This window comes from Synechococcus sp. R70.1, from assembly GCF_047461675.1.
GTDB lineage: Bacteria > Cyanobacteriota > Cyanobacteriia > Thermostichales > Thermostichaceae > Thermostichus.
The window spans coordinates 1-42,732 of sequence record NZ_JANSHR010000030.1 but is presented as its reverse complement, the minus strand read 5'-3'; the positions used below and the strand labels follow the sequence as shown (position 1 = coordinate 42,732).

The 42,732-nt window shown below is 60.7% G+C and carries 35 protein-coding genes and 1 pseudogene; 16 read left to right on the top strand and 20 right to left on the bottom strand.

Going from position 1 to position 42,732, the window contains the following annotated elements:
- Positions 1-242: 242 nt before the first annotated feature.
- The 3 genes from NW807_RS05225 (at position 243) to NW807_RS05215 (ending at position 4,016) form a co-directional block, all read left to right on the top strand.
- Positions 243-1,292 (top strand): COX15/CtaA family protein, encoded by a 1,050-nt coding sequence (locus NW807_RS05225; protein WP_414425462.1) that lies wholly within the window; start codon positions 243-245, stop codon positions 1,290-1,292.
- Positions 1,285-2,358 carry a heme o synthase gene (locus NW807_RS05220; protein ID WP_414425461.1) on the top strand — a complete coding sequence of 358 codons (1,074 nt, stop codon included), beginning with the start codon at positions 1,285-1,287 and terminating at the stop codon, positions 2,356-2,358. Before NW807_RS05225 ends, NW807_RS05220 begins: the two co-directional genes overlap by 8 nt.
- Before the next feature lie 134 nt (positions 2,359-2,492).
- Positions 2,493-4,016 (top strand): TolC family protein, encoded by a 1,524-nt coding sequence (locus tag NW807_RS05215; protein WP_414425460.1) that lies wholly within the window; start codon positions 2,493-2,495, stop codon positions 4,014-4,016.
- A 6-nt stretch (positions 4,017-4,022) separates the two neighbouring features.
- On the opposite strand, the gene rpsD is transcribed toward NW807_RS05215, so the two are convergent.
- The 3 genes from rpsD to NW807_RS05200 form a co-directional block, all read right to left on the bottom strand.
- On the bottom strand, positions 4,023-4,634 hold the full coding sequence (gene rpsD / locus NW807_RS05210; protein ID WP_414395495.1) for a 30S ribosomal protein S4: 612 nt from the start codon (positions 4,632-4,634) through the stop codon (positions 4,023-4,025).
- Between the two features lie 106 nt (positions 4,635-4,740).
- A complete protein-coding gene (gene gmd / locus NW807_RS05205; RefSeq protein WP_414425459.1) occupies positions 4,741-5,877 on the bottom strand; it encodes a GDP-mannose 4,6-dehydratase in 1,137 nt (378 codons plus the stop codon).
- Between the two features lie 103 nt (positions 5,878-5,980).
- Entirely contained in the window at positions 5,981-7,342 is a 1,362-nt protein-coding gene (locus NW807_RS05200; RefSeq protein ID WP_414395491.1) for a nicotinate phosphoribosyltransferase, read from the bottom strand.
- A 110-nt stretch (positions 7,343-7,452) separates the two neighbouring features.
- On the opposite strand from NW807_RS05200, the gene NW807_RS05195 reads away from it, so the two are divergent.
- Positions 7,453-8,526, top strand: coding sequence for an isochorismatase (locus tag NW807_RS05195; protein ID WP_414405152.1), 1,074 nt, complete (start codon positions 7,453-7,455; stop codon positions 8,524-8,526).
- A gap of 1 nt (position 8,527) precedes the next feature.
- Positions 8,528-9,757 (top strand): ATP phosphoribosyltransferase regulatory subunit, encoded by a 1,230-nt coding sequence (locus NW807_RS05190; RefSeq protein ID WP_414395489.1) that lies wholly within the window; start codon positions 8,528-8,530, stop codon positions 9,755-9,757.
- Here the strand turns inward: NW807_RS05190 and gyrB are convergent.
- The 8 genes from gyrB to menA form a co-directional block, all read right to left on the bottom strand.
- A complete protein-coding gene (gyrB, locus tag NW807_RS05185) occupies positions 9,754-11,682 on the bottom strand; it encodes a DNA topoisomerase (ATP-hydrolyzing) subunit B (RefSeq protein ID WP_414395487.1) in 1,929 nt (642 codons plus the stop codon). The two genes, NW807_RS05190 and gyrB, sit on opposite strands and share 4 nt — an antisense overlap.
- A 135-nt stretch (positions 11,683-11,817) precedes the next feature.
- A complete protein-coding gene (gene rimM, locus NW807_RS05180; RefSeq protein WP_414425458.1) occupies positions 11,818-12,384 on the bottom strand; it encodes a ribosome maturation factor RimM in 567 nt (188 codons plus the stop codon).
- Positions 12,385-12,417: 33 nt separating this feature from the next.
- Positions 12,418-13,425, bottom strand: coding sequence for a Gfo/Idh/MocA family protein (locus tag NW807_RS05175; protein ID WP_414425457.1), 1,008 nt, complete (start codon positions 13,423-13,425; stop codon positions 12,418-12,420).
- Positions 13,426-13,507: 82 nt separating this feature from the next.
- Entirely contained in the window at positions 13,508-14,743 is a 1,236-nt protein-coding gene (locus NW807_RS05170) for an LL-diaminopimelate aminotransferase (protein ID WP_414410803.1), read from the bottom strand.
- 72 nt (positions 14,744-14,815) lie between these two features.
- Complete coding sequence (locus NW807_RS05165; RefSeq protein ID WP_414425456.1) at positions 14,816-17,908, bottom strand: hypothetical protein; 3,093 nt, start codon at positions 17,906-17,908, stop codon at positions 14,816-14,818.
- Between the two features lie 74 nt (positions 17,909-17,982).
- Complete coding sequence (locus NW807_RS05160) at positions 17,983-19,161, bottom strand: LptF/LptG family permease (RefSeq protein WP_414425455.1); 1,179 nt, start codon at positions 19,159-19,161, stop codon at positions 17,983-17,985.
- An 81-nt stretch (positions 19,162-19,242) separates the two neighbouring features.
- Positions 19,243-20,985 carry a hypothetical protein gene (locus NW807_RS05155; protein ID WP_414425454.1) on the bottom strand — a complete coding sequence of 581 codons (1,743 nt, stop codon included), beginning with the start codon at positions 20,983-20,985 and terminating at the stop codon, positions 19,243-19,245.
- Between the two features lie 169 nt (positions 20,986-21,154).
- Positions 21,155-22,021, bottom strand: a complete 867-nt coding sequence (menA, locus tag NW807_RS05150) for a 2-carboxy-1,4-naphthoquinone phytyltransferase (RefSeq protein ID WP_414405151.1) — start codon at positions 22,019-22,021, stop codon at positions 21,155-21,157.
- 331 nt (positions 22,022-22,352) lie between these two features.
- On the opposite strand from menA, the gene NW807_RS05145 reads away from it, so the two are divergent.
- Both NW807_RS05145 and thrC read left to right on the top strand, forming a co-directional pair.
- On the top strand, positions 22,353-23,852 hold the full coding sequence (locus NW807_RS05145) for an isochorismate synthase (protein ID WP_414425453.1): 1,500 nt from the start codon (positions 22,353-22,355) through the stop codon (positions 23,850-23,852).
- 71 nt (positions 23,853-23,923) lie between these two features.
- Positions 23,924-25,036 carry a threonine synthase gene (gene thrC, locus NW807_RS05140; RefSeq protein ID WP_414425452.1) on the top strand — a complete coding sequence of 371 codons (1,113 nt, stop codon included), beginning with the start codon at positions 23,924-23,926 and terminating at the stop codon, positions 25,034-25,036.
- Positions 25,037-25,122: 86 nt separating this feature from the next.
- Here the strand turns inward: thrC and NW807_RS05135 are convergent, their stop codons facing one another.
- The 3 genes from NW807_RS05135 to NW807_RS05125 all read right to left on the bottom strand — a co-directional run bounded on the left by NW807_RS05135 (position 25,123) and on the right by NW807_RS05125 (position 26,721).
- Entirely contained in the window at positions 25,123-25,773 is a 651-nt protein-coding gene (locus NW807_RS05135; RefSeq protein ID WP_414425451.1) for a (2Fe-2S) ferredoxin domain-containing protein, read from the bottom strand.
- A complete protein-coding gene (locus NW807_RS05130; RefSeq protein ID WP_414395469.1) occupies positions 25,757-26,029 on the bottom strand; it encodes an Asr1405/Asl0597 family protein in 273 nt (90 codons plus the stop codon). The genes NW807_RS05135 and NW807_RS05130 overlap by 17 nt, the downstream gene beginning before the upstream one ends.
- Positions 26,030-26,169: 140 nt before the next feature.
- Entirely contained in the window at positions 26,170-26,721 is a 552-nt protein-coding gene (locus NW807_RS05125) for a Dps family protein (RefSeq protein ID WP_414410795.1), read from the bottom strand.
- A 236-nt stretch (positions 26,722-26,957) separates the two neighbouring features.
- Between NW807_RS05125 and NW807_RS05120 the strand changes: the two genes are divergently transcribed.
- Positions 26,958-28,184 (top strand): YcjF family protein, encoded by a 1,227-nt coding sequence (locus tag NW807_RS05120; RefSeq protein WP_414395465.1) that lies wholly within the window; start codon positions 26,958-26,960, stop codon positions 28,182-28,184.
- A gap of 9 nt (positions 28,185-28,193) precedes the next feature.
- Here the strand turns inward: NW807_RS05120 and NW807_RS05115 are convergent, their stop codons facing one another.
- Together NW807_RS05115 and hslO are read right to left on the bottom strand one after the other, a co-directional pair.
- The gene (locus NW807_RS05115; RefSeq protein WP_414425450.1) at positions 28,194-29,201 is read right to left on the bottom strand and encodes a glycosyltransferase family 2 protein; all 1,008 of its coding nucleotides are present in this window, start codon (positions 29,199-29,201) and stop codon (positions 28,194-28,196) included.
- A 207-nt stretch (positions 29,202-29,408) separates the two neighbouring features.
- A complete protein-coding gene (gene hslO, locus NW807_RS05110; RefSeq protein ID WP_414425464.1) occupies positions 29,409-30,368 on the bottom strand; it encodes an Hsp33 family molecular chaperone HslO in 960 nt (319 codons plus the stop codon).
- Positions 30,369-30,587: 219 nt separating this feature from the next.
- Between hslO and NW807_RS05105 the strand changes: the two genes are divergently transcribed.
- From NW807_RS05105 to NW807_RS05080, 6 genes and pseudogenes are all read left to right on the top strand, one after another.
- A complete protein-coding gene (locus NW807_RS05105; RefSeq protein ID WP_414395459.1) occupies positions 30,588-30,875 on the top strand; it encodes a DUF6464 family protein in 288 nt (95 codons plus the stop codon).
- Between the two features lie 138 nt (positions 30,876-31,013).
- On the top strand, positions 31,014-31,487 hold the full coding sequence (locus NW807_RS05100) for a M67 family metallopeptidase (RefSeq protein WP_414405130.1): 474 nt from the start codon (positions 31,014-31,016) through the stop codon (positions 31,485-31,487).
- Between the two features lie 111 nt (positions 31,488-31,598).
- Positions 31,599-31,880: a MoaD/ThiS family protein gene (locus NW807_RS05095; protein WP_414395455.1), complete on the top strand. Its 282-nt coding sequence runs from the start codon at positions 31,599-31,601 to the stop codon at positions 31,878-31,880.
- 2 nt (positions 31,881-31,882) lie between these two features.
- The gene (gene moeB / locus NW807_RS05090; protein WP_414405129.1) at positions 31,883-33,043 is read left to right on the top strand and encodes a molybdopterin-synthase adenylyltransferase MoeB; all 1,161 of its coding nucleotides are present in this window, start codon (positions 31,883-31,885) and stop codon (positions 33,041-33,043) included.
- A 68-nt stretch (positions 33,044-33,111) separates the two neighbouring features.
- Positions 33,112-34,275 (top strand): annotated as a pseudogene (gene ribB / locus NW807_RS05085) (3,4-dihydroxy-2-butanone-4-phosphate synthase); the annotation flags it as partial.
- Positions 34,276-34,666: 391 nt separating this feature from the next.
- A complete protein-coding gene (locus tag NW807_RS05080; protein ID WP_414425449.1) occupies positions 34,667-35,248 on the top strand; it encodes a DoxX family protein in 582 nt (193 codons plus the stop codon).
- Between the two features lie 33 nt (positions 35,249-35,281).
- Here NW807_RS05080 and NW807_RS05075 read toward each other — a convergent pair whose 3' ends face one another.
- The 3 genes from NW807_RS05075 to NW807_RS05065 are packed head-to-tail and all read right to left on the bottom strand — an operon-like array spanning position 35,282 to position 39,311.
- Positions 35,282-37,453, bottom strand: coding sequence for an RNA degradosome polyphosphate kinase (locus NW807_RS05075; protein ID WP_414425448.1), 2,172 nt, complete (start codon positions 37,451-37,453; stop codon positions 35,282-35,284).
- A 35-nt stretch (positions 37,454-37,488) separates the two neighbouring features.
- A complete protein-coding gene (locus tag NW807_RS05070) occupies positions 37,489-38,466 on the bottom strand; it encodes a branched-chain amino acid ABC transporter permease (RefSeq protein ID WP_414425447.1) in 978 nt (325 codons plus the stop codon).
- Entirely contained in the window at positions 38,466-39,311 is an 846-nt protein-coding gene (locus tag NW807_RS05065) for a branched-chain amino acid ABC transporter permease (protein ID WP_414405126.1), read from the bottom strand. The genes NW807_RS05070 and NW807_RS05065 overlap by 1 nt, the downstream gene beginning before the upstream one ends.
- A gap of 138 nt (positions 39,312-39,449) precedes the next feature.
- On the opposite strand from NW807_RS05065, the gene lptC reads away from it, so the two are divergent.
- Together lptC and NW807_RS05055 are read left to right on the top strand one after the other, a co-directional pair.
- A complete protein-coding gene (gene lptC / locus NW807_RS05060) occupies positions 39,450-40,391 on the top strand; it encodes an LPS export ABC transporter periplasmic protein LptC (protein WP_414425446.1) in 942 nt (313 codons plus the stop codon).
- A 76-nt stretch (positions 40,392-40,467) separates the two neighbouring features.
- Positions 40,468-42,135 carry a sulfatase gene (locus tag NW807_RS05055; protein ID WP_414425445.1) on the top strand — a complete coding sequence of 556 codons (1,668 nt, stop codon included), beginning with the start codon at positions 40,468-40,470 and terminating at the stop codon, positions 42,133-42,135.
- A gap of 3 nt (positions 42,136-42,138) precedes the next feature.
- Here NW807_RS05055 and NW807_RS05050 read toward each other — a convergent pair whose 3' ends face one another.
- Positions 42,139-42,624, bottom strand: coding sequence for a DUF3531 family protein (locus NW807_RS05050; RefSeq protein ID WP_414425463.1), 486 nt, complete (start codon positions 42,622-42,624; stop codon positions 42,139-42,141).
- Positions 42,625-42,732 lie beyond the last annotated feature (108 nt).

Sequence of the window (42,732 nt, the reverse complement as noted above, 5' to 3'; positions counted from 1 at the left end):
GAAGCGTAGCTCAGCACAAAGAAATTCTTAAAAAGCCTTTGCCAACCGCAAAGCCACATTTAGAATCCGTTGCAGAAAGACCTCCCCTCTGCCTCTGAGTGGCTACTAACCCAGCTAGTGGGCAGCTAGATAGGCTGAATTCGGTAACTGAAATTACCATTGGCTGTTGGTCTTGACTTTTTAGTGCAGAGTGTTGACCTCTCTCTAGAGGCAGATCTGATTGAAGTATTTTTTCAACTGCAATGGACCCCTCAATTTCTCGATCTCGCCTCCTCTCTTCTTGTCCCGTTCGCGCCAGCGGGCCGGAGGCCTTTCCCTTGCCAGGGAGGGAGATTTCCCTGCGCATGGGGCGAGCTTTGCTGGGTCTAGCAGCGGTCACTTGGCTGTTGATGGGGCTAGGCAGTGCGACTCGAGTTATGAATGCTGGACTTGCCTGTCCAGACTGGCCTCTCTGCTATGGAGAGCTGCTGCCCACCGAGCAGATGAACCTGCAGGTGTTTCTGGAGTGGTTTCACCGCCTGGTGGCTGCCGGTGTGGGCTTGGCCACGCTGGTGCTAGTGGGGTTTGCCTGGCTGAAGCGCAAGGCCTTGCCCAATTGGCTGCCCTGGGGTCTGAGCTGGGCTTTTGTCTTGGTCGTGGCCCAAGGGATCCTGGGCGGGCTGACAGTGACGGAGCTGTTGCGTTTTGACATTGTGACAGCCCACCTGGGCACGGGCCTGCTATTTTTTGCCACGCTGCTCACCCTCGGGTTGCTTGTTTTGCCGCGCTTTGCTTCTTCCATTTGCGCTAGCGGGCCGGAGGCCTTGGAGGGGAGAGCTGCAGTTGGCTATTTGCCTTGGCTGGGTTTGGTGGCGGTGTTGCTGGTGTATGTCCAGAGTCTTTTGGGGGCCTTGGTGGCCTCGCGATGGGCTCTGCACCAGTGCTTGGCCGCGGGCGAGTTGTGTGGGGTCATGAACAGCCACTTGCTGGGAGTAGCTCCAGCCACGCTAGCGGTGGTGGGGGTGGCGGCGGCCACAAGTCGGCGGCGGGTCCCAAAGATTCTCAAGCTGCTGGGCTATGGGTCGGTGGGGCTTTTGCTCGCCCAGGTGGGGGTTGGTGTTCTCACCTATCGCTACCGGCTGCAGGTGGAGCCCTTGACGGTAGCCCACCAGATGGTTGGGGCAGCTTTGCTGGGGTGTTTGCTGGGCTTTACGGTGCTGGCCTGGCGCCTGCGCAACAGTGCCCCTAGGCAGGGAGAAGACAGGGCTGGCACTCAGCCAGGGGCCGCGGCTGTAGCAATCACTGATGAGTAGTTCCATGGCAGAGATCCTTCAAAGCTACCGCCCAGCCGCTTGCCATTCGCGCCAGCGGGCCGGAGGCCTTAACGCCACGCCAGGGGCTAGTCAGTGCCCAAGCCTAGGCCAACTTTTGCGCAGCTATAGCCAGTTGGTGAAGCCGAAGATCATCGCCTTGCTGTTGGTGACCACGGCTGGCGCCATGTGGATGGCAGGCAATACGGATCCGTTCAAGTTTGGCGTCACCCTCCTAGGGGGTGGGATGGCGGCAGCAGCAGCCAATGTCCTCAACATGGTGTACGACGCCGATATCGACCGGCTGATGGAGCGAACCTGCCACCGTCCTCTGCCTGCTGGCCGCGTTCAGGTGCGCCACGCTCTGGTGTTTGCCGGGATCCTTACCCTGGTCTCCTTCGGCTTACTGGCCTATTTCACCAACCTCCTAGCCGCTGGTCTGGCCATGGCAGGGATCCTAGTGTACGTAGGGGTCTATACCCACTGGCTGAAGCGCTCCAGCCCCCAGAACATCGTGATCGGCGGAGCTGCGGGGGCGATCCCACCTTTGGTGGGCTGGGCAGCAGCTACGGGCAAGCTGAGCTGGGCCGCCTGGGTGATGTTTGCCATCATCTTTCTGTGGACCCCGCCCCACTTCTGGGCTTTGGCGATTCTAAAGCGAGAAGACTATGCCCGCGCCGGCGTGCCCATGCTGCCGGTGGTGGCCGGAGAAGGGCCAACTGCCGCTCAAATTCTTCTCTACGCGCTGCTGGTGGTTCCGGTTAGCTTGTTGTTGGTCTACCCCTTGCACGTACTGGGATCCTTGTACCTAAGCGCGGCAGTGCTGCTGGGATCCCTTTTGGTTTGGAAAGCCATGCAGCTATTGCGGAGGCCGCAGGATCGGGAGCGGGCAGCCTCTCTCTTCACCTTTGCCAACCTCTACTTGCTGCTGTTGTGCGGCGCCATGGGCTTGGACAGGTGGTCGTTGACCCACGCCCTCTGGGAGCAAGCTCTTGCCTCTCTCCAGGGGATCTATGCCCCTCTAGTGGCGCTGGCCGGCCAGCTGGTAGAAGGGGGATCCCTGGGTTGACAACTCACCGATTACCCTAGTTGGCTCAGCCGGCAGCATTGCGGGGCTTGCGAAAAACTGTTCTATTGCCCACCCTTGTTTTGCGATACTGCTTGCTACGGGTGGGTATGTTTGAGAGCAACAGCACGATAGCGATGCAGCCTCTGGTCAAAGGGCGGCCTCAACGTCTTCGAGGCCAGCCAAGCTTAGCAGGGTTCCACCTCTCCTGGGGCCTCCTAGTCAACTTGCTCTGGGCTCTGCCTGCCCTTGCCCAAGCGGAAGTGCCTGACTCTGCCCCCTCCCTCCTCTTAGATAGCCGAGCCATCCGCACTCCCAACCTGCCTCCCACCCTCTCTGTTCCTCCCGGAGCCCGCCCTGCTACTCCCCCCCCAGTCCCGCAGGGGGCCACCAAAGCGGAAGAATTAGTGGCGCCTCAATCCCCTTTGGAGGTGCGTATTGAGCGGAGGGAGGGCCTATCTCTCCAAGAGGCGCTGGAGATTGCCGTTGCCCAAAACCCGGCAGTACAGCAAGCAAGGCTAGCCGTCAAACGGGCTGAAGCCGGCGTGGCCTTGGCGCAAGCAGCCTTTGCCCCTACCCTCTCCACGCGCGTCAACTACCAGTACAGCGAACCTCCTGCCCCCGGCAGCGGGCCCAGCCGCCCATCCCATACCCTCTCGGCCAGCGTGTTGCGGCTAGACTACACAGCCTTCGACAACGGGGCCAGGGCGCAAAACCTGAAGCTTGCTGAGGAAGCTCTGCGCGTTGCCCAACTGCAGCTCGAGCAAACCCTGCAGACAGTGAAACAAGCTGTGGCCAACGCCTACTACGACCTGCAGAGCGCTGATGCCCGCGTGGCCATTAGCCAGGCTGCGGTTGCCAGTTCTGAGGCCACCCTGCGGGATGCCCAAGCCCGCGAACGGGCCGGTGTGGGTACCCGCTTCGAGATCCTCCAGGCAGAGACTGAATTGGCCAACAACCGACAAGCCCTGCTGGCAGCCCAAAACGACCAACAACTGAGTCGTCGCCGCCTAGCCGAACTGCTGAACTTTCCCAGTCCCACCGATGTGCTGGCTGAAGAGCCTGTCGAGCCGATGGGAGAGTGGGATCTGAGCCTAGAGGAAACCATTGTTGCTGCCTTTGCCAAGCGTCAAGAGCTGGAGCGCCAGCGCCGAGAGCTGGAGCAAGCCCAAGCTCGGCTGCGCCTAGCCCAAGCTAGCAACGGTCCCCAAATTAGTTTGTTCGCCAGTCTCGACGCGGCAAACGATTTTAGGGCCGACCGCAACAGTTTCGATGTCGGCTATTCGGTTGGCGCTAACTTTAACTTGACCTGGTTTGATGGGGGAAGGGCGGAGGCCCAGGCTCGCCAAGCCGAGATCGACAGGCAGGCGGCTGTGAGCAATTTCGTTGGCACTCGGAATGAAATTCAACGCAGCGTAGAAGAGGCCTTCCTCACCCTCAGCTCTAGCCGGGAACGGATTGAGACGGCCAAAGTGGCAATCGCCTCGGCAGAAGAAAGTTTGCGGCTAGCACGGCTGCGCCTTCAGGCTGGTGTAGGCACCCAGACAGAGGTGATCAACGCCGAGGCCGCCCTCACGACTGCTCGCGGCAATCTTGCCAATGCGGTGATTGCCTACAACCGTGCTCTGACCCAGCTGCGGCGGGCCATCGGCAGCCTCTAGGGATCCCTAGAGCTTGCGGGAGTAGTACTCAACTACCAACAGCTCGTTGACGGGCGCGCAGATTTGCTCGCGCGAAGGCAGATCCTTAATGCGGCCGCGCAGCTTCTCCTTGTCAAACTCCAAGTAATCCGGCAAAAACAGCCCTGGGTACTCGGCGTAGGCAGCCACTAGCCTGCGGGAGGACTCCTTGTTCCTAACTGTAATCACATCGCCCACCTTGCACTCATAGCTGGGAATGGTTACCTTGCGGCCGTTAACTTCAATGTGGCCGTGGGTCACCAACTGCCGCGCCGCCGGAATCGTCGGGGCCATGCCAAGGCGAAACACAATGCAGTCCAGACGCATCTCTAGAAGCTGCAGCAGAGCTAGCCCCGTAGATCCCTTGGAGCGGCGTGCCTTGCGCATGTAGCGGATCATCTGCCGCTCGCTCACCCCGTAGTTAAAGCGGACTTTTTGCTTTTCTTCTAGGCGGATGGCGTATTCAGACTTTTTCTTGCGCTCCGCCCCATGCACACCTGGGGGGTTGGTGTTTTTGGGGCGCTTGCGAGTCAGGCCAGGCAGGTCAAGCCCTCCGAAGCGGCGAATGATCCTCAAGCGGGGTCCTGTGTAGCGAGACATGCAGGCTTTCTCCAAAAGCAGCAGATAAATAAGTGGGACGCCAAAAAATTGGCGATCTCCTATGTTAAGCTCTCAGCCCCTTTTTAGGGCAAGGGAGCCGCTGCCATCAGTCGCGGCGAAGCTTCAATTGGGTGCGGATGAAGGCGCGATCCTCGCTGAGCAGGCCGTTGAGGGTGCGCCGCTCCCCCAAGATGGGATCCGGATCCAAGCCAATGGCCTCTAGATCTGCCACCACCATCAGCTCCACCAGTTGGGCAAAGGTTACCTTGGGCTGCCACCCCAGCACCCGCTTGGCCTTGGAGGCGTCCCCTAAGAGCAGATCCACTTCTGTTGGGCGGTAGTAGCGGGGATCGATCTCAATGAGCACGCGATCCTTGTAGACTCCCTGTTCTTCCAGTCCGGATCCCCGCCAGGTAATGGGCATGCCCACCAAAGCAAAAGCCCGTTCTGCAAACTCCCGCACGCTGTGGGTTTCGCCAGTAGCCAGCACGTAGTCGTCTGGCTGGGGCTGCTGCAGCATCATCCACATTCCCTCGACGTAGTCTTTGGCGTAGCCCCAGTCCCGCTTGGCATCCAGGTTGCCTAGATAAAGCTTGTCCTGCTTGCCGGCCACAATACGGCTGACGGCACGAGTGATCTTGCGGGTAACAAAGGTCTCGCCTCGCCGCGGGCTTTCGTGGTTAAACAAAATGCCGTTGCAAGCGAAGAGGTTGTAGGCTTCGCGGTAGTTGACCGTCTGCCAGTAGGCGTAGACCTTAGCACAGGCGTAGGGGCTGCGGGGATAGAAGGGGGTGGTCTCTTTTTGCGGGATCTCCTGCACCAGACCAAACATCTCCGAGGAGCCGGCCTGGTAAAACTTCACCCGGATCCCAGTGCGCTGTTGGTAGTCGCGGATGGCCTCCAGGAGGCGTAGGGTGCCCATGGCTACTGAATCAACAGTATATTCCGGGGCATCGAAACTCACCCGCACGTGGGATTGGGCCCCCAGGTTGTACACCTCCGTCGGCTGCACCTGCTCCAAGATCCTGCGCAGGGTGGTGCCATCGGTGAGATCCCCGTAGTGGAGAAACAGCCTAGCCGTGGGATCGTGGGCATCCACGTAGAGGTGGTCAATACGGTCGGTATTGAAGGTGCTGGCCCGGCGGATAATGCCGTGGACTTCGTAGCCTTTTTGCAACAACAGCTCGGCCAGGTAAGAGCCATCCTGGCCAGTAATGCCAGTAATCAAGGCACGTTGGGTCATGGGGTTAGCACCCGTAGGACAGCAAATTGCCCAGCTCAAAACCTAGAGCTGCAGCTCCTAAGGCAAAAATTATAAGGCACGCCTTCTGTAGGGGAACTAACGCCTAGGAAGAGCCAAGCTGACGCTCTTTAACCTGCTGCAGGGCTGGGCTCAGGGCCACCGGCCACGGATCCGGCTGGCGCAGTTGCCGCACCCCTGGCGGTAAGCGCAGCACCGAGGCGCGGCTAGTGCGGGCGATGGCTTCTAGATCAGGCAGAGGCTCCAGCAGCACGCCCCGGCGCATGATCTGGCGCAGCAGCGGTTCGTAGCCAGGGGGTGAGGTCTCGTCAGCGTGGCCGAGCAAGTCTCCCTCTGGGCCGCGGAAGATTTGCTTACGTCCTGGCAGGGTGGCTTTGGCAAAGGAGGCCTTAGCCACGGGAATCCCGTTGATCTCCACCAATTTGTACACTCCGTTCACCCCCTCGCCGGTAACCAGGCGGGTGCCAACCCCATAGCCGCTAATCGGTGCCTGGGAGCGGTGCAACCGCTCGATCTCGTATTCATCCAGATCGCCACTGACAAACACCGGCGCCCCCTGGGGCAGGATGGCCTTGACCTGGCGGGAGAGGGCTTCCAGATCGCCAGAGTCGATACGCACGCCACCAATTTCGCCTCGGGATCCCAGTTGATCCGGCTGGGTGGCTGCAAAGAGCTGGGCGGCGGTGCGCGCCCCTTGGATGGGATCGTAGGTGTCGATCAGCAGAACCGCTTGGGGAAAGTAGCGCCGGAAAGCTTGAAAAGCACGGGTCTCATCCCCCGAGAGGGCGGCAATGGCCATCACGAGAGAATGGGCCATTGTGCCCGCTGGCTTGCGTCTCAATTTCAGGGCTGCCAAGACATTGGAGGTGGCATTGAACCCCGCCGCCAGAGCTGCCCGCGCTGCCCACAGGCCTGCTTGGGGGCTGAAGGCCCGCCGTGTGCCAAACTCCAACAAAATGGCCTCATCTCCAGCAGCATCGCGCATGCGGGCCGCCTTGGTGGCAATCAGGGTTTGGTAGTTGAAGGTCGTCAGCAGATAGGTTTCCACCAGTTGCGCTTGCCAGAGAGGAGCCTCCACCCGCAGCAGGGGCTCGTTGGCAAAGACGGCTGTTCCCTCGGGTACCGCCCACACATCCCCCTCAAAGCGGCAGCTAGCCAGCAGCTCCCAAAAGCGTTGCGGTGCCTCGGCAAAAATGCCCGTCTCCCGCAGCGCCTGCAGGGCTTCCGGCGGAAAGTGCAACTGCTGTAGGTATTCCACCGCTTGGGCTAGCCCCATGGCGATGAGGTAGCCATAGTCCGTGGGCAAGCGCCGCACAAATAGCTCAAAGGCCGCTGGCTGATTCTCCAGGCCCTCCCCCACGTAGCAGGCGGCCATGGTGAACTGGTAGAGATCTGTCAGCAGGCCATAGTCTTGAGGCTGTAGGGAGGAAAAGTCTGGGCTGACCATGGAACCCTCAAGCAAGCCAGGGAGGCAGCATGCGAAGATCGGTTGCCCAAGTTGGAGCTACCATGGTAGCAAGTTCAGCCTGCCAGGGATCCCTAGAAACGGGAAGCGCCATGGACACCTCTGCTCCGCAGTTGACAACTCCGGTGCCGCCACCTCTGCCTCTCCCCTCCCACTTTGATCCTGAGCGGGTGGGGGAAATTTGGCGGGTGTCCTACCAACAGCGGGCGCTGGAGGCGGAGCAGTGGGCCCGGGAGTACCGCATCCCACCAGCGGCAGCAGATCGAGTACGGGTGGGCCTGTTGCTGATTGATGTGCAAAACACCTTCTGCATTCCTGGCTTTGAGCTGTTTGTGGGGGGGCCCAGCGGCCTGGGGGCCGTGGAGGACAATCGCCGCCTGTGCGAGTTTATCTATCGCAACCTGGCCCACATCACTCAGATCGTGGCCACCTTGGACACCCACACCGCTATGCAGATCTTCCACCCCATCTTTTGGGTGGATGCCCAGGGATCCCACCCCGAGCCAGCTACAGCCATCTCGGCAGATGAGATCCGCTCGGGCCGCTGGCAAGTCAACCCTGCCATGGCCGCCAACCTCACCCAGGGGGATCTGAGGCGGCTGCAGGTCTACGCCCTCCACTATGCTGAGCAACTGGAGAAAGGGGGAAAATATCCCCTCATGGTCTGGCCCTACCATTCCATGCTTGGCGGGATTGGCCATGCGCTGGTGCCGGCAGTAGAAGAGGCAATCTTTTTCCACGCCATTGCCCGCTGCAGCCAGCCCCGCTTAGAGCTCAAGGGATCCAACCCTTTGACGGAAAATTACTCTGCCCTCAGCCCGGAGGTCTTGACAGGGCCGGAGGGGGATCCCATCGATGAGAAAAATGCATCCCTTATCCGCCACCTCCTGGAATTTGACGCCCTGATTGTCGCTGGCCAAGCCAAAAGCCACTGCGTCGCCTGGACGGTGAGCGACTTGCTGCAGGAGATCCAAGCTAGGGATCCCAGCCTGGCCAAGAAGGTCTACCTTCTGGAAGATTGCACCTCGCCGGTAGTGATCCCTGGCTTGGTCGATTTTAGTGAACAGGCGGAGGCAGCCTTTGCCCGCTTTGCTGCAGCGGGGATGCGGCGAGTGCGCTCTACCGAGCCCCTCTGGAGTTGGCCTGACTTTCCCCGGCCTCTTTAGGATGCGGCAGGACAGCCTGTACGATCGCGTCGGCGGTGATCCCCGCCCCGAAGCTAGTTCCCTGCGCCCCCCCACTGGCGCTCGCGACTTCCTACCGCGGGAGGTCCAGCGGCGGGAAAGGCTGGAGGCGCAGCTAACTCAGGTTTTTCGCCGCTACGGCTATCAACGCATCATCACGCCCACCCTGGAGCGGCTGGAGACGCTACTGGCTGGAGGATCCATCCGCGGCGAGGCCGTGCTGCAACTGCGGGATGGGGAAGGAACGATGCTGGGGCTGCGCCCTGAGTTTACCGCTTCCATTGTGCGGGCGGCGGCTACTCGGCTGGCGGGCGGGCCCCTGCCCCTGCGGCTTTACTATCACGGCAACGTCTTCCGCAATAGCCGGCGGGAGGAGGGATCCTACACTAGCCAAGAGTTTTTCCAGTCTGGAGTGGAGCTCATCGGTGCAGGCGGGTGGCTAGCAGATGCCGAGATCTTGCTGCTTTTGGCCGATTGCGTGCGCGCTGTCGGCCTCAGCAACTGGACGTTACTTTTGGGAGATGTGGGCTTGACCGAGAGCCTGCTCAACCCTGTTGCTCCCAAGGCCCAGGCGGCAGTGCGCCGCGCCATAGCCCAGCTTGACTACGTCTACCTGGAGTCCGCCCCTTTGCCAGAAGCAGCCCGCCAAATTGGCTTGCAGATTCTGGGGCTGCGCGGCCAGCCTGACCAGGTTCTACCTCAGCTTGCCCAGCTTCCGGTGCCGTCGGAGCGGCTGCGGGATCTGCGGCAGTTGTGCCAGATCCTAGAAGCCCATCAGGTGCGGGTGGTGCTGGATCTTAGCTTGCTGCAGACTCTAGCCTACTACACCGGCATTGTCTTCCAGGCAGTGGTGGGGGGAGAGGTCATCGCCCTGGGCGGGCGCTACGACCGGCTCTATGCCCTCTATAGCCCGCAGCAACTCGAGCAGCCAGGGATTGGTTTTACCCTCCTGCCGGATACCCTGCTGCGGCTTTTGCCCCCCGATGCTCAGGCCGAGGCCGCGACCTGCAAGCGGTTGGTGGTGCCGCTGGTGCCGGCAGGGATCCCGGCAGCCCTAGCCTTGGCTGCCCGCTGGCGGGAGTCAGAGGCGGTGGAGCTGGAGTTGCTGGATCGGACGCCCGAAGAGATCGAGGCCTACGCCCGCCAGTGCCGGATCCCCGAGATTGCCTGGGTGCAGGCTGATGGCAGCTACCACATCTCCCACGTGGACTAAATATCCAGAGCCGCCAGATCCAACTGGCCGCTGTGGGCTTCAATAAATTCCCGCCTGGGGCCGACGGCATCGCCCATCAAGATGGTGAAGATGCGATCCGCCTCGGCGGCATCCTCGATGGTGATTTGCTTGAGGACGCGCGTTGCCGGGTTCATGGTGGTTTCCCAGAGCTGCTCCGGCATCATTTCCCCCAAGCCCTTGAAGCGCTGGATGGTGTACTTGGCGTTGGCCGGCAGGCTGCGCAGAACTTGCTCCTTTTCCGCCTCGTTGTAGCAGTAGCGCACATTGTTGCGGCCCCACTCAATCTTGTAGAGGGGCGGACAGGCAATGTAGACGTAGCCCTGCTCCAAGAGCGCCTTCTGATAGCGGTAAAAGAAGGTAAGCAGCAGGGTGCGAATGTGGCTGCCGTCCACGTCGGCGTCGGTCATGAGGATGATGCGGTGGTAGCGCAGCTGGCTGGGATCAAACTCTTCCCCCTTGACCCCCAAGCCCAGCGCCGTGATCATGGCCTGAATCTCAGCGTTTTTGTAGATCTTGGCGGGATCGGCCTTCTCGATGTTGAGGATCTTGCCGCGCAAGGGCAGCACTGCCTGGAACTGGCGATCCCGGCCCTGCTTGGCGCTGCCTCCTGCCGAGTCGCCCTCGACCAAATACACCTCCGACTCTGCGGGGTCGCGGCAACTGCAGTCGGCCAGTTTCCCCGGCAGCGTGGAGGACTCCAAAGCCGACTTGCGGCGCACCAATTCCCGGGCCCGGCGGGCCGCCTCGGCGGCGTTGAAGGACTGGATGGCCTTGTCGACAATCCCCCTAGCCACGTTGGGGTTGAACTCGAGGTACTCCGTGAGGGCCTCCGAGACAATGGTCTGGACAATGCCCCGCACCTCGGTGTTGCCCAACTTGGTTTTGGTCTGCCCCTCAAACTCGGGGTTGGGCACCTTGACCGAGACAATGGCCGTCAACCCCTCCCGCACGTTTTCGCCCGCCAGGTTGGGATCAGAATCTTTGAGTTTGTTGAGCTTGCGGGCTTGGCTGTTGATGGTGAGGGTGAGGGCAGTCTTCAATCCCTCCAGGTGGGTGCCCCCTTCGGTGGTGCGGATGTTGTTGGCAAAGCCAATGACCGTATCGGTGTAGACATCTCCACACCACTGCAGGGCGGCTTCTACCTCAACCCCATCCCGCTCCCCGTGGATGTAGATAACGTCGGCGTGGAGGGGGGTTTTCTCGTGGTTAATAAAAGCCACGTATTCCTTAATGCCACCCGTAAATTGATAAACTTCGCAGCGGACGGGATCCCGCCGCAGATCGCTGAAGGTAATCTTCAAGCCGGCGTTGAGATAGGCCAGCTCCCGAAAACGGCTGGCTAGCAGATCGTAGTCAAACTCCCGCTCGGGGAAAATCAGGGCATCTGGCTTAAAGCGTACCTCTGTGCCTCGCTGGTGAGATCCCGGAGGCTGCGGCTCAGCCTTTAGGGATCCCACGACTGCCCCCCGCTCAAAGCGCTGAAAGTAAACCTTGCCATCTCTCCAGACTCTGGCCTCTAGCCACTCCGAGAGGGCATTTACTACTGAGACGCCAACGCCGTGCAGCCCCCCGGAGACTTTGTAGCCGCCTCCCCCAAACTTGCCGCCGGCATGCAACACGGTCATGACCGTCACTAGCGCCGGCTGCCCTGTTTTTGGGTGGATGTCTACCGGGATGCCGCGGCCATTGTCCAGCACCGCCACTGAACCGTCGGGGTAGAGGGTAACCTGGATCTCGTTGCAGTAGCCGGCCAGGGCCTCGTCGACCGAGTTGTCCACCACCTCATGCACCAAGTGGTGCAATCCCTTTGGCCCCGTGGAGCCAATGTACATACCAGGCCGCCTGCGCACAGCCTCCAAGCCCTCTAGAACTTGGATCTGCTCCGCACCGTAGTTTTCTGTCATTGCAATCGCAGCCTCGCTAGCACAAGCCCGGAAAAATTGACTCTTGAGGCCAGAGAAGAGGCCATTACCCAAAACACTGCCGCCATGATAGCACAAAAGCCTAGAAGGGCAAAACAGCGGCCTTCGAGGGCCGACTTAGCCAGGGGGTGCAGGAGGGCTAGCTTCTTGGCCGAGAAAGCTCTCCACCAGGCCCGGTGGCGGCTGCACCTGCAGTTGGCCTTTTTCCAGATCCACCACTGGCACCAGAGCTTTCACGAAGGGGATCAACACCTGCCGCTTGTCGGGAGTAGAGACCTCCAAGACATCTTGGCCACCAGCCCAGATGGCCGAAACATGCCCCAGCAGCCGCCCTTGATGGTAGACGGCTAGACCAATGAGATCGCGGTAGTGGTACTCCTCCGGCCCCAGGGAGGGGCGCTGGGAAGCAGGCACCAGCACCTTAGCGCCCACCCAAGCCTCTGCCGCTGTGCGATCCGGGATCCCTTCTAGCCGCACCAAGTACAGGCCCTTGTTCGGAAAAAACCGCCCCTCAACTAGAGAATGCAGGAGGGGCTCGGGGTCGCTATCCCGCTGCAGCCAGCGGGGCCCTGGCTGGGTGAAGCGCTCCGGAAAATCCGACCAACACTTAACTCGCAGCCAGCCCCGTAGACCGTGGGCCGCCACCACCTGTCCCACCAGCAGCCAAGCGCGATCCCTAGACATGGCGCTAACCCAAGCCAGGTCGCCACAAGAATACTAATCCTGGACGCAGACGACCTGCTGCGTCTGGGCAGATTGCTCAGCAGCTTCGGCCACAGCAAGGGCGTGGAGCATTTTCTCCGTATCCACGTAAAGAGGGCTGCCCTGCCGTAGGTGATCCAACACCAGGCGGGTATCTTGCTCAAACAGGCCGCGGCGGGAGCCGGTCTCCAGGGGGTGGGCGCTGCCGGGACGCAACAGCGTCGCCTCTTCGCCGTTGATTAACAGGCCCCCGCGCTGGCCATGGAACTCCAGTAGGCGCTGGGAACACCACAGCGAATCCCCTTTGCCGTAGGTCAACACCGCCAGCAGCCCGTTGGCAAAACTCAGTTGGGCCGTGCAGTAGCAACTGCTGTAGCGGTGGGGCAGGTCTGGACCGTCGTAGCGCAGTTGACAGCTCACCCGCTCTACTTTCCCCAACAGGTCCACCAGGCGGTGGATGCGGGAGACAGCCCCCGTGAGAGGAAAGCCGAAGAGGTCGGGCCGATAAGTCCAGCGGTCAGGGGCAGGGTGGGTGGCAGTGAGGGTAATGTAGCGAACGGCAAACAACTTGCCCAGCCCTGCCAGCTCCCGTCTCAGCAACTGGTGAACGCCGCTGAGGAGCTCGATGTGCTCCACATGCAACAGCAACCGCCGTTCCGCGGCCAATTGCACCAGCGAACGAGCTTCGGCAGCGCTGAAGGCCAGGGGATATTCCACAACGGTGTGGATCCCGGCTTCCAGGGCGGCACGGGCGATGGCCGCATGATCCCGATTGATGGTGCTGACAAACACCAAATCCAGCCGCTGCTCGCAAAACAGGGAAGACCAGTCGGAATAGGCAAGAGCCCCAAACTCAGCAGCAAAGGCGGCACTTCGCTGGGGCGTTCGGCCAGCAACAGCCACAATTTGCACCTGCTCATCTTTGCGCAAGGCCTCTGCCCGTGAGCGAGCTGCGTAGCCAGTGCCGATGATCCCCACCCGCAAGGTCTGTCTCCTCTCGTAGCCTGTTGCTGTCTGTAGCATCCCATGGAGCCCCACACCAGGGATCTTGCCCTCTCCAGCTTGTCCGGGAAGATCCCTGCTCCCCCGCCAAAGCTCTAGCCCCTTAGCTTCCAAACACGCTGACAATGCGGCGCATCGCCTCCTCCACGTTGGCGCGGCTGTTAAAAGCCGACAGGCGCAGATAGCCCTCGCCAGCGCTGCCAAAGCCAGATCCGGGGGTGCCCACCACATGGCAGGTGTGCAGCAGCTTGTCGAAAAACTCCCAGCTACTTAGCCCGTCGGGGGCTTTTACCCAAACGTAGGGAGCGTTGACGCCGCCGTAGGCCTGGAGGCCGGCTTTGGCCAACTGCTCACGAATGATGCGGGCATTCTCCAGGTAAAACTGCACCAGAGCCCGCACCTGCGCCTGCCCCTCCTCAGAGTAGACAGCCTCGGCCCCTCGCTGCACAATGTAGGCCACACCGTTGAACTTGGTGGACTGGCGGCGATACCACAGGCTCCACAGATCCACCCAGGAGCCGTCGGCAGCTTGGCCTCGCAGCGACTTGGGCACCACCGTAAAGGCGCAGCGGGTGCCGGTAAAGCCAGCCGTTTTGGAGAAGGAGCGGAACTCGATGGCACATTCCCTGGCCCCTGGGATCTCGTAGATGGAGTGCGGGATCCCGGGCTCGGTAATGTAGGCCTCGTAGGCGGCATCAAAGAGGATGAGCGAGTTGTGGGCGCGGGCATAGTCCACCCAGGCCTGCAGATGCTCCCGCGTGGCCACGGCGCCGGTGGGGTTGTTGGGAAAGCAGAGGTAGATGACGTCCACCTTTTGCTCGGGCAGGCTGGCGGTGAAGTGGTTTTCCGCCGTCAGCGGCAGATAGACCAGGCCCTCGTATTCGCCCCGCTCGTTGGCTGGCCCCGTATGGCCCGCCATCACATTGGTGTCCACGTAAACCGGATAGACAGGATCCGTGATGGCAATGGTGTTGTCGTGGCCGAGAATGTCCAGAATGTTGCCGCAGTCGCACTTGGAGCCATCGGAGATGAAGATCTCGGAAGCGTCGATGTCGCAGCCGCGGGCCTGAAAGTCGTGCTGGGCAATGGCCTGGCGCAGCCACTCGTAGCCCTGTTCCGGTCCATAGCCGCGGAAGGTAGCCCGATCCCCCATCTCCTCCACGGCCCGGATCATGGCGGCTCGACAGGCTGCCGGCAGCGGCTCGGTGACATCGCCAATGCCCATCTTGATGATCTGAGCTTCGGGATGGGCGGCGGCGAAGGCCTGCACGCGCCGGGCAATCTCGGGAAAGAGATAGCCAGCCTTGAGCTTGAGGAAATGGTCGTTGATCCTGGCCATAGGAGTTGAGCGCTGCAAAGAACCGTCGGCCCTCCAGTGTAGCCGAAGCCAATTCCCCGCTGCTTCACCGGCTCACAGCCCCAGCCTCTCCAGGCTGAAGGCGCCCACTGGTGAAGTCAGTTGAAACTCTCCCCGCTCCTGCGTCAGGCCCACCGGGCGACTGGGGAAGGCCACCAGGATCCCTTCCAGGCGCAGTGACCCCGCCAGGGGATCGTAGGCCAAGCGCAGCTCTAAATCCCGCAGGTCGCGGCGTACCTCAAGGCGGCGGATCCCTGCCTCCGTCAGGCCCAGGCGGAGCCGCCAGTGGTTTTGCCACTGCGTGCCGAGGGTGGCATCCAGGTCAAGGCCGTAGGTGGAAATTCCTCCCGACCGGGGATCGTAAACTGCCTGCAGCGCGTAGCTAATCCCCGGCTCATAGCTGTCTAGACCCGAGCGTTGATCCCGGTTGAAGGTGGTGCTGCTGCGCCCCCGGTACTCCAGCCGAATGGGTTGCCATTGCCCCTTGTTGAGGTCGTAGGAAGTTTGCACCTGGACGTTGAACAGCTCGGGCACGGTGTTCCAGGTAAAGTTGGCGTTGAGGGTATCCCACCTTTGGGCGACGAAGTCATAGCCAAGGGTGGTGTCAAAGCGCAGCAGGTTCCTCACTTGCGCCTGCAGCTCCTGCAGGTTACGGGAGGCAATTGCTTCCAAGTCCTCCGGCGTGTCGTCGGGAAAAGTCAGGGCTATGGGCAGCTCGCCGGGCAGGTCATCTTCAAAGGCAAGGTAGCCGGGAGGCACGTTGGGCAGGAAATTGCGTGGGGTGAAGAAGCTAATGCTGGCGTTGAGGCGATCTACATCTTGGGGGCTGGCGGAAAGGGTTTGAAAAGGAGCGGAGTTGTTGCCGTAGAAGGTGCGGCTGTAGCGCAGGTCGATGGTGTTCCATTCAGCAGGCTTGAAGCTAAGGCGGGGGTTGAGGCTGACGGTGGACTCCTGGTTGGGAGTGGAGTATAGGACTTGAGTGTAATCGATGGAACCCGGTATGAAGGTGATCCAAGGAGCCGGTTGAATGTCGTTGAACTGAAGGCTGGAGCGCAGCTCGTAGCGATTGAAAAAGTTGAGGCCAGATCCCCCTTCTCGATTCGGCTGTTGCTCTTGGGTCAGGGTAAGGGCGCTGCTGAGGAAGATATCGGGACTGAGGCGGAGGAGATCGGGGTTGAAGGCCAGCTCGAAATTGCGGCGCGGCTCGGTGTCGCCATTGGAGCTGCTGTAGGCGCGGTAGGCCAGGCGGTAGGTGCCACCCCAGCCAGGGGGGGTGAGCTGGGTGCCCAGCGTCAGCCGTGCGTCGGCAAAATCTGGCCCGTCTTTGACGCTTACCCGCTGGTTGTAGTCCAAGCGCAGATCCGACTGCAGCCAAGGCACGCCCCCATAGCGCTGCAGGTGACTGAGGGTGAGGGGAAAGGTGTAGGTGCCGTTCTCCTGGGATCCGCTGCGGTTGATGTTGAGGGTGGTGGTCGAGAGATCCCCCTGGAAGGTGGCATTGAGGCGGAGATCGGCATTGTCGTTGCGCCCGCCGGCAGGGCGGTAGGTGTTGTCCAGGTTGAGGTTAAGCTGTCCCCGCAGTTGGCCTTCTTGGCCGAAGAGGTTGGCGGCGTAGAAGTCGAAATTGTGGTCAAGGCGGAGGCGGCCGGAAAAGCGCTGCTCGTCGGCCTCGGTTACCAGGTAAAACTGGGCCCGCCCATAGTTGACGCTGTCGGGGATGGGGAGGATGTAGTCGTGGACAAAGCCAAGGCCCAGGCCTTTCTTCTGCAAGACATCCAGCCGCAGGCCGCCAAAGTTGTACTCGTTGAAGCGGTAGGCCCAACTGGACTTGACAAACACTCCTTCCGCCTTGCTCCGCCCTGGCAGCACCCACTGGTGATCTCGCAGGCTGTAAATGAAAAGGGGCAGGTAGGCAATCTGCAGCCCCGCCCGCAGTTCGCCCTCCTTGCTCAGCTCGCCGCCAGCAAAGACGCGGGCATTGTAAACGATAACCTGGTTGTCGGGAAACACCTCCACCCGATCCCCTTGCACGTAGTGGGTGATGGGCGGCTCTGGTGAGGTGGTGAGGGTTGCCTTCTCAAGGAAGATCTGATCCCCCAACAGGGCGGTGGTCTTTTGGCTGCGCACAAAGATCTTGGTGCCCGGCTCCTCCCCAGGCAGGATCACCAGCGAGTTTTCAAATTGAGCCCTGCGACCGGGAATATCCAAGTCCAGGTTTTGCCCTTCAATTTGCCGGATCCCGCGCCCCTGCGGCCCAGGAGGCCACTCCATGCGAAAAGGGCCCTCGCTGCGCAGGCGCCGTTCCCGCCGGTAAAACACCAGCCGCTCGCCGCTGATGCGGGTGCCGTCAGCCAGCTGGATCTGGGCGTTCCCCTCGGCAATACCCACATCTTGTTCAGCAAGGTAGCTGAGCACATCCCCGCTGACATTGACTTGATCCGGGTCAAGAGGGATCTGCCGTTGGACAGTGGTGGCCAGTTGCTGGCGAATTTGGGATCCCTGGCCGGCAGGCGGAGCAGCTTCTGGGCTTAGGTCCCGCAGCAGGGGGAACCGCTCCAACAACTGGGGAGCTAGGAGGGATCCGGCAGTGGGGGTGAATACCTCCGTCCCGCTTTGAGCTGTTCTCTGAGGGCTAGTATTCAAGTTCCCACCGGCTGGCGAGGTCAATGCCGTCTTTTGCCCTTGAGCAGTGGCCAGGCCCTCGACAGGGGAGAAGCCCCTTGCTTCGTTGGGCTGCTCTTCTACCTGCAAGTCAGCAGCTCGGGAAGTTATAGGCCAAAAGGAGCGAAGGGAGTCCAGAGTAGGAATAGCTGTAGTAGGCCGGGAAGACGGTGTTGCCTGGGCCTGTTGCGCCTGCTGCCGTGCATGGGCTGCTGCCCCCTCGGCCAAGAGCCGCTGCAGCCGCTGCCGGCTGAGCTCTTCTGGCGTGAGGGCCTTTTCAGGAGGGGTGCTAGACGGCGGGGAGGATGGAGCGATGGGATCCCCCAACAGGCTGGCGCCGGTGGGAGCAACCGGTTCTGGGCTGGCAGCTCGGTGAGCCAGTTGTAGCTGCTGGGCCGAGGTTTGCGCTGCCCAAAAGCGCTGATAGCCCTCTAGGTTGGTAGGCAGGGGATCCGGCTGGGCAAAGACCGCCCTCCCCGTTCCCACCCACAGGGAGCTGCCCCAGCAAAGGGCTAGCCACCTTGCCCATGGGCTGAAGCCCTGCGAGAAGCTACCAGATCTCACCGCAAAAACCGCCACAGCAGACCGAGGCCCACCCCACCGAAAATCATGTTCGGCAGCCAGGCAGCTAGCCAGGGATCGACGTACCCAACTCGACCCATCGCACGTCCCAGGCTCATCAGTACATAGTAAACAAACACCAGAACAATCGCTAGCGCCACACTGCCGTAGCGGCCAGTCTGCCGCACCGTCTGCAAGCCCAGGGGCGCCGCTACCAAGATGGCAAAAAAGCTGGCCAGAGGAATGGCGAACTTGAGGTGGTATTCCGTCAGGCAGCGGGCCACATCGGCAGCAGGACGTTGCTCCTTCCGGTATCGCTGACATTGCTCCCACAGCTCTGCTGCCCGTTGCTCCTGGGGCACTCTTTCGGCATACACCAGGCCCACCAACTGGTTGACAATGTTGAGCTCCATCTCTGCCACGTGGCCTTCGTAGTAGGTGCGCCCCTGCTCGTCATAGCGACGGATCACCACCCCTTGCAAATGCCACACCTGGCCCACCCGTTGGGCCCTTTGGGCTGAGATCACTTGCGGGTAGCGCAGATGGCCCGTCTCAGCCTTGCGATCCAAAATCAACAAGTCCTGCATCAAGCCTGTCTTTGGGTCCATCGAGCCAACGTGAAACCAGAGGTCGCTGTCCACCCGGACCACCTCTCCGGGGTTGAAGGGAAGAGCATCCTGGGCCAGGATGAGGTTGGTGTTGAGGGTCTTCACCTTTTGGTTGGTCTGGGGCACAATCACCTCATGGGTAAAGAGCGCTAGGCCGCTAATCAGCAGGCCAATGCCGAGCAGGGGAATTAACACTTTGCGGTAGGGGATCCCAGCCGCCCGCAGCGCCGTCATCTCGCTATCAGCTCCCATCCTGCCCAGGGTAAGCAGGGTGGCAAAGAGGGCAGCAATGGGAAAGGTAACCACCAAAATAGCGGGCAAGTTGAGGAGGAGAATGTGCAAAATTGTTAGAGGAGGAGCTCCTTTTTTCACCAGCAAATCGGCATAGATAAAAAGCTGGTTGCCCAGCATCATCACTGCGCCCCCCGCCACTCCCAGGAAGAAGGGGCGGATCATCTCCTTAAAAAGATAAAACTCCAAAAAAAAGCCTCCAAGCCTCAGGGATCCCCAAAAGCTCCCCTCCCCCGCAGTAGCTTTGCGCCGTTTACCCTTGGTCAATTGGGTGGACATTTGCCTTGACCACCTCAGACTGGAGTGCAACTTTGGCCGCCCCAGCCGGCATAGACGACGGAAGGCAAGAGCTGGATCCCTTCAGAGGGCATCGGTGAGGCGAAATTGAACCATCCCCTGCCGCTCTCCGTCCCCTTCGACGGTGTACTCATCCTGCTTTATATTCAGGGTGACCAGCTTGCCGCTGAGGCGGTTGGCGCCTCGGCACAGGTGATCCAGAGCATCGCGGCCGGGCAGCCCCTCGGTCGTTTTGCGGGGAATTGGATTGAGCTCGCCGCGATCGCAAAGCAGAACAGGAGCCCGCTCAGCGGTAATTCTGAAAATCTGCTCTTGGTCGGAGTACTCCGCCCGATCCCCTTCGACAGCGCGGTTGGCTTGCACAATGACCACCTGACCAAAGAAACGGGCGTTGCCGCTGGCTTGCTCAATTTCCACGTGGTTGGCGTAGATCACCGTCGGTTGATCCACATCCGCTTGAGTCTGGGGGTTTTGGAGGCGCCGCGCCAGCCAGTCTCCCTCGATCTGCTCGATCACCACCTCTCCCCGCAGCTCCACCTTCTCAGGGGTGATGATGGCCTGGTTGGCCTTGGCTTTCCGCCCCCGCTGGATAAACTCGACGGCCCCACTGAACTCCGAGGTGCCGGTGCGGGAGTTGTAAACCAGGCGGGCAGCCCGCACCTCCGTTTCAGCCTGGCGCAGCTCCTCCGTCAGGGATCCGCTGCCGCCAGCCGGCGTGGAGGTGGCCATCTGCCGGTAGAGCACATTCTCTTCAAAGACGAAGATCTTGTCGCGGTGGTTGCCCTCCAAACGAGCAGCCGTGAGCACCCGCCCAGGCTCGCGCAGGGTAACTCCCCCTGTCAACAGGCTTTGGGACTCGCGACGGCGGTAGATGCCCTGAGCTGCCTGGATGGTGGTTTCCCCCTGTTGAACTTCCAGGTTGCCTTCCCCGCGGGCAACTTGCGTGTTGCGGTCGTAGGTGAGGCGGTCGGCAATGATGGTAACTTCCTGGTTCTGGGGGTTTGGAGTTGCCGCGGAAGCGGGAGCAGCCTGGGCCAAGCGCAGGTCGGCTAGGAGGGGATCCCGGCTGCTTTTAGCAGCCACCTCCTGCAACACCACGCCACCCGAGAGAATGCTTTGCGCCTGTTGGCGTAGGTAAGTGCCTTGGGGGGCGCGAATCTCAAGACCCCCTTCGCGGATGCGCAGGTTGCCCTTCCCCTCGGCCACCTGCTGGGTGCGGTCGTAGGTGAGCTGGTCAGCGGTAATGGTGGTGGAGGTGGCGCCGTCCAGGCCATCCCTCGGCAGGACAACGAGCTTGCCCTGCTCGGCCCTGAGGAGGGCAAAGGGAAAGTTAAACGAGCCGGAGCGGCCTTGCAGCACCATTTCTTGCCCTTTGACGGTAAACGCTGCTGGCACTTCTATGCGCTCTGCAGGGGTAATCCTCAAGGCGCTAGTCAGGAGCAAGCTGCCGTCGTCACTTCTAACCTCCACTTCTTCCTCCAGGTACAGCTCGTCGGCAGTGGCATCGTAGCGGGCTCGCTTGGCCCGCCAAGTCACCTGCTTGCTGCTGGCAAAAAACGGACTCGGCGCGCCTTCCCCGGCATCGACACCGTCTCCATAGAAGTAGCCCCGCGCTCCCTGCTCGAACACCTGTTGCCCGGCAGCCAGCTTTACCTGTTCGGCGATGAGTCGCCAACGACGGCGTCCCCCCTGCTGTCCGACAATGTCCACCTTGCGGCTGACCGAAAGGGGCTGATCTGGGGGAGAAGGCTCCACTTTCACTTCTTCAATTTCAAGAGCCAAGGCCCAGGCAACCAAAGCCGCCAAGAGCCCGCTCCCCAAGAGCGCTACCCCTAGATTGGAATGGAAAAATTGCCGCATCCTTACGACTTCTCCGCTTTGATCCCCAGCTCCTCAACCCGGCAGTTAGGCTGTAGCTTAGCGCAGTTTGCCAGCAGCAGGAGGATCTAGATCACAACCCCCGTCTTCCCCTTAACTAACCCAAGCGGCTGAGGATAAAGCCCAGCCCCAGAAACAGCCCCAGCCAAAAGTGGAGGCCAACAGCAATGAACTTGGAATGACTAATCCGCTGCGGCTGATTGTGATAGGTGCCCAGCAGCCGGGAAAGCCGCACGGCAGACGGGATCCCGGCACAACCCAGAAGCGTCCAGGCTGGGAAAATCCCCAGCCCCACAAACAGCAGCAGCAGGCCAAAAACACTGCCGCAGATCCAGGGGACGAGGCGGGCGGAGCGGCGGGTGCCCAGGCGAACCACTGGCGAGCGCTTGCCGGCAGCGCGATCATCTTCCACTTGATGGAAATGGGAGCAAAACAAGATCAAGCTGGTTGCCATTCCCACCACCAGCGAGGCTGCCAAGGCCGGCAACGACCAAGTCCGACTTTGGCTGTAGTGGGCAGCCAAAACCGCCAGTGGACCAAAGCTCAAAAAGCAGAGGATCTCCCCAAGACCTTGGTAGCCCAGCCGCAGCGGCGGCCCCTGGTAGGCATAGCCTAGCCCGCAGGCTAGCAGTACCAACAGCAACACCGTGGGATCCCCCTGCCGCCAGCTCAGCCAGAGGATCCCGGCTAGCCCCAGGGCCAGAAAGGCGTTGCCGACCCAGAACACCTGCGCCGGCTTGCCCGTCAGGTTGACTAGCGAGTGGAGCTTGTTTTTGTCCACTCCTGTCTGGGCATCGAACACGTCATTGCTGAGGTTGACCCAAGCCAGGAGGCAAACGGCCGCCCCCAGAAATACCAGCAAAATCTCCACGTCCATTTCCCCCACCTGGGTGTAGGCGATGGCGGATCCCACCCAAATGGGCATGATGGCCACGCTGTAGATGGGGGGCTTGAGGGCAGCCATCCACAGCTGTCGCCGCAAGGAAGCATCTCGGCTGCTCTCTTCCCCAAGCTGGCCTTGGCTAGCCTTTGGATTTGTCTTAGGCGGCTGCGGCTGGGCAGGCATGGTGGTATTGGCTTGGTCCCGTACTTGTTAGGTTAGGGGGCTCCTGTTCCCATCTCCAAGGATGCTAAGGAACTTTGCAATCTGTGAAGAAGCTCCTCAAGTTTCGCCCCTGGCTCCTCTCCTTGTCTTGTTCGCGGAAGCGAACCGTAGGTTCAAGCGCCCTGCCAAGTCTCTATCGACGCTTGTCTTGTTTTCGGCCAAGGTGAGATTATCTCCCTCTTTTTTGCGCATGACTTCCTCTCTTTTCCCCTGGAATGTCCACGGCGCGGCAAGAGCCGGGCGGCCGCCGCTAAGCCCTGCTGATTGGCCAGAGAAGGAAAAGCCCCTCCTAGAAGCCTGCCAACAGCTAGCGCGGGCAAAGGGGGTTCCTCAGATTCTCAGCTTGGCCTGGCCCTTCCCCGGGCTCAATCCCCTGGCGGCCCTGGCCCAAGAGTTGAGCTTGCTTCCTCTCCAGCACCTTCCTAGCTATTGCTACTTTGCCCACACGGTGCAGGGGGAACGGGTGCAAGTGCTGGGGTGGGGATCCCTGCGGCGGGCTGATCTTGCCGGAGAGAAGCGATTCCAGGTGGCGCGAGACTTTGTGCAAGCCCTGCAGCCTCATGTTCACACCGCTCCGGCTCCAAGTAGCCCCCAGGAGCGCCTATTGTGCTTCTGCCGTTTTGGCTTTGCCCCCCACAGTGGCGGCGGAGCAGCGCTGGTTCTGCCGCGCTGGCAGCTACTGCAGGTGCAGGGGAAGTTGACGGTGGCGCGGCTCAACCTAGAAATTGGCCCCGACAGCGACTTGGCAGCCTTAGCTGGCCAGATCGCCGCCTTTTTTGCCCACATGCAGCGCCTTGCCCAGGCCCCCTTGCCCGCCTGGAGGCCCCAGCCCCCTCTGGAGGTGGCCCTGGCAGAAGAGGCCCTCTTGGCGCGAATTGAAAAGGCCCTGCAAGTCATTCGGGCGGGATCCCTTGAGAAAGTGGTGCTGGCGGAAGCGGTAGACCTGGCGTTGCCCTCTCCCCCCGCCATCCCTTCGCTGCTGGCCTACCTGGAGGCCTATCATCCCGACTGCAGCGTCTTTGCCTTTGCCTCAGAAAGCAAGGGGGATTTGCCTCCCCAAGTCTTTTTGGGAGCCAGCCCAGAGCGGCTGCTTTCGGTGTGGCAAGGCCGGGTGCAGATCGATGCCTTGGCAGGCTCGGTTGCCCGCGGCTCTACCGGGCCCCAGGATTGCCGCTTGGCCGAGGAGCTGCTCCGCAGCCCCAAAAACCGCCGCGAACACCAGTGGGTGGTGCGCTCAATTCAGGAGGCTCTGGGCTGGCTGGGGATGGATCCCTGGATCTCCCCTCAGCCACGGCTGCGCCGTTTGGCCCACATCCAGCACCTACAAACTGTTATCGAAGCGGAACTTCCCGACCACGTCCACCTGTTTGACCTGTTGGCCCAACTCCACCCCACTGCCGCTGTAGGAGGCTATCCCCAGCAGGCAGCACTGCAGTGGCTAGCGCAGCTAGAGCCCTTTGATCGGGCAAGCTATGCCGCCCCCTTGGGCTGGGTGGACTTACAGGGCAATGGCGAGTTGGTGGTCGGGATCCGCTCAGCCCTGATTGAGGGAAAGCGGGCCCGCCTGTATGCTGGCGCTGGCATCGTAGCCGACTCCAAGCCCGAGCAGGAGGTGGCTGAGATCCGCCTCAAGCTGCACGCGCTGGTCCAGGCCCTGGCCCTCCGGCCGCCAGATCCCCTGGGCCCTTAGCCGAGAGCTGGCCAAGCCGCTACAACGGTCTTCCGAACAGTTAAAGTTAGAGAGCTGGCCTTGTCCGCAGCATGGTTACCCTCAATCCCACCTATTCCCTGCCCAGGGCCGGATCCCGCGCCCAAGTGGGTCTCTGGCCCGGCGTTATCGAGCATTACCGGGAGTGGCTCCCCGTCAGTCCCAACACCCCCGTAGTGACGCTGCATGAGGGCAATACCCCTTTGATCCCCGCTCCCGCGCTGAGCCGACGGCTGGGGCGAGACTGCCAGGTTTACTTGAAGCTGGAAGGCCTCAATCCCACGGGTAGCTTCAAGGATCGGGGCATGACCCTGGCGGTGTCCAAAGCCAAAGAGGCGGGGGCAGAGGCCATCATCTGTGCCAGCACTGGCAATACCTCGGCAGCAGCCGCTGCCTATGCAGCCAAAGGGGGCTTGCGGGCCTACGTGCTGATCCCTGATGGCTATGTGGCCAAGGGCAAGCTGGCCCAAACCCTGATGTATGGGGCGGAGATCATTGCCATTCGGGGCAACTTTGACCAGGCACTGGCCATGGTGCGGCAACTGGCGGAAGCCTACCCGGTGGCACTGGTCAATTCTGTCAACCGCTTTCGGCTGGAGGGGCAGAAAACTGCCGCCTTTGAGGTGGTGGATGCCTTGGGAGATGCTCCCGATTGGCTCTGTATTCCGGTGGGCAACGCCGGCAACATCACCGCCTATTGGATGGGCTTTTGCCACTACTACCAGCGAGGCAAGGCCAGCCGTCGCCCACGGCTCTACGGCTTTGAGGCTGCTGGCGCCGCCCCCATCGTCCTCAACCGTGTCGTGGAGCACCCAGAAACGGTGGCCACGGCCATCCGCATTGGCAACCCTGCCAGTTGGGCGAAGGCCAAGGCGGCCGTCCAAGTCAGCGGTGGGCGGGTAGACAGTGTAACTGACGAGGAGATCTTGGCCGCCTATCATCTGTTGGCAAGAGAGGAAGGGATCTTCTGCGAGCCGGCCAGTGCCGCTGCAGTGGCGGGATTGCTGAAATGGCGGGATCAGGTGCCTGCCGGCGCCCAGGTGGTGTGCGTGCTCACCGGCAACGGCCTTAAGGATCCCGACACGGCCGCCCACCAGGGATCTGCTCCCATCCACGCGGGGGTTCTTCCCGACTTGGCTGCTGTGGCCCGCTTGATGGGCTTTTAGGGCTGCCGGATTCGGGTAGCGGGAGCATGACCTCCTCGCTCAACGTACTCCTAGGCAAATGAACTTGCTGCTGTTGCGAACGGGGACTACCAATACAGCGCCGAGGCCCGCTTGCGCTCTTCGGGCTGTACACCTTGGCTTGCAGCAGCCTGGCTTTGGTCAGCCTGCTGAACTAGCGGAAAGTGCCGCTCTAGCAAGGCAGGGACAGCTTGCGGAGAAACACCGCTGTAGCAAACTTTGTCGGGCAGGAACACCACGTTTGGGCCCCGCTGGCAATCTTTCAGACAGCCCACCCCCTGCACGCAAATTGAGCCGGAGTAGGCAGCTAAATGGAAGTCTAGGGCCTGAATAACCGCTCCGGCTCCACGCCGATAACAGTTGGATTTTTGGCAGACCAGCACCTTACCTTTAGCCTTTGGAGCACCTGGCTCAGGATCTGCCTCGGCCCCGGAAGCTATACACCCTGCCCTCTCCCCGAGCGGAACCACGCGGTAGAGCACCCATTTCTCCCGCTCCTTGAGCAGATCGACTTCCCGCTCCCCCGCAATCTGCACCCTATCCCCTGGCTTGAGGGTACGGTAGAGGGCGGAACGCAGCGGCTTGGGGATCTTGCCGACAAACACTTCTGCTTCGGCCTGCCAGCGCAAGTACTTGAGCTTGCCATCCTTGTCGGGAAGAAATCCCAGGAACTGGCCCTCTACCTCAAACGGGATCCTTTGCTTAGCAAACTTGCTCATCTTGTCCGCCAGCCTCTGCGTTGAGGCGCCAACAAGCCTCTAGGCTGTCCAACAACTCCTGCCGCCGCGCCGTGTATTGGCGGATCACGCTGCGCACCTGCACCACAGCCAAAGGCGAGTCCACCTGCACCTGCAAATAGCCCTCTCCCGTACAGGTTGCTGGGATCCCCAACTCCACCAGCCGTCGCCGAATGCGCCAGCGCTCCCCTAGCGGGATCTGCAAGCAATAGCCACTTCCATAGGACAGGGGGTTCATGGCCAGAAGCAAAGCCTCGGCAAATAAGTCTAAACGCAGCTAGGCAATAGTGATATAGGTTTTCAACAAGACGTTGCAAAAATGAGGTCTGCCTGCAAGCGGCAGGCCCCCTTGACCGGCAAGCCTGCTCTGGATCTGGGCTAGGCTCTGGCGTCCATCAAGCCAAACACTAGGCTGTCATTGGCCAGGAAGTGATTGAGGTGAAAGGCCCGATCCTCCGTCTTCAGCAAGATCTGCTCGTAGAGGTAGCGGGTGGCGCGATCCCCTAAGCTCTCCGCCTGAGCAGCCTGGCGCCGCAGCAGATCGATGATGGCCTGCTCCGCAGCCAGATCGTTCTTCAACATTTGCCGGGCCTCGAAAGCGCCATCGGGCTCAGGGGTAAAGCAGCAGAGCTTGGCCAAGCTGCTAAAGGTAGCCACTGGCACACCCCCCAAACCAGCAAGGCGCTCTCCCAGGTCGTGGACGTGTTCCCTCACCTGCTCGCAGTGATCCTTGAACAGTTGGTGTAGGGGGTAGAACTCAGTGCCCTCCACCACAAAGTGGTGCTTTTGGTATTGCAAGTACAGCCCTTGGAAGCTGGCCAGAAGGGCGTTCATCCCCTCGCAGATTGGCTGGGTGACCTCCGGGCCGAGCAGGACAGCATTGTTGCGGACGGTGTTGAAGGCCTGACGCAAGGTTGAGGTTTCAGACATAGGGCAGGGTTCTCCAAAGTGAGGATACAGCTATCTACCCAGACTACCCAACGGAGTTGATTGAGTCGACGCAGGGGTTTTTGGTGTTGACTTTTCCCCAGCATAGGGCAAACCAGTAGCTCTTGTGAATAGCTCTCAATAAAGCTTCTTGAACAAGCGCCAGGGGCGGAAACTGTGGGGGAGAGGATGGCACACTGGATTAGGGATCCCGTACCGACCCTCACTGGGGAAAGATCATGTCGCGGACGGAGGCGAGAATGCCCTCCTGGATTGAAAGACTTATTCACGTGACCCAGCGGGCTGTTGCGCGTGCTCGGGGGCAAGAGGGGAACCCAGAAGGTTGGGCCGGCTACCTGCTCCAAGAGAGCCTGCTAGAGGCGGAGGCCGAAATGGGCCATTGCAACGTCCTGGTGATTGGCAAAAGCGGGGTGGGCAAAAGCACTTTAGTTAACGCGGTGTTTAAAGACGAGCTGGCCCGCACTGGAGTTGGCAGCCCTGTTACCCGCCACATTCGCAAGTACTCGAAGCAGGGTTGCCCAATTACCATCTACGATACACCTGGCATGGAATTGGCGGGAGAACAAAATACCCAAATCCGTCTCGAGGTGGCCCAACTCATCGACGAGCTGCGCTTTAAGGATCCCAAACATCACATTCACATTGTTTGGTATTGCATCCACCACGAGCTAAAGCGGCTGGAGGAAACCGAGCGCGAGTGGCTAAGAGAGTTAGAACTCAAAGATGTGCCAGTCATCCTGGTCTTGACCCAATGTCTGGAATACCCAAATCCCGAAGAGAGCGAGTTTTTCCAGTACTTGCAGCGCCAAAATCTGCCCGTTCGCTACATCGTTCCTGTTTTGGCCCGGGACAAGGTCATTAACCGACACCTCACCATACCCGCCCATGGGCTGGAGCACCTGATTGGCTGTACGTCGGAGCTACTGCCGGAAGCCGCTCGCCTTGCTTTCATCCGGCAGCAGTTGTTGCGGGTAGATCTCAAAGCTGATGCTGCTTTTAAGTATGTGTCGGCCTATGTGGCTAGCGCAGCGTTCATCGGGGCCGCACCCCTTCCTTTTGCGGATGCCCCTCTACTGGTAGCGTCACAAGTGGGCATGATTGCCAATATTAGCTTTATCTTTGGCTACAAAGCTTCTCCTTCTTTTTACTACTCTCTGATAGCGAGTCTGGCGGGCATTGGGGGCGCAGTGGTCACTGGGCGGGCGATTGTCTCCAACTTGCTAAAGATGATTCCTGGCGCGGGATCCCTTGCAGGCGGCATTATCCAATCCACCACAGCAGCCACCCTCACCCTTTCCCTGGGCTTGGCTTACATTGAGCTGATGAAAGCCATTGCTCGCGCTGAAATTCGAGGGATCCAGCTCTCCCAAAAGGAAGTGCAGGAGATCTTTGTGCGCGAGTACCGACAATATGCGGCCTCTAGGCGCACTGCTCTAAAAGAGTGAGGGTCGCTCCTATTGGCTAGGCAGCGAACTGCAGCTGTAGATGGATTGGGACTCTGCTGCAGGCAAAGGGGGGGAGCTCTCCAGCCCAAAGGTGCCATTGACTAGGTACAAAGGGCGGCCCTTGACCTCTTCAAAAACGCGGCCCAAGTACTCTCCAATCACGCCTAGACTAATCAACTGGATCCCGCCCAAAAACAAGATCATCACCGCCAAAGAGGCGTAGCCAGGCACGTCGGATCCAAACAGCAAGGTACGGACGACGAGGAAAAGGCCATACAGCAGAGCGGCTAGCGAGATCCCCAGGCCCAGATAGCTCCACACCCGCAGCGGCCAGGAGCTAAAAGAGGTGATGCCTTCTATGGCTAGGTTCCACAGCCGCCAGTAATTCCACTGGCTTTTGCCGCGAAAACGGGGGGCGCGGTCGTAAAAAATGGCCACCTGGCGGTAGCCCACCCAGGCGAAGATCCCCTTCATGAAGCGGGTGCGCTCCCGCAGTTGCTTGATAGCTTCCACCACCTGCCGATCCAAGAGGCGAAAATCCCCCGTATTGCGCGGGATCGGCACCTGGCTCAGCTGCTCGATCACCCAGTAAAACCCGTTGGCCGTTAGGCGTTTTAGCCAGCTTTCCCCTTGGCGACTGCGGCGCACAGCGTAGACCACCTGGTACCCTTGCCGCCATAGCTGCAGCATCTGGGGGATCAGCTCGGGTGGGTCTTGCAGGTCAGCGTCGATGGGAACAACAGCCCTGCCGGAGGCATAATCCAGACCCGCCGTGAGGGCAATCTCCTTGCCAAAACAGCGGGAAAGGTTGACCACCTTGATGCGAGGATCGCGGCGATGGAAAGCAATGAGCTTTTCTAGGGTGTCGTCCTGGCTGCCGTCGTTGACACAGATAACCTCGTAGGGGATCCCCAGGGGATCCAAGGTGAGCTGCAAGCGCTCAAACAGGGACTCTAGGTTGTCTGCCTCATTTTTGCAGGGGATGACAACCGAGAGCTCAGGAGTAAGGGGAGACATCGGAAAAAAAGTAGGGATTCTTTCTCTAGCAACTCTTGTGTTGAGCGCTGGGCCAGGGGGGACTTTAAGCCACTGTTGCCGCTTTTGGCCTCCCACCTAATTGAGCCTTTGACCCGCCCACGAGATTGGCTCTTGCCATCGGCCTGGTAAGTAATCTAGGACAAGGATGAAAGCTTGTCCACCAAGATTTGTCGACAAACTCAACCCTTACTGGCTTGCCGACATCTCAGCCACAATCGAGCGCAGCTCGTCTTCGGAAAGGCGGTAGACCTTGTTGCAGAATTGGCAAACCACCTCCGCCCCCCCATCGGTTTGGATCATCTCCAGGAGCTCATCCCGCTCTAGCATGCGCAGCGCCCCCTTCACCCGCTCGGAACTGCAAGGGCAATGGAAGCGCACGGGAAGCACCTCTGGCGCTAGCTTGAGATCCAAGTCGCCTAGCCAAATTTCTAGCAGCTCCTGCAAAGCTTTGCCGCGGGCCAGTTGGGGGGTGAATTCCTCCACCTGGCTTAGCCGAGACTCTATCTCCGAGATCAAGTTGGCCGGCGCGCCTGGCAGGAGCTGCACCAGCACTCCACCAGCGGCACGGACTCGCTGGGAATCGAGGTTCACCCCCAGCAGAACCGCTGAGGGGATCTGCTCAGAGGAAGTGAGGTAGTAGCTGACGTCATCTCCCACTTCTCCTGAAACCAGCTCTACAGTGCTGGTGTAGGGCTGGCCGTAGCCTAAGTCCCGCACGACGTGCAAATAGCCGTAGCGCCCAACCGCCTGGCCCACATCCAACTTGCCCTCAGGGGTGAGGGGAAGTTCAATAGCCGGGTTGCTCACGTAGCCGCGCACTGTACCGTCCACGCCGGCATCGACGTGAATGCCACCAAGGGGGCCATTGCCCCTAATTTGCAGGCCAATCCGCGCTTGGGGTTCCTTCAGGTCAGCCGCCAGCAGTAGAGCTGCACTCATGGCTCGCCCCAGCGCCACTGTTGCTACATAGGAGAGCTGGTGCCGCTCCCGCGCTTCCTGGACTGCCTGAGTGGAAACAACGCTCACCACGCGAATGTTGTCTTCTGCCGCCGTACCTCGGATTAGGTAATCCGGAGGAGAGGGGGGAAGACTTTCAGAGATGGCTTTTGGGTTTTGCCATTGCTCTGAGCCGCAGGCGCCTTTCATCACAACCTCGATACTCCTCTCAGAAGCCAGCTTGCCGGGATCTCCTAGCGGCTTGGGCTTGCTGCAACTTCCTAAAATCAAAGCTAGCTTGCCCCATACCATCATAGGCAGCTTATCCCCAGGGCAAAGAGAGTTTGCAATTTTTCCCTCCCCTTACTAAGGTGTGCCATCCTGAGGATCCAGGCCAATCCAACACAACTCCTCGCCTTTTGGCCTTTTATGGTGGATCACCTCACCGCCCAACTCTTACAACATGCAGCCAAGCGCCGCTGGCAAGAACACGCCTACAGCCGATTTTTGCGGGACTGGCGCCGACAAGTGGTATTGCTGCGCCGCCAGCGTGCTGGAGAGTTTGGCCAACCGCTAGGGGATCCCTCCTGTGCCTTTAGCGCTCGCTCGGCATGGTTGCGCTGCGCGGTCAATCCCCAGGGGCCCTGTCAGGGCTGCCCCCACTACCTGCCTCTTATCCCTCCAGCGCCGGCCTCCCGCCACAGCGGCTCGGAGTAGCTGCAGGATAACCCCAGGGCGCGACAAGCGGCGTTTTCCGTGCTCTACACCGCTGGCGCAAGCAGAGGGGGGAGGATACGCCCAGGCCCATTTGTGCCAGAATAAAGGACGATAATTCCATCGGCAAAGGCGGGATTCATGGCCCTCTACCTTTCGGCAGAGCACCTCCACGCCATCCGCCAACACGGCGAACAGGCCTTCCCCTACGAGGGCTGCGGCATTTTAATTGGCGAGCTCAACGGATCTGACAAGCTCGTCCACGAGCTTTGGCCGGTGGCCAACAGCTGGGATCAGGCTGAAAACCCCTTGGCGGATGGGGAGTCCAGCCGCCGTCGTTTCTTGATCGAGCCAGCTGACTTCAAGCGAGCCAGCGACTATGCTCGTGGCAAGGGCCTAGGGATCCTAGGCACCTACCATTCCCATCCCAACCACCCTGCCCTCCCCTCCGAGTTCGACCGGCAGCATGCCTTCCCCTGGGGCTTTTCCTGCGTGATCGTCAGCGTGCGCGAGGGCAAGGCAGAAGAGGTGGCCAGCTGGGTTTTGGACGAGCAGGAACAACCGCAGCGGGAGCCCATCCAGGTTTGGGCGGAGGCATCCCCTGCCTTGCTCTAAGCCTCTCTTTGGCTGGGGAGCAAAGCGGTAGTCTGGACTGGAGAGTTGGCCAGAGGATCCCAGAGCCTCAAGTGTTCCCTCAAGATCGCTAGACTCTTTTCCCGAACCCCTATGGCAACCAAGATCTTGATCCCTGCCCCCTTGCGGCCTTACACCGACAACCTGGAAGCGGTCGAAATCGAAGGTAGCAGCGTTGGCGAGGTGATGCGCAACCTAGTTACCCGCTACAGTGAGCTCAAGCGGCACCTCTACACGGAGGATGGCAAGCTGCGCAACTTCGTCAACGTCTACCTCAATGACGAGGACGTGCGCAACTTGGCCCAGGGCGATGACACCCCTGTAGGCGAAGAGGCTGTCATTAGCATCGTCCCTGCCATTGCCGGAGGGTGGTGACCATGTTGAACCTAGACACCAGCCAAGTCACGCTCTCCCGCGAGGAGATGGAGCGATTTTCCCGCCATTTGATCCTGCCGGAGGTGGGCCTGGAAGGGCAGAAGCGGCTAAAGGCGGGCAAGGTGTTGTGCATTGGCACAGGCGGCCTTGGCTCGCCCCTGCTGCTTTACTTGGCCGCAGCCGGCGTGGGGCGGATTGGCATTGTTGACTTTGATGTGGTTGACGTGTCCAACCTGCAGCGGCAGGTCATCCACGGCACCTCCTGGGTGGGCAAGCCCAAGGTGGAATCGGCCAAAAACCGCATCCTGGAGATCAACCCCTACTGCCAGGTGGATGTCTACAACACCGCCCTGAAGGCTGACAATGCCCTAGAGCTGTTTGCCAACTACGACGTGATTGTCGATGGCACTGACAATTTCCCCACCCGCTACCTGGTCAACGATGCCTGTGTTTTAACGGGCAAGCCCAACGTCTACGGCTCCATCTTCCGTTTCGAGGGGCAGGCAACGGTTTTCAACTACGAGGGCGGTCCCAACTACCGCGACCTCTACCCCGAGCCACCCCCGCCAGGCTTGGTGCCCTCCTGTGCCGAGGGGGGGGTGTTGGGGATTCTCCCTGGCATCATCGGCCTCATCCAGGCAACTGAGACCGTGAAAATCCTGCTGGGCATCGGCACGACGCTAAGTGGGCGGCTGCTCCTTTACGATGCCCTGAAGATGAGCTTCCGCGAGCTAAAGCTGCGCAAGAATCCTGACACCCCGCCCATTACTCGGCTCATCGACTACGAGCAGTTCTGCGGCATCCCGCAAGCGCGGGCTGGAGAACAGGCAGAAATCCCCGAGATCACGGTAGACGAGCTGAAAGCATGGATGGATGCCGGCAAGGAGTTTGTGCTTGTCGATGTGCGCAATCCCAACGAGTGGGAGCTGGGCCGGATTCCGGGTGCCCACTTGATCCCGTTGCCCCAGATTGAAAACGGGGACGGAGTGGAGCAGGTGCGGCGGCTTCTCAACGGCTCAGAGCTAGTCGTCCACTGCAAAAGTGGGGTGCGCTCGGCCAAAGCCTTGAAGATCCTGAAGGCAGCCGGGATCGAGGGGAAAAACCTGCGCGGTGGTATCCTCGCCTGGGCTGAAGCCTACGATCCCTCCATTCCCAAATACTAGTAGTCCATAGCTCTGGCCCTCCCTGGTGGTCCGCCCTAGGATAGACTGGAGGGCTCTTTATTACCCCCATGAGCGCCATTTTGCCAGCGGAGACGGAAACCCTCTTCCACTCCATCCCCGAAGCCCTGGAAGACCTTAGGGGTGGCCGCATGGTCATCGTGGTCGATGACGAGAATCGGGAAAACGAAGGGGATCTCATCTGTGCTGCCCAGTTTGCCACGCCAGAGGTGATCAACTTCATGGCCACCCATGGGCGGGGTCTTATCTGTCTAGCCATGCAGGGATCCCGCCTCGACGAGCTGAAGATCCCGCTGATGGTGGGGCAGAACACTGACAGCAACCAGACTGCCTTTACGGTCAGCATCGATGCCGGGCCAGAGTTAGGGGTTTCCACGGGCATTTCCGCTGCCGATCGCGCTCGTACCATCCAGGCGGCCATCCATCCCCATACGCGGCCGGAAGACCTGCGCCGACCGGGGCATGTCTTTCCCTTGCGGGCAAGAGAAGGTGGGGTACTCAAGCGGGCCGGGCACACCGAAGCAGCGGTGGATTTGGCCTTATTGGCAGGGCTTTACCCGGCAGGCGTGCTCTGCGAGATCCAAAACCCGGATGGCTCCATGGCTCGCTTGCCCCAGTTGGTTGAGTTTGCTCGCAAGCACAATCTTAAGATCATCACCATTGCCCACCTCATCGAGTACCGGCTGCGCACGGAGCGGTTGGTCCATCGTGGGGCTACCGCCACCCTGCCGACGGAGTTTGGCCAGTTTCAGGTCTACAGCTACCGCGACACCCTCAACCAGGTAGAACACTTAGCACTCGTGAAAGGGGATCCGACCCAATTTGCCGCCGAGCCTGTCCTGGTGCGTGTGCAAGCGGAGTGCCCCCTGGGGGATGCATTGGGATCCCTGCGCTGCGACTGTCGTCGCCAACTGACTGCTGCCCTGAAGATGATCGACCACCAGGGCAAGGGGGTGCTGGTGTACCTGCGGCGCCCAGAGCTTAGCCTCATCGAGCAAATTCAGTCCTATGCCCGGCAGGATCTAGGTCTTGCCGAGACGGTGCCAGCAGGGGCAATGGACCTGCGCGATTACGGCATTGGCGCCCAGATTTTGCGGGATGTGGGGGTGCGAAAGATGCGTCTTATCAGCAACACCTCCCGCCACATCAGCGGCTTGAGGGGATTTGGCCTGGAAGTGGCCGAGCGCGTGCCCCTGCTGGTGGAAGAGTCGGATCTCAGTTTGCAGATGGAGCCCTCCTGCTCTCTTACCGGAAAGTTTGAACCGCAGCTCCACTCCGGTCTAGGACGGTAGGGCAGTGGAGGGTCGAGGGCCCTAGCCCAAAGACGGCGCAGGATCTGCTCTCGACGCCGGAAGCGCTAGAAGAGCTCCTTGCGGCAGCAGGTGCTGGGCCAGAACGGGGACTTCGGACTGCAGTCGCAAGAAGCGAACGAAGACAGGGATCGCTGGCCAGGAAAGCCGCGCCAGTACCCCTTGGGAACTGCTCCGGCAAACCTTAGGGGATCTCCTCTCCTAGCGGGAGTGGCGACGCTCCGGCTTCGTCTTGCTGCAGACCATTCAGAATCGTTACAGTAGTTTACGTTCCTTAGCAGAGCAGGTTTCCCCTATGGCCCTCCTTCAGCGGTTTCTCGGGCTGCTGACTTCTGTCCTGCGTCACGACAGCGTTGGCCCGCGCTGGTCTCAAGTGGCGTGGACCGTTTTGCGGGTGGTGGCAGGGCTATTCATGATTCACAACGGCCTTGACAAACTGGCAGATATCGAAGGATTTGCGACGGCTTATGTAGAAGTGATCGGGTTGCCCTTCCCGATCTTTTTTGCTTATGTAGCCGCCTATACCGAGCTGATTGCAGCCCCCATGGTGGCGCTGGGTTTGTTGACCCGCGGGGCAGCGTTGGGTTTGTTCGCCACGATGGCAGTGGCCATGTTCCATCACATTAAGGTGGCCGGCTTTAGCGTTCCCTATCTGGAGCTGTCGGCCATTTACGCAGCGATCTTCTTGGCCTTTGCGGTGAATGGGGGCGGCTGGTTCTCTGTGGATCAGCTTTTGGTGAACGCCATCGAATCGTGGCTAAACCGCGCTAGCCGAGAAAAGCTGGAGAGCTTGCAGTCTTCTTTGCAAGCGGCTACAGAGCAGGTTAGGGCAGCGGAGAAAGAAGCGGCCGAAGCCCCTCCGCCGCCTCCCTCCTGAGCTGGTCCCTTCCCTCAGGTCTGCGGGTGAGGGCTAAGCGCGACCGGCAGCCCGCTCCATCAGGCGTTGATGGGTGGAGCGCACAGGCTCTCCCGGCTTAGGCCGTCGCTGCACGTAGGTGCCGTCAGGACGCAGCTCCCAAGCCTGCCGGTTGTCTGTCAGGCAGATGTCCAGAATAACCTTCAGCTCCTGCTTCAACACCGGATCCTCCACGGGGGCAACCACCTCAACGCGGCGATCCAGGTTGCGGGTCATGTAGTCGGCGCTGCCAATGAAGTACTCCTCCTGGCCGTTGTTGTAGAAGTAAAAAATGCGGGAGTGCTCCAAAAAGCGCCCAATGATGCTGATGACGCGGATGCGCTCGCTCAAGCCTGGGATCCCTGGCCTTAGGCAGCACATGCCGCGCACAATGAGGTCAATCTCCACCCCTGCCTGGCTAGCCTCGTAGAGCAGCCGGATCATTTCCGGGTCGGTGAGGGAGTTGATCTTGACGATGATCCGCCCCTGACCCCCTGCCTGAGCGTGGCGCATCTCGCGGCGAATGAGAGCTTCCATCCCCTGGCGCAGCGTGCGGGGAGCTACCAGGAGCTTGCGGAAGTGCCGCTGCCGCGAGTAGCCAGTGAGCACGTTAAACAACTCGGTAACATCGTGGCAGAGCGTCTCGTTGCAGGTAAACAGGCCTAGGTCGGTGTAGATACGGGCAGTTTTGGGGTTGTAGTTGCCGGTGCCGATGTGGACGTAGCGGCGCAGGGATCCCTCCTCTTCTCGCACCACCAAAGCCAGTTTGCAGTGGATCTTCAGCCCCGGCAGGCCATAGGCCACGTGAACCCCGGCTTTTTCCAGCTTCTTGGCCCAGAGGATGTTGTTTTCTTCGTCAAATCGAGCCTTCAGCTCCACCAAAGCGGCCACCTGCTTGCCATTTTCAGCAGCTTGGATGAGGGATCCCACCACTGAGGAGTCCCCGGAGGTGCGGTAGAGGGTTTGCTTAATGGTGAGCACCTGGGGATCGTTGGCCGCTTCCTCCAAAAATCGCTCTACGCTGGCGGCAAAAGACTCGTAGGGGTGGTGCACCAGCAGATCCCCTTCCCGAATGACGGCAAAAATATCCACCGGCTCCTGGCTCACCGAAGCAGTGCGCAGGCGGGGCGGTGTGACGGGCCCCCAAGGCGGATCCTTCAAGTCGGGCCGGTCTAGGTTGAGGAACGCCATGAGCCCGCCCAGGTTCAGAAGGCCATCCACTTCGTACACCAAGTCGGCATCCAGGTGGAGTTCCTCACACAGCCGCTGGCGGATGGCAGGGGGCATCGACTTGGCAACCTCCATGCGCACCACCGAGCCGAAGCGGCGCTTGCGCAGCTCTTCCTGAATGGCGGCAAGCAGATCGTCGGCTTCGTCCTCCTGGATGGCCAGATCAGCGTCGCGGGTGATGCGGAAGGGATGGTACTCCAGCACCTCCATGCCCACAAACAGCGCCTCCAGGTGGTGGGCAATCACCTGCTCCAGCGGCACAAAGCTCACCCCATCCCGCAGGGGCACAAAGCGGGGCAGGGTGTTGGGCACTTTGACGCGGGCAAAATGCTCCTTGCCCGTTTCTGGATCCCGCACCACCACCGCCAGGTTAAGGCTGAGGTTGGAAATATAGGGGAAAGGATGGCCCGGATCCACCGCCAGGGGGGTGAGCAGGGGAAACAGGCGGCGATCGAAATACTCCCGCAGCTCCTGCCGCTCTGCCTCCGTCAGGTCGCTAAAGTTGCGGATGTGAATGCCTTGCTCTGCCAGCTTAGGCACCAGCTCTTGCCGAAAGCACTCGTGCAACTTTTGAATCAGGGGCCGTAGGTGCTGGGAAATCTGGCGCAATTGCTGCTGGGGGGTGAGGCCATCGGGGGTTGGCAGCAGCACGCCTGTTTCCAACTGGCGGCGGATCACTGCTACCCGCACCATAAAGAATTCGTCCAGGTTGCTCTCGAAAATAGCCAGAAACTTCAGCCGCTCCAGCAAGGGAGTGCGCTCGTCCAGGGCCTCGTGCAACACCCGGGCGTTGAACTCAATCCAACTGAGCTCGCGGTTAAAGTAATGCTCGGGCAGGGCATAGCCCTCTTTGATGGGGGCAGTCGGGATCCCACCCGGGTCAACCCCAACTTCTGCAGGGCAACTGCCTGGGCCAAGCTCAGAGGAAGGAGGGTTTCCTGGAGGCAACATCGTCATAAGGCGGGATTGGCGAGGGGGCAGCCGACCCCATCCTATCCTGCTGACTCTCCCTCAGGGGTTCTGCTCGCCCTGGACAAAGAAGAGGCATCCCCAACCGGCTGGGGCGGACGTTCCGGCAGCAGACCCTGTGGACGGGTGAGGAGAATAACCTGCAGGAGGAGCCCGATGAGCAGAATGCGCAAAGGACCAGCCCGCGTAGCCCACTGGGGCGGCAGACGATAGGTGAACAGTTCACTGGCCGACCACACCCCCCAAATGGCCAGCGCCCCCAGCAAAGCGCCACGGTTGTTGCCACTGCCCCCGGCAATCAACATCACCCAGACAATGAAGGTGGCAAACTCGGGCTGAAAGGCTTCCGGGCTGATGAAGTTGACAAAATGGGCATAGAGGGCCCCTGCCAACCCCATGAGCGTGGATCCCAGGACAAATGCCTGGAGACGAAACTGGAGGACATCTTTGCCCGCAGCTAGGGCTGCCGGCTCGTCCTCCCGAATGGCCCGCAGCACCCGTCCCCAAGGGGAGCGATAGGCCCGCTCGCTTAGCCAGTAAACGCCTGCCAAAACCAAGAGCACCAAGCCCAGGTACAGCAGCGTATCCTGCCCTGGGATCCAACCGCGAAAGGGCCGCGGGATGCGAGTGATACCGCGTACGCCGTTGGTTAGCCAGCCCTCGTTTTTCAGGATTTGGCTGATGATCTCGGCAATGCCAATGGTGGCGATGGCCAGGTAGTCAGAGCGCAGGTTTAGGGTAATCAAGCCAATCAAAAAAGCAATGGCTCCCGCCACTACCGCTGCCACCGCAAAGCCCACCCAAAAGGGCAGCGCAAAGCCCCCCAGATGTTCAGGGCTTGGCGGCGTCGTAACAATAGCGCTGGCGTAGGCCCCCAGGGCAAAAAAGGCCCCCACGCCAATGTTGAACATACCGGCGTAGCCCCACTGGATGTTGAGGCCCAGCGCCAGTACGCTGTAGATCCCGACCAAAATCAAGAAGAAAATGGCATAGCTCAGCATCAGGCTCGCCCCCCCACTAGCCCAGTAGGCCGGAAGATCAGCAGGAGGACCAGGATAGCAAAGGCCACCCCCGTCTTGTAGGCTGGGCTAATCACCAAGGTCGAGAACTCCTCCGCTAGGCCAATCACCAACCCCCCAGCAATGGCTCCGTAAGGACGACCAATGCCGCCGAGGATGGCGGCAGCGAAAACGGGCAGCAACAGCCGCCAGCCCATCGTAGGGTGCAGCCGGGTATCTAGGCCGAGGAAGATGCCCGCCAGACAGGCCAAAGCCGCCCCGAGGGTCCAGGTCCAGAGAATGATCTGCTCCGTATCGATGCCGGTCACCTTGGCCAAGTCAAAGTTGTCGGCCATGGCCCGCATGGCTTTCCCCACCCGCGTGTGCTGCAAGAACAGGTGCAGCGCCACCACCAGCAGCGCCGTTCCCGCCAAAATCACCACCCAGTCTGGCTTAATGCGCAGCCCACCCACCTCCCAGGGGATCTGGATGCCCTGGCGGTACACCTGGTTGTCGGGACCCCAGAGAATCTGCACCAGGCTGCGCAAAATCAGGGCCGTGCCAAAGGAGGAAATGAGCAAAATAACGGGGGCCTCCCGGCGCAGGCGACGATAGACCCATTGGTCGATCCCCACCGCACACACTGCCGTTGCCAAGGCTGCCGGGATCCAACTGACCCCCAAGGGCCAGCCCCAGCCGACAAAGGTCAGGGCAAAATAGGCCCCTAAGGTCATCAGATCCCCGTGGGCGAAGTTGGCAAAGCGCAAAATGCCAAAGGTCAGGGACACGCCAATGGCCCCCAGGGCGTAGATGCTGCCCAACACAAGGCCGTAAATGAACAGTTGCAACAGTTGCTCCACAGCTGTGCCGCAATCTCTTGCCTGATGATGCCACAGGCGGATCCCAGTAGGATAGCGCTAGGGTATGGGGAGGGCGCCCAAGAGAGATCCATGCAGCCTCATTCTCTTTGGAGGCTAGGGTGGCTTGTGGCTTTCGCTCTGCTGGGCCCTGCCTGTAGTGGGCCAGAGCTGACGGCAAGCAGGGATCCCACGCCTGCAGCCTCCCTTCCCACCCCCCAGTTACTCTACGAAGACATCACCCTTACCCAGGCCAAGCCCGACGGTGGTCTGCTCTGGCGCTTGAAGGCACGCCTAGCCAAGTACGAGCCGCCGCCGTCAGAGGCTACCCCCGTGCAGTTGGGATCCGCCCATTTGGAGGCCATCGAGGGAGAGTTTTTTGACGAAGACGACCGCGCCGTTCGCGTCCGGGCCAAGCAGGGATCCGCTTACCCCAGCCAACGGCGGCTGGAATTGAGGGGGCAAGTCGAGGTAGAGTCCGAGCGGGATAACCTGCGCCTACAGGCCCAGCGGCTGGAGTGGCTGCCGGCCCAGCGCTTGCTCAAGGCTGAAGGCGAGGTAAAAGTGGAGCTGTTGGAGGATCAGGGCTTCCTGCAGGGGGATCGCCTGCTGATGGACTTTGGCCAAGGTCAGATGCAGGTGGAGAACCTGGATCCCACGCAACCGATACGGGCAGAATATCGGGCTCCAGAGCTGGAGCTAGCTGCTAGGCGCTTCCTATGGCAGTTTGGCGCGGGGGAAGTGCAGGCGCTGGGAGCAGTAGAGGTGTATGCCCCCCAGCAAAGCGTGCGCCTTAGTGGCGAGGAGTTGCGGGCTCCCCTGCCTCTAACTGAGCTGCGCCTGGTGGGCAATGCGAAAGCCGAAACCGCCCGCGTCAGCGGGACAGCGTCCCTCGAGGCCCAGGAGATCCGGTGGCGCATCGGCTCCACCCAACTGCAGGCTCTGGGCCAGGTGCGCTACCGCCAGCCTAGTCAGGCTTTGACTGTGAGTGGCGACAGGGGCCTCCTCGACTGGCAGAGCAACACCATCCGGATCCAAGGCAACAGCCAAACCCATCTCACCCTGCCCTAAGGGCCAAAAGGCCGGCGGGAGCGTGTCAAGATAGTTTAAGAACCCTCTGGGGTGGGTTGTGGTGAGGTTTCCAGAAATGGCAGAGATCCTGAAGGGGGAGCGCCCCAATATCCTGTTGATTGTGCTCGATACCCAGCGGGCGGATCGTCTCTCTTGCTACTGGTCAGAGGAAGAGCGGGCCCGCCAAGTCCCCACCAGCCCCAACCTGGATCGGCTGGCTGCAGAATCCACTCTCTTCGAACGGGCCATTGCCCCTGCCCAGTGGACGATCCCCTCCCACGCCTCCCTGTTTACAGGGGAGTACCCCAGCACCCACCAGACCATTCAGGCAGACCTAGAGCTGAGTCCTACCCTACCCACCCTGGCGGAGCTGCTGAAGCTGGTTGGCTACACCACCGTCGGCTTCTGCAACAACCCCCTAGTCGGGATCTTGAAAAATGGCCTGCGGCGCGGCTTTGACACCTTCTACAACTACGGCGGGGCTCTGCCCACCCGCCCCCCTGAGGGCAACCCTCTGCCGCCTCCCCTCAACCGCTGGCTGGCCGCCTACACCCAGTTTTGGCGCCGCCTCTCCTACCCCGTGCAAAATGCCTTTGCTCGCTCCGACACCCTTTTTCAGTTGGCCCTGCACCCCTGGTTTGCCTCCCTCTGGACCTGCTTGATGAACTTTAAGGGCAACACCGCTGCCTCCATTGCCGACCTCAATCGCTACCTCCAGCAAATGGCCCGCCGCCCTGCGGGGGCGCCTCCTTTTTTTTGCTTTGTCAACCTAATGGAGACGCACCTGCCCTACTGGCCGCCAGAGCCTTTTGTGCAGAAATACGCCCCCTACTTTAAGAGCAGCCGAGAGGCCCGGGATTTCCTGCGCCAGTACAACGCTGAGCCCTACCGCTGGATGGCACCCCTACCGCAGCCGCTTTCTCCCCTGCAGGCGCGGGTGCTGCGGGACATCTACGATGCAGAAGTAGCCTACCAGGATCACCTGCTGGGATCTGTCTTTGCCACCTTGCGCCACACTGGCCTGGAGCAAAACACTCTGCTGGCCATCGTCGCCGATCACGGCGAAGGCTTAGGAGAGCACGATTTCGTCGGCCACGCCTTTGTGGTTTACGAAGAGCTCATCCGCGTGCCCCTGATCCTGCACTACCCCGGCCACTTTCCTGCAGGAAAGCGGGTGGCCACCCCCGTTTCCACCCGCCGCCTCTTCCACACTCTCCTGGAGGCTGCCGGCTTTGGCCCCAGCCTTTCTCTATCTCTAGCCGACGGCACCCCTCGGGTTAGCCTCCGGCTCCGCCGCGAAGTTGCCCGCCTTAGCCTAAGCCGTACCCTGGCTGGGGAGGATCCTGAGCAAGGCGTAGTGCTTAGCGAGGCCTTCCCGCCGCAGATTCTCTTGCGGGCCATGGAAAGCCGCAACGACAGCCTCTTGCAGGCCCGCGCCTGCTACGCCACCCGCCGCGCCCTCTACGAAGGAGGGATCAAACTCATCCAAACTGGGGAGAGCCCTAGCCTCTACAACCTAGAGCAGGATCCGGCGGAGCAGCGGGATCTGCTCTTGGCCGAGCCTGGGGATCCGGCGTTGGGATCTCTTTCTCCCCAAGCTTGGCTAATTCGCCTGCAACAAGGGCTAAGGCGGTGGCTGGAGTGGGCTGAATCGCGCCGCCCCAGCTTGGCTCCTCGCAAGGTGGATGTGGAAAGCGATGCAGACTTGCTGCGGCGGATGCAGGAGCTGGGCTACCTAGAGTAGAAGCTACTCCAGATCTCCTTCTTCCCCCCAGTGATCCTGGAGGTAGCTGTGGAGATCGTAGGCGTCAGTCTCCTCGAGGTCCGGCGCTGGCCAATCCTCGTTTTGCCCGCCGATGATGACGCGGGTAAGGCCAATGTACTCTAAGCTAAGGGTGCGCAGGGCATTGATCAACACGTCCAGCGCCATTGCGTCGGCAGTGCCCAGGTCAAACCAGCAGCGGGCCCAGTTGCCCTTCTCCTCGAGGGATCCCATGTTGTGCATGAGCGAGGTGACGGGAGGCAAGTCACTGGGGTACTCCAGGTAGCTGAGATCCGCCTCAGCCTCCTGAACCACCAAGCGCTCGGCGTTAAATCCTCCCAGCTTGCCCAGCACATACCACGATTCCAGCACTTCCCTGAGGTACTCCAGCTCTGCCGGCACGGGCGGCTCGGCAAACTCAAACCAAATCCAGAGGTTGCCTGGATCGCACTCCCGAAACTCCACTTGCATGGACGGTTTCTCTGCCAGAAGCCAACTTTCTATCGTGACATACTCCCGCTCCAAGCGCTCCGCGCCGCTAGCGCGAACACCCTGGCGAGTAGAGGGCGGGGCTTCCCG

What these genes read in the sequence shown, in the direction of transcription:
- NW807_RS05215 (WP_414425460.1), top strand. Translation starts at nt 2,493, where the DNA reads ATGCAGCCTCTGGTCAAAGGGCGGCCTCAACGTCTTCGAGGCCAGCCA.
- rpsD (WP_414395495.1), bottom strand. Translation starts at nt 4,634, where the DNA reads ATGTCTCGCTACACAGGACCCCGCTTGAGGATCATTCGCCGCTTCGGA.
- NW807_RS05050 (WP_414425463.1), bottom strand. Translation starts at nt 42,624, where the DNA reads ATGCAAGTGGAGTTTCGGGAGTGCGATCCAGGCAACCTCTGGATTTGG.
- NW807_RS05130 (WP_414395469.1), bottom strand. Translation starts at nt 26,029, where the DNA reads ATGAACCCCCTGTCCTATGGAAGTGGCTATTGCTTGCAGATCCCGCTA.
- NW807_RS05190 (WP_414395489.1), top strand. Translation starts at nt 8,528, where the DNA reads ATGCGGCAGGACAGCCTGTACGATCGCGTCGGCGGTGATCCCCGCCCC.
- thrC (WP_414425452.1), top strand. Translation starts at nt 23,924, where the DNA reads ATGGTTACCCTCAATCCCACCTATTCCCTGCCCAGGGCCGGATCCCGC.
- NW807_RS05225 (WP_414425462.1), top strand. Translation starts at nt 243, where the DNA reads ATGGACCCCTCAATTTCTCGATCTCGCCTCCTCTCTTCTTGTCCCGTT.
- NW807_RS05055 (WP_414425445.1), top strand. Translation starts at nt 40,468, where the DNA reads ATGGCAGAGATCCTGAAGGGGGAGCGCCCCAATATCCTGTTGATTGTG.
- NW807_RS05160 (WP_414425455.1), bottom strand. Translation starts at nt 19,161, where the DNA reads ATGTCCACCCAATTGACCAAGGGTAAACGGCGCAAAGCTACTGCGGGG.
- NW807_RS05200 (WP_414395491.1), bottom strand. Translation starts at nt 7,342, where the DNA reads ATGGTCAGCCCAGACTTTTCCTCCCTACAGCCTCAAGACTATGGCCTG.
- NW807_RS05170 (WP_414410803.1), bottom strand. Translation starts at nt 14,743, where the DNA reads ATGGCCAGGATCAACGACCATTTCCTCAAGCTCAAGGCTGGCTATCTC.
- hslO (WP_414425464.1), bottom strand. Translation starts at nt 30,368, where the DNA reads ATGAAAGGCGCCTGCGGCTCAGAGCAATGGCAAAACCCAAAAGCCATC.
- NW807_RS05145 (WP_414425453.1), top strand. Translation starts at nt 22,353, where the DNA reads ATGACTTCCTCTCTTTTCCCCTGGAATGTCCACGGCGCGGCAAGAGCC.
- NW807_RS05095 (WP_414395455.1), top strand. Translation starts at nt 31,599, where the DNA reads ATGGCAACCAAGATCTTGATCCCTGCCCCCTTGCGGCCTTACACCGAC.
- menA (WP_414405151.1), bottom strand. Translation starts at nt 22,021, where the DNA reads ATGGCTGCCCTCAAGCCCCCCATCTACAGCGTGGCCATCATGCCCATT.
- NW807_RS05195 (WP_414405152.1), top strand. Translation starts at nt 7,453, where the DNA reads ATGGACACCTCTGCTCCGCAGTTGACAACTCCGGTGCCGCCACCTCTG.
- NW807_RS05115 (WP_414425450.1), bottom strand. Translation starts at nt 29,201, where the DNA reads ATGTCTCCCCTTACTCCTGAGCTCTCGGTTGTCATCCCCTGCAAAAAT.
- NW807_RS05080 (WP_414425449.1), top strand. Translation starts at nt 34,667, where the DNA reads ATGGCCCTCCTTCAGCGGTTTCTCGGGCTGCTGACTTCTGTCCTGCGT.
- NW807_RS05120 (WP_414395465.1), top strand. Translation starts at nt 26,958, where the DNA reads ATGTCGCGGACGGAGGCGAGAATGCCCTCCTGGATTGAAAGACTTATT.
- NW807_RS05105 (WP_414395459.1), top strand. Translation starts at nt 30,588, where the DNA reads ATGGTGGATCACCTCACCGCCCAACTCTTACAACATGCAGCCAAGCGC.
- NW807_RS05070 (WP_414425447.1), bottom strand. Translation starts at nt 38,466, where the DNA reads ATGCTGAGCTATGCCATTTTCTTCTTGATTTTGGTCGGGATCTACAGC.
- moeB (WP_414405129.1), top strand. Translation starts at nt 31,883, where the DNA reads ATGTTGAACCTAGACACCAGCCAAGTCACGCTCTCCCGCGAGGAGATG.
- NW807_RS05175 (WP_414425457.1), bottom strand. Translation starts at nt 13,425, where the DNA reads ATGCTACAGACAGCAACAGGCTACGAGAGGAGACAGACCTTGCGGGTG.
- NW807_RS05075 (WP_414425448.1), bottom strand. Translation starts at nt 37,453, where the DNA reads ATGACGATGTTGCCTCCAGGAAACCCTCCTTCCTCTGAGCTTGGCCCA.
- NW807_RS05100 (WP_414405130.1), top strand. Translation starts at nt 31,014, where the DNA reads ATGGCCCTCTACCTTTCGGCAGAGCACCTCCACGCCATCCGCCAACAC.
- NW807_RS05220 (WP_414425461.1), top strand. Translation starts at nt 1,285, where the DNA reads ATGAGTAGTTCCATGGCAGAGATCCTTCAAAGCTACCGCCCAGCCGCT.
- gyrB (WP_414395487.1), bottom strand. Translation starts at nt 11,682, where the DNA reads ATGACAGAAAACTACGGTGCGGAGCAGATCCAAGTTCTAGAGGGCTTG.
- gmd (WP_414425459.1), bottom strand. Translation starts at nt 5,877, where the DNA reads ATGACCCAACGTGCCTTGATTACTGGCATTACTGGCCAGGATGGCTCT.
- NW807_RS05135 (WP_414425451.1), bottom strand. Translation starts at nt 25,773, where the DNA reads ATGAGCAAGTTTGCTAAGCAAAGGATCCCGTTTGAGGTAGAGGGCCAG.
- rimM (WP_414425458.1), bottom strand. Translation starts at nt 12,384, where the DNA reads ATGTCTAGGGATCGCGCTTGGCTGCTGGTGGGACAGGTGGTGGCGGCC.
- NW807_RS05125 (WP_414410795.1), bottom strand. Translation starts at nt 26,721, where the DNA reads ATGTCTGAAACCTCAACCTTGCGTCAGGCCTTCAACACCGTCCGCAAC.